At 71.5% G+C, this 55,751-nt stretch carries 50 protein-coding genes and 2 pseudogenes (2 of these 52 cut by a window edge); 25 read left to right on the top strand and 27 right to left on the bottom strand.

Annotated features, from left to right (window positions below; genetic code table 11):
• From ACFWJB_RS16155 to ACFWJB_RS16170, 4 genes are all read right to left on the bottom strand, one after another.
• On the bottom strand, positions 1 to 1,646 hold the 5' portion of the coding sequence (locus tag ACFWJB_RS16155; protein ID WP_385472983.1) for an ABC transporter substrate-binding protein. The gene continues 157 nt to the left of window position 1, outside the view; only the first 1,646 of its 1,803 coding nucleotides appear in the window; its start codon is at positions 1,644 to 1,646; its stop codon lies beyond the left edge, outside the window.
• Between the two features lie 111 nt (positions 1,647 to 1,757).
• On the bottom strand, positions 1,758 to 2,792 hold the full coding sequence (locus ACFWJB_RS16160) for an ABC transporter permease (RefSeq protein ID WP_385472986.1): 1,035 nt from the start codon (positions 2,790 to 2,792) through the stop codon (positions 1,758 to 1,760).
• Between the two features lie 942 nt (positions 2,793 to 3,734).
• A complete protein-coding gene (gene typA, locus ACFWJB_RS16165; protein WP_385470270.1) occupies positions 3,735 to 5,651 on the bottom strand; it encodes a translational GTPase TypA in 1,917 nt (638 codons plus the stop codon).
• 154 nt (positions 5,652 to 5,805) lie between these two features.
• The gene (locus ACFWJB_RS16170) at positions 5,806 to 8,064 is read right to left on the bottom strand and encodes an ABC transporter substrate-binding protein (protein ID WP_386922861.1); all 2,259 of its coding nucleotides are present in this window, start codon (positions 8,062 to 8,064) and stop codon (positions 5,806 to 5,808) included.
• 322 nt (positions 8,065 to 8,386) lie between these two features.
• Between ACFWJB_RS16170 and ACFWJB_RS16175 the strand changes: the two genes are divergently transcribed.
• The 4 genes from ACFWJB_RS16175 to ACFWJB_RS16190 are packed head-to-tail and all read left to right on the top strand — an operon-like array spanning position 8,387 to position 12,259.
• A complete protein-coding gene (locus ACFWJB_RS16175; protein WP_385470267.1) occupies positions 8,387 to 8,677 on the top strand; it encodes a hypothetical protein in 291 nt (96 codons plus the stop codon).
• 20 nt (positions 8,678 to 8,697) lie between these two features.
• Positions 8,698 to 9,531: a hypothetical protein gene (locus ACFWJB_RS16180; RefSeq protein ID WP_385470265.1), complete on the top strand. Its 834-nt coding sequence runs from the start codon at positions 8,698 to 8,700 to the stop codon at positions 9,529 to 9,531.
• A 26-nt stretch (positions 9,532 to 9,557) separates the two neighbouring features.
• Positions 9,558 to 11,495, top strand: a complete 1,938-nt coding sequence (locus tag ACFWJB_RS16185; protein ID WP_386922863.1) for a fumarate reductase/succinate dehydrogenase flavoprotein subunit — start codon at positions 9,558 to 9,560, stop codon at positions 11,493 to 11,495.
• On the top strand, positions 11,492 to 12,259 hold the full coding sequence (locus tag ACFWJB_RS16190) for a succinate dehydrogenase/fumarate reductase iron-sulfur subunit (protein ID WP_385470261.1): 768 nt from the start codon (positions 11,492 to 11,494) through the stop codon (positions 12,257 to 12,259). Before ACFWJB_RS16185 ends, ACFWJB_RS16190 begins: the two co-directional genes overlap by 4 nt.
• A gap of 15 nt (positions 12,260 to 12,274) precedes the next feature.
• Here ACFWJB_RS16190 and ACFWJB_RS16195 read toward each other — a convergent pair whose 3' ends face one another.
• The 8 genes from ACFWJB_RS16195 to ACFWJB_RS16230 form a co-directional block, all read right to left on the bottom strand.
• A complete protein-coding gene (locus ACFWJB_RS16195) occupies positions 12,275 to 13,462 on the bottom strand; it encodes a hypothetical protein (protein ID WP_385470259.1) in 1,188 nt (395 codons plus the stop codon).
• A gap of 241 nt (positions 13,463 to 13,703) precedes the next feature.
• Entirely contained in the window at positions 13,704 to 16,364 is a 2,661-nt protein-coding gene (locus tag ACFWJB_RS16200) for a SpoIIE family protein phosphatase (RefSeq protein WP_385470258.1), read from the bottom strand.
• A 269-nt stretch (positions 16,365 to 16,633) separates the two neighbouring features.
• Positions 16,634 to 17,065 (bottom strand): ATP-binding protein, encoded by a 432-nt coding sequence (locus tag ACFWJB_RS16205; RefSeq protein WP_385470256.1) that lies wholly within the window; start codon positions 17,063 to 17,065, stop codon positions 16,634 to 16,636.
• A gap of 132 nt (positions 17,066 to 17,197) precedes the next feature.
• Entirely contained in the window at positions 17,198 to 17,620 is a 423-nt protein-coding gene (locus tag ACFWJB_RS16210) for a (deoxy)nucleoside triphosphate pyrophosphohydrolase (RefSeq protein ID WP_385470254.1), read from the bottom strand.
• 63 nt (positions 17,621 to 17,683) lie between these two features.
• On the bottom strand, positions 17,684 to 17,875 hold the full coding sequence (locus tag ACFWJB_RS16215) for an SPOR domain-containing protein (protein WP_385470252.1): 192 nt from the start codon (positions 17,873 to 17,875) through the stop codon (positions 17,684 to 17,686).
• Between the two features lie 390 nt (positions 17,876 to 18,265).
• Complete coding sequence (locus ACFWJB_RS16220; protein WP_385470250.1) at positions 18,266 to 19,018, bottom strand: GntR family transcriptional regulator; 753 nt, start codon at positions 19,016 to 19,018, stop codon at positions 18,266 to 18,268.
• Between the two features lie 147 nt (positions 19,019 to 19,165).
• Entirely contained in the window at positions 19,166 to 20,329 is a 1,164-nt protein-coding gene (locus ACFWJB_RS16225) for a DUF4190 domain-containing protein (RefSeq protein ID WP_385470248.1), read from the bottom strand.
• A 171-nt stretch (positions 20,330 to 20,500) separates the two neighbouring features.
• Complete coding sequence (locus ACFWJB_RS16230; protein WP_385470246.1) at positions 20,501 to 21,331, bottom strand: oxidoreductase; 831 nt, start codon at positions 21,329 to 21,331, stop codon at positions 20,501 to 20,503.
• A 93-nt stretch (positions 21,332 to 21,424) separates the two neighbouring features.
• Here ACFWJB_RS16230 and ACFWJB_RS16235 point away from each other — a divergent pair, with 93 nt between their 5' ends.
• Positions 21,425 to 22,330, top strand: a complete 906-nt coding sequence (locus tag ACFWJB_RS16235) for a LysR family transcriptional regulator (RefSeq protein ID WP_385470244.1) — start codon at positions 21,425 to 21,427, stop codon at positions 22,328 to 22,330.
• A gap of 168 nt (positions 22,331 to 22,498) precedes the next feature.
• On the opposite strand, the gene ACFWJB_RS16240 is transcribed toward ACFWJB_RS16235, so the two are convergent.
• The 4 genes from ACFWJB_RS16240 to ACFWJB_RS16255 form a co-directional block, all read right to left on the bottom strand.
• Positions 22,499 to 24,121, bottom strand: coding sequence for an MFS transporter (locus ACFWJB_RS16240; protein WP_386922868.1), 1,623 nt, complete (start codon positions 24,119 to 24,121; stop codon positions 22,499 to 22,501).
• A gap of 227 nt (positions 24,122 to 24,348) precedes the next feature.
• Complete coding sequence (locus ACFWJB_RS16245; RefSeq protein WP_385471310.1) at positions 24,349 to 24,822, bottom strand: MarR family winged helix-turn-helix transcriptional regulator; 474 nt, start codon at positions 24,820 to 24,822, stop codon at positions 24,349 to 24,351.
• A gap of 114 nt (positions 24,823 to 24,936) precedes the next feature.
• Entirely contained in the window at positions 24,937 to 25,971 is a 1,035-nt protein-coding gene (locus ACFWJB_RS16250) for a LacI family DNA-binding transcriptional regulator (protein ID WP_385471307.1), read from the bottom strand.
• Positions 25,968 to 28,415 carry a glycoside hydrolase family 2 protein gene (locus ACFWJB_RS16255; RefSeq protein ID WP_386922871.1) on the bottom strand — a complete coding sequence of 816 codons (2,448 nt, stop codon included), beginning with the start codon at positions 28,413 to 28,415 and terminating at the stop codon, positions 25,968 to 25,970. The genes ACFWJB_RS16250 and ACFWJB_RS16255 overlap by 4 nt, the downstream gene beginning before the upstream one ends.
• Positions 28,416 to 28,687: 272 nt before the next feature.
• Here ACFWJB_RS16255 and ACFWJB_RS16260 point away from each other — a divergent pair, with 272 nt between their 5' ends.
• The 3 genes from ACFWJB_RS16260 (at position 28,688) to ACFWJB_RS16270 (ending at position 31,958) form a co-directional block, all read left to right on the top strand.
• Positions 28,688 to 30,010, top strand: coding sequence for an ABC transporter substrate-binding protein (locus tag ACFWJB_RS16260; protein WP_385471300.1), 1,323 nt, complete (start codon positions 28,688 to 28,690; stop codon positions 30,008 to 30,010).
• A gap of 107 nt (positions 30,011 to 30,117) precedes the next feature.
• Positions 30,118 to 31,092 carry a carbohydrate ABC transporter permease gene (locus tag ACFWJB_RS16265; RefSeq protein ID WP_385471297.1) on the top strand — a complete coding sequence of 325 codons (975 nt, stop codon included), beginning with the start codon at positions 30,118 to 30,120 and terminating at the stop codon, positions 31,090 to 31,092.
• The gene (locus ACFWJB_RS16270) at positions 31,089 to 31,958 is read left to right on the top strand and encodes a carbohydrate ABC transporter permease (RefSeq protein ID WP_385471294.1); all 870 of its coding nucleotides are present in this window, start codon (positions 31,089 to 31,091) and stop codon (positions 31,956 to 31,958) included. The genes ACFWJB_RS16265 and ACFWJB_RS16270 overlap by 4 nt, the downstream gene beginning before the upstream one ends.
• A 125-nt stretch (positions 31,959 to 32,083) precedes the next feature.
• Here ACFWJB_RS16270 and ACFWJB_RS16275 read toward each other — a convergent pair whose 3' ends face one another.
• From ACFWJB_RS16275 to ACFWJB_RS16285, 3 genes are all read right to left on the bottom strand, one after another.
• Positions 32,084 to 32,500, bottom strand: coding sequence for a PIN domain nuclease (locus ACFWJB_RS16275; RefSeq protein ID WP_386922874.1), 417 nt, complete (start codon positions 32,498 to 32,500; stop codon positions 32,084 to 32,086).
• Positions 32,497 to 32,748, bottom strand: coding sequence for a type II toxin-antitoxin system VapB family antitoxin (locus ACFWJB_RS16280; RefSeq protein WP_386922936.1), 252 nt, complete (start codon positions 32,746 to 32,748; stop codon positions 32,497 to 32,499). Before ACFWJB_RS16280 ends, ACFWJB_RS16275 begins: the two co-directional genes overlap by 4 nt.
• A gap of 340 nt (positions 32,749 to 33,088) precedes the next feature.
• Positions 33,089 to 33,325, bottom strand: a complete 237-nt coding sequence (locus ACFWJB_RS16285; protein WP_386922876.1) for a hypothetical protein — start codon at positions 33,323 to 33,325, stop codon at positions 33,089 to 33,091.
• Between the two features lie 201 nt (positions 33,326 to 33,526).
• Between ACFWJB_RS16285 and ACFWJB_RS16290 the strand changes: the two genes are divergently transcribed.
• Both ACFWJB_RS16290 and ACFWJB_RS16295 read left to right on the top strand, forming a co-directional pair.
• Positions 33,527 to 33,796, top strand: coding sequence for a type II toxin-antitoxin system Phd/YefM family antitoxin (locus ACFWJB_RS16290; RefSeq protein WP_030774626.1), 270 nt, complete (start codon positions 33,527 to 33,529; stop codon positions 33,794 to 33,796).
• Entirely contained in the window at positions 33,789 to 34,052 is a 264-nt protein-coding gene (locus ACFWJB_RS16295) for a type II toxin-antitoxin system RelE/ParE family toxin (protein ID WP_386922879.1), read from the top strand. The genes ACFWJB_RS16290 and ACFWJB_RS16295 overlap by 8 nt, the downstream gene beginning before the upstream one ends.
• Before the next feature lie 84 nt (positions 34,053 to 34,136).
• Here the strand turns inward: ACFWJB_RS16295 and ychF are convergent, their stop codons facing one another.
• Positions 34,137 to 35,225 (bottom strand): redox-regulated ATPase YchF, encoded by a 1,089-nt coding sequence (ychF, locus tag ACFWJB_RS16300; protein ID WP_385471284.1) that lies wholly within the window; start codon positions 35,223 to 35,225, stop codon positions 34,137 to 34,139.
• Between the two features lie 175 nt (positions 35,226 to 35,400).
• On the opposite strand from ychF, the gene ACFWJB_RS16305 reads away from it, so the two are divergent.
• A complete protein-coding gene (locus ACFWJB_RS16305; protein WP_385471281.1) occupies positions 35,401 to 36,021 on the top strand; it encodes a DUF6542 domain-containing protein in 621 nt (206 codons plus the stop codon).
• Between the two features lie 219 nt (positions 36,022 to 36,240).
• On the opposite strand, the gene ppgK is transcribed toward ACFWJB_RS16305, so the two are convergent.
• Positions 36,241 to 36,981 (bottom strand): polyphosphate--glucose phosphotransferase, encoded by a 741-nt coding sequence (ppgK, locus tag ACFWJB_RS16310; RefSeq protein ID WP_385469320.1) that lies wholly within the window; start codon positions 36,979 to 36,981, stop codon positions 36,241 to 36,243.
• 52 nt (positions 36,982 to 37,033) lie between these two features.
• Positions 37,034 to 38,047 carry a 4-hydroxy-3-methylbut-2-enyl diphosphate reductase gene (locus ACFWJB_RS16315; protein ID WP_386922882.1) on the bottom strand — a complete coding sequence of 338 codons (1,014 nt, stop codon included), beginning with the start codon at positions 38,045 to 38,047 and terminating at the stop codon, positions 37,034 to 37,036.
• Positions 38,048 to 38,151: 104 nt separating this feature from the next.
• Here ACFWJB_RS16315 and ACFWJB_RS16320 point away from each other — a divergent pair, with 104 nt between their 5' ends.
• The 7 genes and pseudogenes from ACFWJB_RS16320 to ACFWJB_RS16350 all read left to right on the top strand — a co-directional run bounded on the left by ACFWJB_RS16320 (position 38,152) and on the right by ACFWJB_RS16350 (position 43,859).
• Positions 38,152 to 39,525, top strand: coding sequence for an APC family permease (locus ACFWJB_RS16320; RefSeq protein WP_386922884.1), 1,374 nt, complete (start codon positions 38,152 to 38,154; stop codon positions 39,523 to 39,525).
• An 88-nt stretch (positions 39,526 to 39,613) separates the two neighbouring features.
• Entirely contained in the window at positions 39,614 to 40,822 is a 1,209-nt protein-coding gene (xseA, locus tag ACFWJB_RS16325) for an exodeoxyribonuclease VII large subunit (RefSeq protein WP_386922886.1), read from the top strand.
• 9 nt (positions 40,823 to 40,831) lie between these two features.
• Positions 40,832 to 41,083, top strand: a complete 252-nt coding sequence (locus ACFWJB_RS16330; protein ID WP_386922888.1) for an exodeoxyribonuclease VII small subunit — start codon at positions 40,832 to 40,834, stop codon at positions 41,081 to 41,083.
• Positions 41,084 to 41,145: 62 nt separating this feature from the next.
• Positions 41,146 to 41,517: pseudogene (locus ACFWJB_RS16335) on the top strand (TetR/AcrR family transcriptional regulator); the annotation flags it as partial.
• Between the two features lie 503 nt (positions 41,518 to 42,020).
• A complete protein-coding gene (locus ACFWJB_RS16340) occupies positions 42,021 to 42,518 on the top strand; it encodes a hypothetical protein (RefSeq protein WP_386922890.1) in 498 nt (165 codons plus the stop codon).
• Positions 42,519 to 42,549: 31 nt separating this feature from the next.
• The gene (locus tag ACFWJB_RS16345) at positions 42,550 to 43,107 is read left to right on the top strand and encodes a SigE family RNA polymerase sigma factor (RefSeq protein WP_386922892.1); all 558 of its coding nucleotides are present in this window, start codon (positions 42,550 to 42,552) and stop codon (positions 43,105 to 43,107) included.
• On the top strand, positions 43,104 to 43,859 hold the full coding sequence (locus ACFWJB_RS16350) for a hypothetical protein (RefSeq protein ID WP_386922894.1): 756 nt from the start codon (positions 43,104 to 43,106) through the stop codon (positions 43,857 to 43,859). Before ACFWJB_RS16345 ends, ACFWJB_RS16350 begins: the two co-directional genes overlap by 4 nt.
• Before the next feature lie 40 nt (positions 43,860 to 43,899).
• On the opposite strand, the pseudogene ACFWJB_RS16355 reads toward ACFWJB_RS16350, so the two are convergent.
• Positions 43,900 to 44,296: pseudogene (locus ACFWJB_RS16355) on the bottom strand (RidA family protein).
• 136 nt (positions 44,297 to 44,432) lie between these two features.
• Here ACFWJB_RS16355 and ACFWJB_RS16360 point away from each other — a divergent pair.
• Complete coding sequence (locus ACFWJB_RS16360) at positions 44,433 to 45,407, top strand: helix-turn-helix transcriptional regulator (protein WP_386922896.1); 975 nt, start codon at positions 44,433 to 44,435, stop codon at positions 45,405 to 45,407.
• Positions 45,408 to 45,470: 63 nt separating this feature from the next.
• On the opposite strand, the gene ACFWJB_RS16365 is transcribed toward ACFWJB_RS16360, so the two are convergent.
• Positions 45,471 to 45,683 carry a DUF4287 domain-containing protein gene (locus ACFWJB_RS16365; RefSeq protein WP_386922898.1) on the bottom strand — a complete coding sequence of 71 codons (213 nt, stop codon included), beginning with the start codon at positions 45,681 to 45,683 and terminating at the stop codon, positions 45,471 to 45,473.
• A 229-nt stretch (positions 45,684 to 45,912) separates the two neighbouring features.
• Between ACFWJB_RS16365 and ACFWJB_RS16370 the strand changes: the two genes are divergently transcribed.
• Positions 45,913 to 46,503 carry a malonic semialdehyde reductase gene (locus ACFWJB_RS16370; RefSeq protein WP_385469339.1) on the top strand — a complete coding sequence of 197 codons (591 nt, stop codon included), beginning with the start codon at positions 45,913 to 45,915 and terminating at the stop codon, positions 46,501 to 46,503.
• 90 nt (positions 46,504 to 46,593) lie between these two features.
• On the opposite strand, the gene ACFWJB_RS16375 is transcribed toward ACFWJB_RS16370, so the two are convergent.
• On the bottom strand, positions 46,594 to 47,127 hold the full coding sequence (locus ACFWJB_RS16375; RefSeq protein ID WP_386922900.1) for a DUF4245 domain-containing protein: 534 nt from the start codon (positions 47,125 to 47,127) through the stop codon (positions 46,594 to 46,596).
• Positions 47,128 to 47,252: 125 nt separating this feature from the next.
• On the opposite strand from ACFWJB_RS16375, the gene glpX reads away from it, so the two are divergent.
• Positions 47,253 to 48,287 (top strand): class II fructose-bisphosphatase, encoded by a 1,035-nt coding sequence (gene glpX / locus ACFWJB_RS16380; protein ID WP_385469343.1) that lies wholly within the window; start codon positions 47,253 to 47,255, stop codon positions 48,285 to 48,287.
• A 103-nt stretch (positions 48,288 to 48,390) separates the two neighbouring features.
• On the opposite strand, the gene ACFWJB_RS16385 is transcribed toward glpX, so the two are convergent.
• Complete coding sequence (locus tag ACFWJB_RS16385) at positions 48,391 to 48,771, bottom strand: WhiB family transcriptional regulator (RefSeq protein ID WP_385469345.1); 381 nt, start codon at positions 48,769 to 48,771, stop codon at positions 48,391 to 48,393.
• A gap of 104 nt (positions 48,772 to 48,875) precedes the next feature.
• A complete protein-coding gene (locus ACFWJB_RS16390) occupies positions 48,876 to 49,571 on the bottom strand; it encodes a DUF1707 domain-containing protein (protein ID WP_386922902.1) in 696 nt (231 codons plus the stop codon).
• A gap of 202 nt (positions 49,572 to 49,773) precedes the next feature.
• On the opposite strand from ACFWJB_RS16390, the gene ACFWJB_RS16395 reads away from it, so the two are divergent.
• From ACFWJB_RS16395 to ACFWJB_RS16410, 4 genes are all read left to right on the top strand, one after another.
• Entirely contained in the window at positions 49,774 to 51,441 is a 1,668-nt protein-coding gene (locus tag ACFWJB_RS16395; protein WP_385469348.1) for a fumarate hydratase, read from the top strand.
• Positions 51,442 to 51,519: 78 nt separating this feature from the next.
• On the top strand, positions 51,520 to 52,923 hold the full coding sequence (locus tag ACFWJB_RS16400) for a class II fumarate hydratase (RefSeq protein WP_385469350.1): 1,404 nt from the start codon (positions 51,520 to 51,522) through the stop codon (positions 52,921 to 52,923).
• Between the two features lie 77 nt (positions 52,924 to 53,000).
• The gene (locus ACFWJB_RS16405; RefSeq protein WP_385469352.1) at positions 53,001 to 53,705 is read left to right on the top strand and encodes a DUF402 domain-containing protein; all 705 of its coding nucleotides are present in this window, start codon (positions 53,001 to 53,003) and stop codon (positions 53,703 to 53,705) included.
• A gap of 279 nt (positions 53,706 to 53,984) precedes the next feature.
• Positions 53,985 to 55,751 carry the 5' portion of a SpoIIE family protein phosphatase gene (locus tag ACFWJB_RS16410; protein WP_386922905.1) on the top strand. It continues 306 nt past the right edge of the window, so the window shows 1,767 of its 2,073 coding nt (coding positions 1-1,767); the start codon lies at positions 53,985 to 53,987; its stop codon lies beyond the right edge, outside the window.

Genomic DNA, 55,751 nt, shown 5'->3' on the forward strand with positions numbered 1-55,751 from the left:
CACGCCTTGGTGGCCTCGGCGGTGTCGGTGATCTTCTGGATGCGGGCGATCTCCGAGTTGACGTGCGGGTCGTTGATGTGCGAGTAGTTCGACGCGCCGTCCTGGATCTGCGTGCCGTCGTACACGGGCGGGAAGACCGTGGACGCGGACGGCCAGTCCTGGCCCCAGCCGGTCATGTACAGGTCCAGACCGTTCTTGACCTTGCCGACCTGCTCGTACCAGGTCGCGGCGTCGATCTCCTTCTTCTGGATGTCGAGGCCGATCTTGCCCAGGGCGTCGGCGATCAGGACGGCCTGCTGCTGACGGGTCGGCGTGTTGCCGTAGGCGTAGACGAGCTTCTTGCCCTCGAAGCCGCCTTCCTTGATCAGCTTCTTGGCGGCCTCGATGTCGCCGTTGGGCTTCTTGGCGCGGTTGAACGGGTCGTAGGACTCGTCGTAGCCCGGGGTGGTGGGCGACATCAGCGAGTTGGCGACCTCACCGCCGTAGGCGCCGCCGTCGGCCTTGAAGACCGAGGTGGCCGGCAGGGCCAGGGCGATGGCGTCACGGAGCTTCTTGTCCTTGACGCGGTCCATGTTGAAGTTGAGCTGCCACACGTAGGGCGCGTAGCCCTGGATCGTGCGGTTGGTCATGGCGTTCTTGTCGCTGACGACCTTCTGCAGCTGCGTGGTGGCGACCTGGCCCGTGAACATCATCGCGTTCTTGGCCTCGCCCTGGTCGGCGAGCAGGGTCTTGGTCTGGTCTTCGTCATCGTGGTTCATCTCGATGTTGAAGCCGTCCACGTACTGGTGGCGCACCGAGTCGGACTTCGGGTCCCACTGGGTGTTCTTGACCAGCGTCATCGACTTGCCCGGCTTGAAGTCCGAGATCTTGTACGGACCGGAGGCGACCGGGTCGGTGTCGTACTTCTCCTTGGTGTCCGTCTCCTCCGGGACGACGCTGTAACCGGGCATGGTCAGCATCTGCGGGAGGTCGGGCTGCGCGTCCTTGAAGTGGAAGACGATCGTCTTGTCGTCCGGCGTCGCCAGGACGTTGTCGGGCAGGTGCTTGCCCTTGTCCGGACCCTCGTAGGCCTTGCGGTACGTGGTGCCGGCACCGGACAGCCACTGCTGCAGGTAGACCGGACCGTCGGTGATGTACGAGGCGTACAGGCGCTCGACCGTGTGGCGGATGTCCGCCGAGTTGATCGGGTTGCCGTTCTCGTCCTTGAGGTTGTCCTTGAGGGTGTACGTCCAGGTCTTGCCCCCGTCGGACACCTTGCCGGCGTCGGTGGCGAGGTCGCCCACGACGGTCAGGTTGCCCTTGTCGTCCTCGGAGTACTGGGTCAGGCCGCGGTAGATGAGGCGGCTGAGCAGCTTGCCGTCCGAGACGTAGATCTGGCCCGGGTCCAGGTGGGAGAAGTCGTCCTCCTGGTACACGGTCGCGACACCGCCGGGCTTGGCACCGGGAACCTCGGCCGCGGGACCGGTGGACGCCTGGGCGTCACCGATCTGCACCGGCTTGGACTGCGACGCGGCGTCCTGCTTGCTCTTGCTGTTGTCCTTGGACGAGTTGCCGCTGTCGCCGCCGCCGCAGGCGGTGAGGGTCAGGGCGCCCGCCGCCACCGCGACGAGCGCGGCCGTAGCGGTGCGGTTTCGGAAGATGCTCATGGAGTCGAATCCACCTGCCTGTGAGTAGTGAGCACTGCTGGTACGTGGCCGGAGACGGGCTGTGTGGCACCGAGCCCGACCTGGGGCAGAGCGAGGAGTCCCCGTGGGGGCTCAGCGGCCCGTCTTGGGATCGAACGCGTCCCGCACCGAGTCGCCGAGGAGGTTGAAGGCCACGACGAAGATCACCATGGCGATGCCGGGGAAGAGCATGTAGTAGGGGTCCTGCTCCACGATGTTCGCGCCGATGGCGAACATGCGGCCCCAGTCCGGCGTGGGTTCGACGTATCCCACACCCACGAAGGAGAGGAAGGCGATGCTCAGGATGGTGCTCGGCAGCGTGAGGGTCGCCTGCACGAGCGTGGGCGTGACGATGTTGGGAAGGAGTTCCTTGCGGATGATCCGCCAGGACGAGGCGCCGGAGATGCGCGCCGCCTCGACGAACTCCCGGTCACGCAGGGACAGCGTGGCGGCCCGGACGATCCGCGCCATGCTCATCCAGCCCAGGAAGGCCATCACGATGATGATGGCGCAGGTGCGCACGTAGGTGGGCGTCTCCTCGTCCGGGGCGACGAACACCGTGGTGATCACGGGCATCGCGGCGACGAAGAACAGCTGGCTGGGCAGGGCCATGAAGAAGTCGGTCACCCGGCCGAGCCAGTAGTCGGTCTTGCCGCCGAAGTAGCCTCCGGCGAGGCCGATCAGCACACCCACGATCGTCATGATGAGCGTCGCGGCCAGCGCCGTGGCGATCGAGGTCCGCATGCCGTACAGCAGCTGGGTGAAGACATCGCGGCCCAGACCCGGTTCGATGCCGAACCAGAAATCGCCGTCGATGCCGCCGGCCGGCTTCGCCGGCATGGTGAACATGTCCAGGAGGTCGGGATTGTCCTGGCCGTAGAGCGTATACGGGTTCTTGCCGTACACCTTCGCGATCAGTGGCGCCGCTGCCGCGACCACGAAGAAGAACAGGACGACGAATGCGGAGACGACACCGGCCCGGTCGCGCTTGAAGCGACTCCACATCAACTGCCCGGGGCTGCGCCCCTCGGAAGACTTCTTCGACTCCTGGGCGTCACCCTGCGGTGCGCTCTCTTTGTCCAAGACGGAAGAGGCTTCAGCACCCTCAATCTCGATTGGACTCGTCATGATTCGTCCATTTCACAGGTGTTGGAGACCGTCGGAGGTGCACGAGTGGTCCGACGGCCTTCGCACGGCGTATGTCATTCGAAGCGCGCGAGGGGAACAACGACTGGCGGGCGAACCCGCCCTTGGGGAACCCTGGCTCGCGGCCGGCGTCGACCGGCCGCGGGAACGAGCCGTCAAGGAAGTCCGCGCCACCGGATCGCCACGGCGGCGACGGCAACGGAACTGAACCCACCCACGGGACCTGCACCTGCCACCGGGGACGACGCGACCCATATGGCGCTTGTGGCACCTCGCATGGGTTCCTCCTCATGAATCCGCTGGTTCACCGCAAAGAGGAGCACACGCCAACTCCCGGCCCCGTCACCGGTGCCTGGAATCCGCCAAGTGCCCCCGCGCTCGCGAGTCTGCGCCGTCAGCGCGTGACCCGTTCATACGAGCTCTACGCGCCTAACTATCTGCCATCCGCCAGGGACCGAACCACACTCTCGAGGTCTCGGTTCGATCACAGATAGGGGCTAGATCTTCCAAAATCCGGACAAAGGGTTTGGTGAGAGATCACTGCGAAACGGACTTGTTACACATCTATCGGGAACGGGTGCCCGCATAGCGGACGCCCGTGTCAGGAAAAGAGATTGCGAGTAACGTGCCCGCCGTGCAGGGTGCCCCAGGTGTGCCCCGCGCCCGCCACGCTCCGTGCACACGGACGTCGGCCACGGTGACACCGGTCCCCGCGCCACCGGCCCCTCCGGGCGCGTGACTTCCGGGCAGGGTAGTGCGAGCCGGCCCCCCGGACGGCATCCCCGCACGAAATCGAGGGTTTTCCCTACGCTCCCGCGGTCCCCTCTCCGGAGCGGTCCCCTCTCCGGAGGATCGCACCCCGGCCACGAAAACGGCACCGGGCACCCCAGGAGAGGGGTGCCCGGTGCCGTCCGGCGGGTGGGATCAGCCGTGCTTGGCGCGGCTCGCGGCGCGGGCGCGCTCACGGGCGTCCAGGTTCACCTTGCGGATGCGGACGGCCTCGGGGGTCACCTCGACGCACTCGTCGTCGCGGCAGAACTCCAGCGACTGCTCCAGCGAGAGCTTGCGCGGCGGGACGATCGCCTCGAACGAATCGGCCGAGGACGACCGCATGTTGGTGAGCTTCTTCTCCTTGGTGATGTTGACGTCCATGTCGTCGGCGCGGGAGTTCTCGCCGACGATCATGCCCTCGTACACCTCGGTGCCGGGCTCCGTGAAGAGCACGCCGCGCTCCTGGAGGTTGGTCATCGCGAACGCGGTGACCGCACCCGAGCGGTCGGCGACCAGCGAGCCGTTGTTGCGGGTCGTCAGGGTGCCGAACCAGGGCTCGTGGCCCTCGTGGATGGAGTGGGCGATGCCGGTGCCGCGGGTCTGGGTCAGGAACTCGGTACGGAAGCCGATCAGACCGCGGGAGGGCACGACGAACTCCATGCGCACCCAGCCCGAGCCGTGGTTGGACATGTTGTCCATCCGGCCCTTGCGCACGCCCATGAGCTGCGTGACCGCGCCCATGTGCTCCTCGGGCACGTCGATCGTCATGCGCTCGACGGGCTCGTAGGTCTTGCCCTCGACCTCCTTGGTGACGACCTGCGGCTTGCCGATGGTCAGCTCGAAGCCCTCGCGGCGCATCTGCTCGACCAGGATGGCCAGCGCCAGCTCACCGCGGCCCTGCACCTCCCAGGCGTCCGGACGCTCGGTGTCCAGGACGCGCAGCGAGACGTTGCCGATCAGCTCGCGGTCCAGACGGTCCTTGACCTGGCGCGCGGTGACCTTGCGGTCCTTGACGACCGCCTTGTTGTCCGCGCCCTTGCCGGTGGCGCCGCGGCCGACCAGCGGGGAGGTGTTGGTGCCGATGGTCATGGAGATCGCCGGCTCGTCCACCGTGATCAGCGGCAGCGGGACCGGGTTCTCCGGGTCGGCCAGCGTCTCGCCGATCATGATCTCCGGGATGCCCGCGACGGCGCAGATGTCACCGGGGCCGGCCTTCTCGGCGGGCTTGCGGGTGAGCGCCTCGGTCATCATCAGCTCGGAGATCCGCACGTTCTGCACGGAACCGTCGCGCTTCATCCAGGCGACGGTCTGGCCCTTCTTCAGCTCGCCCTGGTGCACGCGCAGCAGCGCGATGCGGCCGAGGAAGTTGTCGGCGTCCAGGTTGGTGACGTGGGCCTGGAGCGGGGCGTCCTCCTCGTAGGTGGGCGCCGGGATGTGCTCCAGGATCGTCGAGAAGAACGGCTCCAGGCTCGTGGAGTCGCTCGGGACGGTGCCGTCCTCGGGCTTGGTGAGGGAGGCGACGCCGTCGCGGCCGCAGGCGTAGACGATCGGGAACTCGATCTGCTCCTCGTCGGCGTCCAGGTCGAGGAAGAGGTCGTACGTCTCGTTGACGACCTCGTCGATCCGGGAGTCCGGGCGGTCCGTCTTGTTGATGCAGAGGATGATCGGCAGACGCTGCTGGAGCGCCTTGCGGAGCACGAAGCGGGTCTGCGGCAGCGGGCCCTCGGAGGCGTCCACGAGGAGGACGACGCCGTCGACCATCGACAGACCGCGCTCGACCTCGCCGCCGAAGTCGGCGTGGCCCGGGGTGTCGATGATGTTGATGGTGATGACGTCGCCGCCATCCTTCGGGTGGTACTTCACCGCCGTGTTCTTGGCCAGGATCGTGATGCCCTTCTCACGCTCCAGGTCGTTCGAGTCCATCATGCGGTCGTCGACGGAGTCGAGCTGGTGCGCGGCGAAGGCACCGGCCTGCTTGAGCATCCCGTCGACGATGGTGGTCTTGCCGTGGTCGACGTGGGCGACGATGGCGACGTTGCGGATGTTGTGACGCGTAACAGACACAGCCATGTGTGGCGTACTCCCGGAGGGTGTGAGGACGGCCCTCGCGGACGTCCGTGTCACGCGGGCCTGCCGGGCGATACATGCCACGGCCTCACCCAATGGTACGGGGCCGCGAGGGCTGGAGCTTGCCGGGCCGTGCGCGGGGGGCCGCCCCGCCCGCTCAGGACGACGGGCCGGCCGACCGCGGCGCGCCCTCGGCGCCCTTCTTCAGGAAGCCCATGTCCTCGTACACCGGGGTCCCGAAACCGAAGGCTCCCGCGTTGACGAGGTTCCTGCGGGCGGCGGTCAGCTGGGGCCGCTGGTAGAGGGGAATGGAGCCCGCCGCCGCCCAGATCCGCGAGTCCGCCTTGCGCAGCAGGTCGCGGGCCTCCCTCTCGTCCAGCGTCGCCAGGGCCTGGTCGAAGAGCTGGTCGACCTGGTCGGTGCCGACCCGGGTGTAGTTCTGCGCGACGTTCAGGGAGCCGTCGGCGGCCGGCACGGGCTTGGCGTAGATGGGGCGGGCGTCGGTGGCGGGGAAGGCGGTGGTCGGCCAGGAGTAGAGGGCCAGGTCGTACTCGCCGGAGGCGATGTGGTCCTTGAAGTAGCTCTCGTCGGAGACCTTGGTGACGTCGGTGGTGATGCCGACCTTCTTCAGCATGCCGGAGATGCGGTCGGCCACCGTGCGCAGCGCGTCGGAGCCGGGGCCGGAGGGGAGCACGAAGCGCAGGGTGAGGGCCTTGCCGTCCTTGGCCATCGGCTTCACCGCCGGGCCCGCCGGGGCGGCGGTGCCCTTGGGGGCGTAGGCGCCGGGGGCACCGCCCTGGGCGGTGTTCTTCTCGTTCCGGTGCTTCTCGCCGCTCTCCTCGTCGCTGTCGTCGTTCTTGTTGTCCTCGCCGACGATGTAGGTGCCGTCGTCGCCGCCCTCGGACTTGTCCTCGTCCTTGTCGCCCTTGCCGTCCCTGTCGCTCTCGTCGCTCTTGTCGCTCTTCGACTTCTCGCCCTCGGCGCCGGCCGCCTTCTCCTCCTTGTCCACGGGCCCGCCGGGCACCCACCCGGCGTCGGCGAGGAGGGCGCGGGCCTCCTTGGCGTCCTGGTCGCCGAGCGCTCCGCTGTTGTCGGCGTACACGGGCTGGCCGGACAGGGCGAGGTGGCTGCCCACGGGCTCGGCGGGCAGGCCCAGCGGGCCCAGGACCGCCCTGGCCAGTGCGCGGCGGTCCAGGGCGCGGGCGACGGCACGGCGGACGCGCTCGTCGGCGAGGGGGCCGTCGGCGCCGTTGAGGGCGAGCTGGGTGTAGGCGGGCTCCAGCGACTTGCGGAGCTCGAATCCGCGCAGGGCCTGCTGCCGGCGCTCGGCCTTCTCCGCCGCCTCGCGGCGCTCCTCGCGGGCGAGGGTCTCCTCGTCGGCGGCCTCCTCGTCGGAGCCGTTGGCGACGGCCCAGGAGCGCAGGTCGTCCGCGGCGGACCGCTTGCCGTCCTGGCCGGACGCCGGCGTACCGCCCGGTCCCGCGGCGGGGCTGCCGCTCGCGCCCATGACGGGGCTCCCGGTGCCCGCGTCCCGGGGGCCGGCGGCCACCGCGACCTCACCGGCGGTGTCCGGGTCGAGCTCGGCCAGGTCCACCTCGCCTGCGGCCAGTGCGGAGACCCGCTTGTCGCGCGGGACGGCGCTCAGCACGATCTCGGAGAGCTTGGGCTGGTCGCCCCACCAGCGGGGGTTGCGGGTGAGGACGATCTCGTCGTCCTTGGTGTCGGCCTTCTTGACGGCGAAGGGCCCGGCGGTGACCTTGAGCTTGCGCCGGGCTCCGTCGTTGAAGGAGTCCGGGGTGCCCATGACGTCCTTCGGGTACAGCGGGGTGAACAGCGACTTCCAGTCCGCGTAGGGCCGGCTGAAGGTGACCTTGACCTCCAGGTCGTTGGCACCGCGCTCGATCTTCTGGATGCGGTCGTAGCCGGCGTTGCGGGCGGTCCAGTAGGCGCTGTCCCTGCCGGACAGCGCGCGCCACTGGGCGGCGAAGTCGGCCGCGCCGATCTCCCGGCCGTCGCTCCAGACGGCCTGCTGGTCGAGCTTGTACAGGACGACCTGCTTGGGCTCGGTGTCGACGACCTTCGCGGACTCCAGGTAGTCGGCGTTGCGCACCGGGCGGCCGGTCGCGTCCGTCCGGTACATCGAGGGCAGCACGGCCTGCGCGACGCGGGCCGTGGTGGCGTCGGCGTCCGACTGGAAGGTGTTCAGGGTCTCCGGCACGGAGTCCACGGCCCAGTGCAGGGTGCCGCCGTCGGCGATCCGGGCGCGGTCCGCCCGGGCGATGTCCTGCCCGGCGAGCGGCTTCCCGGAGGGGTCCTCGGAGCTGCAGCCGGCCAGCGCGGGGAGCGTGAGCACACCCGCGGTGAGGAAGACGACCGAGCGCGTGACCGCGCGAGGTCCGACGCCGACGTGGGTCATCTGTGCTACCTCCGGAAGGCCGCGGGGATGGTGATCACGTCCGTAGTGATCGCTTCTAGCGGTATATGAGGTTGATCATTTGTATCCGTGCGGTATGCGGCCACTGAAGAGGAAACGGTTCGGCTGCGCGGGGAGACACGGCGGTGGCGGTGCGCAAGCCCACCCGTGCGGCGCAACGCACCGCCTCGCGCACCCGTACGCCCCGGCCAATCGGTGCACGTCCCTTCCCAGCGGCGGGTGTGACGCGCGACACTCTCAGGCGCATGAACGTCGCCGTCCAGGGCCGGCCGGGTGCCGCGCCCAACGGAAGTGAGGTCACGTCATGTCCGTGCACGACGACCTGTCATCCCTCCAGCGCTGCCTCGACGACCTGTCCCGGTCCGTGAGCCGACTGGCACAGCAGCTCGGCGGCGACGGCCTGGAGATGCGCCGGGTCCGCACCGACGCCGACCATCTGCGGGAGAGCGTGGCGCTGCTGCGCGCGACGGCCGCCTCCCCCGTCGCGGCCGAGCGGTCCGACCTCGTCCCGATCCCGGACACGCCGTACGACGGCTCCCTGTGGACGGACTCGGACGACGAGGGCCTCGGCGCCCGCGACCGCCGCGCCCCCTGACCCCGATCCGGAGCCGACCCGTGGCCACTGGAACCGAACCACCCGGAACGGAACCCCGCCCCCGCGGCGGCGTCCACTCCCCGACGCGCGCCGCCATCCGCGCCCCGCACCTGCGCACCGACCGCTGGTGGCTGGCTCCGGCCGCGACCGCCGCGGGACTGCTCGCCTTCGTCGTCTACTCGACCTGGCGGGCCTTCGCGAACGCCGACTACTACGCGGCCCCGTACGTCTCGCCCTTCTACTCGCCCTGCCTGGCGGAGAACTGCGAGCCGATGCGGGCCGGCCCGAACTGGGGACTCCTCGGCACCTGGTGGGGCATCTCCCCCGCGGTCATCATCCTGATCTTCCCGCTCGGCTTCCGCCTGACCTGCTACTACTACCGCAAGGCCTACTACCGGGGCTTCTGGGCGTCCCCGCCGGCCTGCGCGGTGGCCGAGCCGCACAGGAGGTACACCGGCGAGACCCGCTTCCCGCTCGTCCTGCAGAACGCCCACCGGTACTTCTTCTACGCGGCGCTCCTGGTCGCGGGCATCCTCACCTACGACACCGTGCTCGCCTTCCGCGACGAGCACTACGCCTGGGGCCACATGGGCCTGGGCACCCTGGTGTTCCTGGCGAACATCGGGCTGATCTGGGCGTACACCCTGTCCTGCCACTCGTGCCGGCACATCGTCGGCGGCAAGCTCAGGCACTTCTCCCGGCACCCGGTGCGCTACCGGATGTGGCGGCTGGTGGGGCGGCTCAACGCCCACCACATGGCCCTCGCCTGGGCGTCGCTGCTGAGCGTGGCGCTCGCCGACTTCTACGTGTACCTCGTCGCGTCCGGCGTCTTCGACGATCCGCGCTTCTTCTGATGAGTTCCGATGAGTGAGGCCTTCTGATGTCCGTGGTCGACCGGCAGGAGTGGGACGTCGTCGTGGTGGGCGCGGGCGGCGCCGGACTGCGCGCCGCGATCGAGGCCCGCGAGCGGGGCGCCCGTACGGCCGTGATCTGCAAGTCGCTGTTCGGCAAGGCGCACACCGTGATGGCCGAGGGCGGCATCGCCGCGGCCATGGGCAACGTCAACTCCGGCGACAACTGGCAGGTCCACTTCCGCGACACCATGCGCGGCGGCAAGTTCCTCAACCAGTGGCGGATGGCCGAGCTGCACGCCCAGGAGGCCCCGCAGCGGGTGTGGGAGCTGGAGACCTGGGGCGCGCTGTTCGACCGGACCCGGGACGGCCGGATCTCGCAGCGCAACTTCGGCGGCCACGAGTACCCGCGCCTCGCCCACGTCGGCGACCGCACCGGCCTGGAGCTGATCCGCACGCTCCAGCAGAAGATCGTCTCCCTCCAGCAGGAGGACTTCGCGGAGACCGGGGAGCACGAGTCCCGTCTGAGGGTCTTCCAGGAGTGCACGGTCACGCGGGTGCTCAAGGACGGCAACCGGGTCTCCGGGGTCTTCGGCTACGAGCGCGAGTCGGGACGCTTCCTCGTCCTGGAGGCGCCCTCGGTGGTGATCGCCACGGGCGGCATCGGCAAGTCCTTCAAGGTGACGTCGAACTCGTGGGAGTACACCGGCGACGGGCACGCCCTGGCGCTGCTCGCCGGTGCGCCGCTGCTGAACATGGAGTTCGTGCAGTTCCACCCGACGGGCATGGTCTGGCCGCCGTCGGTCAAGGGCATCCTCGTCACCGAGTCGGTGCGCGGCGACGGCGGGGTGCTCCGGAACTCGGACGGCAGGCGCTTCATGTTCGACTACGTCCCCGACGTGTTCAAGGAGAAGTACGCCGAGTCGGAGGAGGAGGGCGACCGCTGGTACGACGACCCGGACCACAACCGGCGCCCGCCCGAACTCCTCCCCCGCGACGAGGTGGCGCGGGCGATCAACGCCGAGGTGAAGGAGGGCCGAGGCTCCCCGCACGGCGGGGTCTTCCTGGACGTGTCGACCCGGATGCCGGCCGAGGTGATCAGGCGGCGGCTGCCGTCGATGTACCACCAGTTCAAGGAGCTGGCCGACGTCGACATCACGGCCGAGCCGATGGAGGTCGGGCCCACCTGCCACTACGTGATGGGCGGTGTCGCCGTCGACTCCGACACGGCCGCCGCGCGCGGGGTGCCGGGACTGTACGCGGCCGGTGAGGTGGCCGGCGGCATGCACGGCTCCAACCGGCTCGGCGGCAACTCCCTGTCCGACCTGCTGGTGTTCGGGCGCCGGGCGGGCCGGCACGCGGCCGAGTACGCGGCGGGCCAGGAGGCCGGTGCGCGGCCCCGGGTGGACGACGGCGAGGTCGACGCCGCCGCCGCGGAGGCGCTGCGGCCGTTCTCCGCCGAGACGGAGGGGCCCGACGACGGGCCGCCGGAGAACCCGTACACCCTCCACCAGGAACTCCAGCAGACGATGAACGACCTGGTCGGCATCATCCGCCGGGAGCCGGAGATGAAGCAGGCCCTGGAGAAGCTGGCCGAGCTGCGGGTACGGGCCCGCCGGGCCGGTGTGGAGGGACACCGGCAGTTCAACCCGGGCTGGCACCTCGCCCTCGACCTGCGCAACATGCTGCTGGTCAGCGAGTGCGTGGCGCGGGCCGCGCTGGAACGCACCGAATCGCGCGGCGGGCACACCCGCGAGGACCATCCGTCGATGGACCGCCGGTGGCGTCCGGTCAACCTGCTGTGTTCCCTGGCCGACCCGACGGGCCACCTGGCGGCGACGGACCCGGAGCGCGGCCGGATCAGCCTGGAGCGGCAGCCCACCGAGCCCGTCCGCCCCGACCTGCTGGCCCTCTTCGAGAAGGAGGAGCTGGTCAAGTACCTCGCCGAGGAGGAGTTGTCCGAATGAGCGGCTACGAGGCCGGCTTCAGGGTGTGGCGGGGCGACGCGGAGGGCGGTGGCCTCGAGGACTTCCGCGTCGAGGTGAACGAGGGCGAGGTGGTCCTGGACATCATCCACCGCATCCAGGCGACCCGGGCCCCCGATCTGGCCGTGCGCTGGAACTGCAAGGCCGGCAAGTGCGGTTCGTGCTCCGCGGAGATCAACGGGCGCCCGCGGCTGATGTGCATGACCCGCATGTCGGTCTTCGGCCCCGAGGAGACGGTCACCGTCACCCCGCTGCGGGCCTTCCCGGTCGTCCGCGACCTGGTGACGGACGTCGGCTTCAACTACACCAAGGCCCGGGAGATCCCGGCGTTCGTCCCGCCCGCCGAGCTCGGGCCGGGCGAGTACCGGATGGCGCAGGAGGACGTGGACCGCTCGCAGGAGTTCCGCAAGTGCATCGAGTGCTTCCTGTGCCAGGACACCTGCCACGTCGTCCGCGACCACGAGGAGAACAAGCCGGCCTTCGCCGGTCCGCGTTTCCTGATGCGCGTCGCCGAGCTGGACATGCACCCGCTGGACGCGGCCCCGGAGGCCGGCCTGGACCGCGGGCGCACGGCCCAGGACGAGCACGGCCTCGGCTACTGCAACATCACCAAGTGCTGCACGGAGGTCTGCCCCGAGGGCATCAGGATCACGGACAACGCGCTGATCCCGCTGAAGGAGCGGGCCGCGGACCGCAAGTACGACCCGCTGGTGTGGCTGGGGTCGAGGATCAGGCGCCGCTCGTAGCGGCCCGCGGCCCGCTCAGCGGACCCAGCCCTCGCGGTACGCCGTCCAGTCCTCCTCCGTCGCCGCGAAGTCGATGTACGCGGCGACACCGAAGCGGGCTCGGTCGGCGTCCGTGCGGGACAGGCCCAGCCGGACGCCGCGGACGGCGGCGCTGACGGTCTCGGCGTGAGCCCAGTGGCCGAAGCGGTTCTCGTGGTAGAAGGGCAGGCCCATCAGCAGGTGGGTGGTGGGCGGCGTCACCTCCAGGGCGAGGGAGGTCTGCTGGGCGACGTAGCCGCCGTACAGGCTCTCCAGGGGCTGCATGGTGTCGTACGACATGACGGCGATCTGGTCGACGCGGCGGGCGACCTGGCCGAAGAACTCCTGCGACCACCACTTGGGGTGCCCGGCGACCGTGCCCCAGAAGGAGTGGAAGCCGGGGAGCGGGTCGATCTGGTGGGCGGCCACCGAGAGCTGTGCGCCCTCGGCCCGGGTCACGGCGCGCAGGTCGTCCAGGAGGGACAGGTAGTTCCGGTCTCCGGAGTGGAGCGGCTCCAGGTCGAGGTGGACGCCGTCGTACCCGACGTCCAGGACCTGCCGGGCCGAGCCGACGACCGCGGCCCGGGTGGCGGGCTTCTCCAGCCGCATGCCGTCGGGGCTCTCGGTGGCGAGGACGTCGCCGAGGAAGGCCTGGACGCGGACGCCGGGCATCTCCCGGTGCACGGCGTCGGTCAGCCAGCGTGCCCTCGGGTACAGCGACTTCGGCAGGGTGCCGTCGTGCTCCATCGGGCCGGTGTGGACGTACAGGTCGCGGATGCCGGTCGTCCTCAGCCGGCGGGCGAGGGCGGTGAGGTCCGCGTCGTCCTTGCGGCCGTCGACCCAGGCGTGGCCGAGCCAGACCGCGTCGCGGTTCCGGGTGTACGTGCCGTCGGCGGGGTCGCCCATGTAGTTCACCCGCAGGGCCGTCCCGGCGGTGAGGAGCGGGACGATCAGGACGAGCAGGACGGCGAGGACCGTCCGGCGGAGGCGGCGCAGCCGTCGTCTCCGCTTCGGGTGCGCCCCCGCGCCGCCCGCGCGGCCCTCGCCGTCGCCCCCGGGCGGCCCCTGCGTGCCGTCCTCACCGCCGGCGCCCGCGGGGGCGGTGGGTTCGGGGTCGGTGGACTTCGGGTCCGTGCTGCCCGGGGCCGTGCTTCCCGGGTCGGTGTTCGGCTCCGTGCGCTCCACGGCGTTCCCCTCCCTGTGGCCGTCCCCGGTCGCGGTGGCCGGATCCGGCGCATACGCTCCGAGCGTGTTGCCAGCGGGGACGACTCGAACCGGTGTTCCGGTTGCGGTCAGGGGTGTCACGTGATGATCACCGCGGACCTGGTGCCGCCCCTGGTCGCGGCCGGGGCGGCCCTGGCGCTGGCCGGATGCGCCCGGGCACGCCGCACCCGGCGCGCCCGGACCCGTACGACACCGGGGCGCGTCAGAAGAGGCTCAGCAGAGCCTCCGCCGGGTCGGTCAGCCGGGTGTCCTCGCCCGGCAGCGGCAGTTCGAACCACACCGTCTTCCCGTGCGGCGTACGGCGTGAGCCCCAGGCCGCGCTGAGCAGGCCGACCAGTTGCAGGCCGCGGCCGCCCTCGTCGGTGTCGCGGGCGCGGCGCCGGCGGGGCTGGACCAGGCCGGAGTCCCAGACCTCGCAGACCAGGGTGCGGTCGAGCAGCAGACGGAGCCTGATCTCGCCCTCGCCGTACCGCAGCGCGTTGGTGACCAGCTCGCTGACCAGCAGCTCCGCGGTGTCGACCAGGGGCTCCATGTCCCAGCTGAGGAGCTGCGCGCGGGCGTACTCGCGGGCCCGGCCCACACTGCGCGGTTCACGCGGCAGGGTCCAGTCGCCGACGGACTCGGCGGGCAGACCCTGGACGCGGGCCATCAGCAGCGCGATGTCGTCCTCGCCGTGGTGGCTGCCCAGGGTGTCGAGGACCTGGTCGCACACGTCCTCCAGGGGACGCGTGGGGTCGGTGAGCGCGCCGACGAAGGCCCGCAGACCCTCGTCGAGGGGGTGGTCGCGGCTCTCGACCAGTCCGTCCGTGTAGAGCGCGAGCAGGGCGCCCTCGGGCAGTTCGACCTCCACCTCCTCGAACGGCTCGCCGCCGACGCCCAGCGGCAGACCCGGCGGCACGTCCAGCATCAGCGCGGACTCGCCGGGCTCCACCAGGACGGGCGGCAGATGGCCCGCGTTGGCGAAGGTGCAGCGCCGGGTCACCGAGTCGTACACGGCGTACACGCAGGTCGCCAGGTAGACCTCGGACAGGTCGGCCTCGCGGGGCCGGCGGGCGGCCCGCGTCGCCTGCTGCACGCCTCCGGGGGCGCCGAGTCCGCGGGCGATCTCGTCCAGGTGGGAGAGCACCTCGGCCGGTTCGAGGTCGAGCTGCGCCAGCGTCCTTACGGCGGTGCGCAGTTCACCCATCGCGACGGCGGCGCGCAGTCCGCGTCCCATGACGTCGCCGACGACCAGGGCGGTGCGGTGACCGGGGAGTTCGATGACGTCGAACCAGTCGCCGCCGACCTCGCTGGGCCGGCCGGTGGCCGCGTTGCCGGGCAGGTAGCGGCAGGCGATGTCGAGGCCGGAGGCCTCCGGGTCGCCGGGCGGGAGCAGGGAGCGCTGGAGGATCAGCGCGCGTTCGTGCTCACGCCGGTACAGGCGGGCGTTGTCGATGCAGACGGCGGCCCGCGCGGCCAGTTCCACGGCGAGGTCGCGGTCGCGGTCCCCGAAGGGCTCGCTGCCCTTGGTCCGCGCGAACTGCGCGAGTCCGACGACCGTGTCGTGGGCGACCATCGGGACGGCGAGGGTGGACTGCACGAGACCGCCGTCCTCGGCGGGCACGACGCGCGGGCGGGCCGTGCGCAGGGCGTCCGCGCAGGGCGAGTTGAACGGGTAGTGGTGGACGGCGCCGAGCTTGACCCGCTCGCCGGCGCCGTGGAAGGGAGCGTCGGAGACGGCGCTGGAGAAGGCGACCCGGCGCAGTTCGGCGCTGCCGTCGGCGAGGCCGGGCGGGGTCTCGTCGCCGGCCAGGAGGCCCTGGTAGAGGTCGACGGTGGCCAGGTCGCAGAAGCCGGGGACGACGACGTCGAGGAGTTCGCGGGCGGTGGTCTCCAGGTCGAGCGAGTTGCCGATGCGGGCACCGGCGTCGTTGAGGAGGGCCAGGTTGCGCCGGGCGGCGGCGGCCTCGCGGGCGGCGGCGCGGCGGGCGGTGATGTCGGTGCCGAGCCAGGCGATGCCGATGGGCCGGCCAGAACCGCTGTGGACGCGGTACAGGTTGACGGACCAGTGGCGGCGCTCGTCGGAGCCGGGCACGTAGCCCGTGACGTGCATGTCGGTGATGGACTCGCCGGTCTCCAGCACCCGGCGCAGGGTGGCGGAGACCCGGTCGGCCTCGGCGCGCGGCAGGTAGTCGTGGACGCCCTTGCCCCGGTGGGTGTCGGGCGTGCCGCCGAAGATGGAGGCGAACCGCTGGTTGGCGCGGCGCACCCTCAGCTCGGGGTCGATCAGCAGGAACCCGAACGGCGACTGGCCGAATATGGCCTGCGAGGCGGCGAGGTCGGTCTCGATGCTGCGCAGGGTGCGGACGTCGACGACGATGCAGACGGCGGCCTTCTCGCCCTCCTCCGTGCGGGTCGGCATGACGTAGACCTCGGCGAGCCCGCGCGGCCCGCGGCGCTCCCGCCCGTCCTCCCCGGTGCCGACGGCCGGTGCCCGGAAGGGGACCACGCCGGTCCACTCCCGTCCGTCGAGGATTTCGGCCATCTTGCGCTGGCCCCGTTCCCGCAGGTCGGGGTCGATGAAGGTCTCGATGGGGTCGGTGCCGACGGCGTGCTCGGCCGGGATGCCGAGCAGCTGCTCGGCGCGCAGGCTCCACTGGTCGACGAGGCCGTCGGCACCGATGGAGAAGGACGCGACCTTGATGTAGTCGTACATGGAGCCGGGGGGGCTGCTCTGCCACACGGCGTCACCGGACGGCACGTCACCGGACGGGCCGCCGCCGAATCCGGTGCCCGTCGCAGCGCCGGCGGCGCCCGCGGCGCCGTTCCTGGCATCGTCCGACGGACCCTCGGACCCCGTGGCCCTCGCTGGTATCTCGCTCACGCGAACCGTCCCCTCCAGCTCACCGCACCCGGCACCGGTCACCGGGGGCGGCTGCCCGCAGTATCCAGCACTACGGCGCCGCACGACACGGTGTTCACGATCACAGCACGGTCCCGATGCTTTTCGGTCCGGACCGTGACAACACTTCCAGTCTTCTAACCAGCGGACACGGCATCGAATCACGTACGTCGACAACTGCCACTGGCCGGATCCGGTCGGCCGGCGGGCCGGTACCGCATGTCGGGACATGTCGGCACGGCCCCCGCGCGTCATTCGGGCACCACGAGCTCGAACCAGACCGTCTTGCCGGCCCCTCCCGGGCGGGTGCCCCAGCGGCGGGCGGAGGAGGCCACCAGTTGCAGGCCCCGGCCGCTCTCGTCCTCGGGGCGGGCGGCACGTTCACGGGGCGGATCCGGGAGCGGGTCGGAGACCTCCACGAGGAGGACGCCGTCCAGGCCGTCGGGGCAGAGCACGAGGCGGACCCCTATGGGGCCGGTGGCGTGCCGCAGCGCGTTGGTGACCAGCTCGCTGACCAGCAGGGCGGCGATGTCGCCGACGCTGTCGAGGCCCCAGCCGCGCAGCCGGTCGCGGACGAGGGAGCGCGCGGTCCGCACGGCGCCCGGCTCCCCCGGAAAGACCCACTCGACGCAGTCGTCCTCGGTCTCGGTCACGCCGCTCACTTCCCCGGCCGGCCACCCCACCCTGTCCGATTTCGTGGGGTTAAGTGGCCCATACCCGATATCTGCGGCCCGGTACCGTCCGAAAAGAGACCCGGGGCCCTACGGGCGCATGGAAGCACCGGCGGCGTACGGGGGCGGTCGCCTCCGCTTCTCCTACGCGCCCCGCGCGTCGCTGTCCGCCGGGGTCAGGTGCGCGAGCGCCCGTTCGACGGCCGGCACGTCCTGGTCGAGCCAGGGCACGTCCCAGATCTCGGCCGGGGTGAGCCAGCGCAGGACGTCGTGGTCCTGGAGGGGTTCGGGGGCGGCGGAGCCGGGCAGCAGGCGGGCGGTCCACACCTGGAGGACGTACGGGGGCCGGAGCGGCCACTGCCCGGGAACGCGCTCGCCGGTCCCGGCCGTCACTCCGAGTTCCTCGCGCAGTTCGCGCACGAGGGCGGCCTCGGGCGTCTCGCCCGCCTCGACCTTGCCGCCGGGCAGCTCCCAGCGTCCGGCCAGCTCGGCCGGCGCGCTGCGCCGCGCGGCGAGCAGACGCCCGCCGTCGACCAGCGCGGCGGCCACCACGATCCGTTCCGTCATGGAGCGGAGCCTAGTTGCCCGGCGGAGCCGGGCGGTGTGGCGGTGGTGCGGTCGTGCGCCGGTTCAGCCGGCCGGGCCGGTGGTGTCCGGGCCGAGCTTCTCGACCCGGTAGAGCTGCTTGTGACCGCGTCCGTCGAGGGTGTCCGCGATCTTCTGGGCCTCGGCCCGGGTCGCGTACCTGCCCACGCGATAGCGATTGCCGTTGTCGTCCTGGCGGAAGACCAGCCAGGGAAGAGTGACCGTGCTGTCGTTCATCGCGCCCCTCCGCTTCCCACCCGCGGTCCTCGCGACGCCCCGCCCGCCGAGGAAACCGCACTCCGCATATGCCCGAGCCTACGCCTAACCTTCACGCACCGAATACGGCTTTTCACGAAGAGGTACGCAACCAGCCATAACGCAGGGGGCGCACGATACCCAACGCGCCGTCCAGGGACACCGATGCTTCCGGTCAGGGGTATGTGCGGCGGTACGGAGGCGACCTGCGAGAACGACCGGAAGACCACGGTGCGGGGCAGGGAGGCGGGACGCTTCGGCGCGGCGCCGACGCGGGCGAGGGGGCGCGAGAGGCGCGCGGCGGCGTGCGCCATCTCACAGCGTGGCGGGCCCGGTTGGCGGCGGACGGCCGCCGTCGACGGGCCCGCGGCCCTACTTGACGGGCAGGTGGTAGGCCACCTGGTACCGGTCGGCCGGGACGACCACGTCGGCCGTCTCGACCGCGCGGCCCGAGGCGTAGAAGGTGCGCCGGACGACCAGCACCACGTGCCCCGGGACGCCGCCGAGGGCGAGCAGCTCCTCGGCGAGGCCGGGGCGGGCGCCGACCTCCTCGGTGACGTTGTCCACGACGACGTCGATGGCGGCCATCCGCTCGACGACGCCCATGCCGCCGAGCGGGCCCTCCTCGGGCAGCATCACGGGGGTGCGCCCGGTGAGGTCGAGCGGCTCCCAGGAGGTGGAGAGCATCATCGCCTCGCCGCCCTCCCGGAAGACGTACCGCGTGCGCATCACCCGGTCCCCGGGCTTGATCCCGAGCCGCTCGGCGACGGCACCGCTCGCCTCGGTCTGCTCGCTGCGGGACTCCCAGGTGCCGCGCGACCCGACGTCGGCCTGCTCCTGCCGGAAGGGCGTGGCGCCCCCGGCCGGCCGGTATCCGGAGCGGGCGATGCGCCGGGGCTCGGGCCGCTCGCGCACATAGGTGCCGGAGCCCGAGCGCCCCTCGACCAGTCCCTCCGCCATGAGCACCTTGCGTGCCTCCAGGGCGACGGTGTCCGAGACGCCGTACTCCTCGCGGATCCTGGCCTGGGAGGGGAGGCGGGTGTGCGGGGCCAGCAGGCCGTCGACGATCTTCTTGCGGAGATCACCCGCGACACGCAGGTATGCCGGCTGCTCACCGAATGTCACTGGCCGCTCCCATCAGCTTGTACAGACAGCAACAGCGTCGCAACCGTACGTTGTGCCAGGCAAGCGAAGGCCAGAGAATCACTCGAAGTGATGACGTGTGCCCCCGGGAGGCTTCACGCAGGCACTTTCTCCCCGCTGTGGACGCCCTCACACCTCCATGCCGGCACCGGCTCCCCCGCCGCCGCCGTCCTCGTCGTAGACCGGCGGCGTCGTCGCCAGACCCAGAGCCTTGCGGGCCGTGACCGTCGAGTCGGCCTCGACGAGCGCGAAGGCCTTGTCGAGGTGCTCGTAGTACGTGTCGGCGTCGGCGGCCCCGGACGCCAGGTCCCATTCCTCCCGCGCCGCCTCCAGGTCGCGGACCAGGTCGGCGACCGGCTGCTCGGCGCCCGCGGACCAGCCGTGCCCGCGCAGCATCCGGGTCTCCCGGTCCAGCGCCGTCGACATCCGTACCGCCCAGGACCGGTAGCCCGCGAGGTCGTCCTCGACGGTCTCCGCCTCCGGGACCGCGTCCATGGCCAGGTTGAGCTGGAACTCCGCCGACAAGTACGTGTGCTGGTCGGGGTCGAGCCGCGTGCCGTCGTTGCGCAGCGAGCCGGTGAGCGTCCCCTCCTCGTCCGTGTTGCCGAACAGGCAGGTGATCTCCCGGTCGCCCGCCCGCCAGCTCGGCCGGGTCGGCGTCAGGTAGTACACGTCGACGTCCGCGGGCAGGGCCCAGCGGTCCATGGCGTAGGTGTCCTGCAGCGCGTAGCACCGGTCGTCGGCGGAGCGGGCGACCTCGTCGTCACCGGGGTAGGCACCGCCGGGCAGGTCGAAGGCGGCGAACACCTCGCCGTCGTGCTCCTGGGCGCAGGGCACCACGTCGACGTCGTAGGTGACCCCCTGCAGGGACCCGCTGGGCGTGGTGAAGCACTGGCCCTCGGAGAGCGCGTACGCGGTGCCCTCGCCCCGCGCGGCGTCCCTGAAGCCGTGCCAGAAGTCGGCGGCGGCACCCGTGGAGAGCGACACCGCCCACAGGGCGAGCCCCACGGAGGACAGCACGGAACCGGCCACGGCGAACCCCTTGCCCCGCTCGCCCCGCCTCCTGATCTGGCGCAGGGCGATCAGCCCCAGCACGAGCCCGGCCGCCGGTACGAAGCAGAGCACGCCGAGCACGAACGCGGCGATGGCGACGCCGTTGACGGGCGCCTGCCGCGGGTACGGCCCGTAGGGGCCGCCCCAGACCGGCTGGGGCGGCTGCGGGGCGTACGGTCCCTGGGGGTACGGACCCGGGGAGTACGGTCCCTGGGGCCCAGGGGGCGGCGGTATGGACACGGGTGCCGTGCTCCTGATCCGTGCGGCGGCGCGAAGGCCCGCCGGGGCGGGAGCGGCCGCCCGGTACGCACGGCCGCGTGACTGAGCGCATGGTATGCGCGCGCCGGGCGGTGCGGTACGCGAGGACCGGGTACGGCGGCCCGGGGGGACGGTCCCCGGCCGGTGTGCGCCTCAGTCGTCGAAGCCCGTGGCCCGGGTGCGCTTCTCCCAGGCCGTCACGTCCGCCCGGACCTGCTCCAGGTGACCGAGGACCGCGCCGACGCCGTCGTCGCCGAGCGGCAGTCGCAGCGGGGTGTCGTCGGCCGCCAGCGCGTCGAGGACGAGGGCCGCCGCCTTGGCCGGGTCACCGGGCTGGCCGCCGTCGCCGCCGGTGACGAGCCCGCGGGTCTCGCTCACCTTGGCGTACACACCGCTGTCCGCGCTGAGCCCGGCCGCGCCGCTCGCGAACAGGCCGGTGCGGAAGGCGCCCGGCTCCACGATCAGCACCTTGATGCCGAACTCCCGCACCTCGTCGGCGAGCCCCTCGCTCATGCCCTCCAGCGCGAACTTGGTCCCGCTGTACGCCGAGAAGCCCGCGAAGGACATCTGCCCGCCCATGCTGCTCATCTGCACGATCGCGCCCGTCCGCCGTTCCCGCATGTGCGGCAGCACGGCCCGCGTCAGGGCGGCCGGCCCGAAGACGTGCACGTCGAACAGGGCGCGCAGCTCGTCCTCGCGGGTCTCCTCGAAGGCGCCGACGTGCGTGCGGCCCGCGTTGTTGACCAGGACGTCGATCCGCCCGTGCCGCTCGACCACGTCCCGCACGGCCGCCCCTGCGGCGGCCGTGTCGGCGACGTCCAGGCGCAGCGCCTCCATCTGGTCGGGGTGGGCGGCCACCAGGTCGTCGAGCCCCTCGGGCCGCCGTGCCGCGCCGACGACCACATCGCCCTGGGCGAGGGCCGCCTCGGCGATCGCCCGCCCGAAGCCGCTGCTCGCACCCGTGATCAGCCACACCCTGTTCATTCCGGCTCCTCGCCATTCGTTCTCCGCAACTGCCAACCACCCTGCCGGGAAAGCCGGTTGCCCGTCCAAGACCCACGGTGATAGCCAACGGTCATGACGACGGACGTGCATGTGCGGGAGCTGCGCTACTTCGCGGCGGTGGCCGAGGAACTGCACTTCACGCGGGCGGCGGAACGGCTGTACGTGTCCCAGCCGGCGCTGAGCAAGCAGATCCGGGCGCTGGAGCGGCAGTTGGGCACCGAGCTGTTCCGGCGCGAGCCGCGCGGGGTGACGCTCACCGAGGCGGGCACGGCCCTGCTGCCGTACGCCCGGCGGGTGCTGGCCGACTGGGCCGAGGGCGCGGCGGCGGTGCGGGCGGCGCGGCACGGCACCCTGGTGGTCGGCATGAGCACCAGCCCCGGGCGCGGTGGTCTGCTGCCGGCGATCCGCTCCCGCTTCACGGCGGCCCATCCCCAGGTGCGGCCGCGGCTGCGGCAGTCGAGCTGGCACGACCCGACCGCGGGCCTGGCCGACGGCACGGCCGACGTCGCCCACGTGTGGCTGCCGCTGCCCGACGCGGGCCGCTACGCGTGGACCACGGTCGCCGAGGAACCGCGCCTGGTCGCCCTCCCCGACACCCATCCGCTCGCGGCCGTGCCCGAGGTCGACTTCGCGGACCTGGCCGACGAGCCGTTCCTCGCCCTGCCGCCGGAGGCCGGCGTCCTGCGCGACTTCTGGCTGGCGCTGGACGAACGGCGTGACCTGGGCGTCCGCCCGCCGCGCGTCGGCGCGGAGATCGCCGGCACGGAGGAGACGTACGAGGCCCTCGTGGCCGGCCTCGGCATCTGTCTCGTGGCCGTGGGCAACGCCCCGCTGATCACCCTGGGCGGCGTCACCACCCGCCCGGTGCGCGGGCTGAGCCCGAGCCGCTACGTGCTCGCCTGGCGGCGGGAGGACGAGGAACGGACGCTGGTGCGGGGATACGTGGAGGCGTGCCGGCAGGTGGTCGCCCGCGGGTGACACGCACGCGGAGGTCCCGGACCGCCACCTCACCGTCGCCGAGGTCACCGCGGCGGAAGAGCGCACTGCGGGGCTGAGCCCGGCGGTACGGCCGCGGCCCACCGGACGGAGCGGCGCCGCCGGGGCCCACGCGGCCCGGCGGCGCCACTGCCCGTTGCGCCGGTGTGCTCAGTGAGCGGCGACGGCCACCCCGTCCTCGGTGCCGTCCGCCGTCTCCTCGGCGCGGCCCCTGATGCCGGCGACCGCGGCCACCGCACCGATCAGGCCCAGGATCCCGGTCACGGTGACGGCGGAGTGCAGACCGTTCACGAACGCCTGGCCACTGCCCTCGACGACCGCGGCCCTGATCTGCGCCGGCATGTCGGAGGAGACCGGTGCGATGCCCATCGCGACGGCGTCCTCGGCCTTCTCGAGCCCGTGGGCCAGAGGTACCGGGACGCCCGCGCCGGTGAGCTCGCCGAACAGCGAGGAACCGACCTTGCCGGCGATCACGGAGACCAGCACGGAGGTGCCGAGGGCGCCGCCGATCTGCAGCATGGTGGACTGCAGGCCGGAGGCCACACCGCCGTCCCGGACCGGCGCGCTGCCGATGATCGCCGCGGCGGTGGCGGGCAGCACGATGCCGACGCCGAGGCCCATCGCGATGAACGGCGGCCACATGGTCGCGTAGGAGGAGTCGACGGTCCAGGTGAGCATGCCGAACATGGCCGCGGCCGAGAGGACCAGACCGAGCGGGATCGTGACACGGGGCCCGAAGCGCGTGGTGAGCTGGGAGCCGACCGGGGAGGCGAACAGCGAGGCGATGGACATCGGCAGCGTGCTGACGCCGGCCTCGACCGGCGTGTAGCCGCGCACGTTCTGCAGGTACAGCATGATGAAGAAGATGCCGCCGAGCATGACGAAGAAGTTCAGCAGGGTCATCACCGCGCCGGTGGTCAGCGAACGGTTGCGGAACAGGCGCATCGGCAGCAGCGGGTGCTCCTGCCGGGTCTCGTACCAGCCGAAGAGGACCAGGAGCACCAGGCCGAGGGCGATGGTGCCGAGGGTGCCGGCGGACGCCCAGCCCCACGTCTCGGCCTTGACGATGCCGAGGACGAGCGCGAGCAGCCCCGCGGCGAGCAGGACGACACCGGCGACGTCGAAGCGTTGGCGGCCGGTGGAGTTCCTGGACTCGGCGAGGACCGACATGCTGAACAGCAGGGCGACGACGCCGATCGGCGCGTTCAGGTAGAAGACCCACGTCCAGTCGACGTGCTCGACGAGCAGGCCGCCGATGATGGGCCCCAGCGACGTCGAGACGGCCGAGACCATGCCCCAGATGCCCACCGCGAGCGGGAACTTCCTCGGCGGGAAGACGGCACGCAGGATGCCCAGGGTGTTGGGCATCAGGATGCCGCCGCACAGTCCCTGGAGGGCGCGGAAGACGATGACGCCCTCGATGCTGCCCACCAGGCCGATGGCGACCGAGGTGACGACGAAGCCGCCGACGCCCGCGAGGTAGTGGAAGCGCCGGCCGAACCGGTCGCCGAGCCTGCCGCCGAGGATCATCGAGGCCGCGAGCGCGAGCAGGTAGGAGTTGGTGACCCATTGCAGCTCCGCGGTGCTCGCCCCGAGGTCCTTGCCGATCGCGGGGTTGGCGATGGCGACGACGGAACCGTCGAGCTGCACCATGAGCAGGCCGAACGAGACTGCGATCAGAGCGAGCCAGGGGTTGCCCCGGCGGTCCGCGGACTTCCGGCGCTCGGAAGCAGCCGTGGGCGGGACGGAGTTGCCCACTGAAGGGGACGCCATGAAAGTGGCCGTTTCTCTTTCGAAGGAAATGTACGAAGTGCGCGACGAGCGGCCGCACGGCGGCACCCGGGGCCGGCCCCGCCGGCGGACGCCGGGGGGCGGGGTGGGTGCGTGGGCGCAGGCCGGGACCGAGGGCTGCCGCCAGGGGCGTCCCTCGGGACATGGGAGGACGGCGGGAGGCCTGACGCCTCACCGCTCGTGCGTGCGCGAGCCGGTGACCCTGCCGGTCAGCCGGCCGCGGGGTGGAGGTGGCGGCTCAACGCGCTCAGCGCGCCGAGGGCGGACCCGAGTGCGTCCAACTCACCCTCGGTGAGCGACAGCATCGCGTGACCGAGGTGCTCCTGTTCGAGGGCGGACACCTCGGAGATCCGCTGCCGGGAGGACGCGGTGAGGTGGAGGTGGGCGATCCGCCTGTCGGCGCCGTCCTGCCGGCGCTCCAGCTCCCCCAGCTCCGTGAGCCGGGACACCAGGGCGCTGACGTTGTTGGGCTTCATCAGCAGTGCCGCGGCCGCCTCGCGCACCGTCGCGCCTTCATGCTGGGCGACGAACCGCAGCAGCGCGAGCTGCCCCTCGGGCGGCTTGGGGTGCGGGTACTCGCTCGCGATGCGCCGCTCCAGGGCCCGGTGCAGCGCGGGCAGGCACGCCGCGAGCCCGGAGGCCACGTGGTCGATGCGCTGCTCGGAGGCACTGCTGTCGGGCATACGGAGACTATAGGTATGGCCTCATACCTATGTCAAAACCGCGGAGATTCCAGCGGCACGCGAAGGGGCGCGGCATCGCGCCGCGCCCCTTCCACCGTCCGTACCCCGCCGGCCCTAGGTCCTGGAGGGAGGCGAGGCGGTCGACGCCCTCGGCACCAGCGACGGCGTCGGGACGGGCAGGGACGTCACGTCGTGGCCCGCGAGCACCTCGAACAGCACCCGTGCGACCTGCGCCCCGAAGCCGTGCACGTCGTGGCTCATCGCCGACAGCGTGGGATGCGTCAGCCGGCACAGCTGGGAGTCGTCCCACGCCAGCAGCGACAGGTCGTCCGGCACGGAGACGCCCATCTCGGCGGCGACACCGAGTCCGGCGACCGCCATGATGTCGTTGTCGTAGAGGATCGCCGTGGGCCGCTCGGCGGACAGCAGCAGGGAACGGGTGGCGCGCGCGCCGTCCTCGCCCGAGAAGCCCGTCTCGACGTGCGGGCCGCGTTCGAGGCCGAGTTCGCCCAGGGTCCGCTCGAACGCGGTCGTCCGGATGGCGCTGTGCCCGAGCCCGCGGGGGCCGCCCACGTGGGCGATGCGCCGGTGCCCCAGCACCGCCAGGTAGCGCACCGCCTCGGCGACGGCGGCGGCGTCGTCGGTCCACACCGACGGGAATCCGCCGGTGAGGGACGGGTGGCCGACCGCCACCGCCGGGAGGCCGATCCGCCGCAGCGGGCCGATCCGCGGGTCCTCGTGATGGAAGTCGACCAGGATCGAGCCCCCCACCTGCCGCTCCCGCCACCAGCGCTCCTGAAGCCCGATCTCCTCCTCCAGCGAGCCGACCAGCCGCAGCAGCAACGAGCAGTCACGCTCGGCCAGCACGCTCTCGATGCCGGAGACGAACTCCATGTAGAACGGCTCCAGGCCCAGCAGCCGGGCCGGCCGGCAGATCGCCAGCCCGACGGTGTCGACGGACCGGCGCGACAGGCTGCGGGCCGAGGAGTTCGGGGCCCAGCCCAGTTGCCTGGCCGCCGCGAAGATCCGCTCCCGGGTGGCGTCGGAGACTCCCGGTTTGCCGTTGAACGCCAGGGACACGGCGCCCTTGGAGACGCCGGCGGCCGCGGCGACGTCCTTGATGGTGACGCGTACGGACGGTGCGCTCACGCCGGTTCCACGCAGAACAGTGCCGCCCGCACGGCGTTGGCCCCGGTCTCCGCCGCGCCCGTGACCCGCAGCCGGAGCCGCTCACCGGGAAGCAGGGTCCGCAGCCCGGTGTCGCAGACCGCGTCCGGTCCCAGCCGGTCGGCCTGCAGGAGGAGGTCGCGTACGAGGGTGTGTGCGGTTACCACGACCTCGACACTACCCGTCCGGTCACCCACCGGGGTCTCCACGACCAGGTCGTAGTCCGGGACCGGGTAGGCGAACTCCCGGTCCGTGACCGGCACGTGCACGCTGCGCAGGTCCGCACTGTCGGCGACGAGGAACTCGTCGGCGGTACGCCGGTCGGGGACCAGGTCCCGGGGCACTGACTGCCGGTGCACCGTACGGGCGGCGACGGTCACGTCGAGCACGTGCCCGGCCACTTCGGTGCCGTCCGCCCGCAGCCGGCGCAGGACCACGCGCGTCTGCCAGGGCTCGGCGGACTGGTTGACGACGGCGAGTACGGCGCCGTCGCCGCCGTCGCCCGGCTGGAGCGTGAGGAGCCGGTCCGCGTAGACCCGGCGCAGCTCGTGGTAGAGGGGCTTGAGCCGGCCGTCGCCGTCGATGGCCGCCCAGGAGCTGACCGGCCAGCAGTCGTTGATCTGCCAGACGACGGTGCCGGCGCACACGGGCCAGTGCGAGCGCCAGTGCTCGATCCCGGTGGCGACCGCGCGGGCCTGCACGACCTGGGTGAGGTAGTGCCAGCGGTCGAAGTCGTCCCCGGGCAGCACGAAGTGCCGCTCCACGCCCCGGTTCAGCTTGCCGTTGCCGTCCTCCGCCTTCTGGTGGTGCAGCATGCCGGGAGAGTCGGGCGCGAGTCGTTCGCCGGGCAGCGCGCGCCGCAGGGTCGCCATCGCGGGCGGCGCCTGCCAGCCGAACTCCGCCACGAAGCGGGGCACCGAGTCGCGGTACTCGGCGTAGTCCCGGCGGTTCCAGGCCTCCCACGAGTGGTGGGTGCCGTGGGCCGGGTCGTTGGGGTGGTGGGCCCAGGAGCCGGACCAGGGGCTGCCGGCGGTGTAGGGGCGGGTGGGGTCGAGTTCGGCGACGATCCTGGGAAGCAGGTCCAGGTAGTACCCGCCGCCCCAGGAGCCGCCGTCGAGCTGCGGCTCCCAGTCCCAGTCGCGGAAGCCCCAGAGGTTCTCGTTGTTGCCGTTCCACAGCACGAGTGAGGGGTGCGGCATCAACCGGACAACGTTGTCGCGCGCCTCGGCGTCGACCTCGCCGCGCAGTGGCTGCTCCTCGGGGTAGGCGGCGCAGGCGAAGAGGAAGTCCTGCCAGACCATGAGGCCCAGTTCGTCGCAGGCGTCGTAGAAGGCGTCGTCCTCGTAGATGCCGCCGCCCCAGATCCTGACCAGGTCCACGCCCGCGCCGGCCGCCTGACCGAGCCGGGTGCGGTAGCGCTCGGGTGTGATCCGGGACGGGAAGACGTCGTCGGGGATCCAGTTGACCCCGCGCGCGAAGATCCGTTCCCCGTTGACGACGAGGGTGAACCCGGTGCCGTGCTCGTCCGCCGAGCGGTCCAGTTCCACGGTCCGGAAGCCGATGCGCCGGCGCCAGGAGTCGAGGGGACGCTCCCCGGAACCCGGCCCGTCGCCGTCCTCGACGAGCGTCAACTCCAGCTCGTAGAGGGGCTGTTCGCCGTAGCCGCGGGGCCACCACAGGGAGACGTCGGGCACCTCCAGTGTCAGCACGGCGCGCGTCCCCTCCACGACGCCGCGGGTCTCCGCGAGGCCGTCCCCGACCCTGGCACGCACGGCGAGCGGGCGGGCCGTCCCCCGCGCGGTCCGCTCGACCTCGACACGCACCTCGACGCGGCCGGTGTCGCCGTGGACCGTCACCAGAGGGCGCACGCCGGCCAGCCGGGCCGTCGACCAGCGCTCCAGCCGGACCGGGCGCCACATACCGGCGGTCACCAGGGTCGGGCCCCAGTCCCAGCCGAAGCCGCACGCCATCTTGCGGATGTACTGGAACGGCTCCGGATAGACGTTGGGGCGCTCCCCCGTCAGCGCCCGTACCGAGGCCGCCTCGTCGTAGGCGGAGGCGAAGTCCACCTCCAGGAGACCGTGCCGACCCGTGACGTCGAAGCGGTAGCGCCGGTGCATGTTCCGGGTGCGGCCCAGTTCCCGCCCGTCCAGGGTGACGGTCGCCGCGGTGTCCAGTCCGTCGAAGACCAGGTCGGTCCGCTCGTACTCCTCCCCGGCGGTGTCGGTGGCCCGCAGGTCGCGGACGTAGGTCCAGGCCCGCCGTCCGACCCAGGCCACGCCCTTCTCGTTGATGCCGAGGAAGGGGTCCGGGATCAGTCCGGCGGTGAGCAGATCGGTGTGGACGCAGCCGGGAACGCGGGCGGGCAGCAGGCTCGCGCCGTGGCGGAGGTTCCAGTCCTCGGCGAGCGGGACGACTTCCTTCATGTACGGCTCCTTCGGCGGGACGGGCCCGGTGTCGTGGGCAACACGGCTCAACCTAACCTCCTGCTTGTGAACCGGTCTAGCCCTCCTCGCCCGACCCTGGCCGTCGCTGCGACTCAACGGGGACATGGGCATTCCGGCCCCTCGGCTCACCCCAGGTAACGATTGAGCATCGCGAGCGATCAGCGAGCTTTACCGGTTCACTGCCGACTGACATAGTCGCCGTCAGCCACCACCGGAGCCCGAGCCGTGATCCTTGGAAAGGAGCTGGGCGCATGGGGAAGAGAGCGCTGAGCGTCGCTCTGCTCGCCACCGCGACGCTGACCGTCGCGGGGTGCAGTGGAGGAGGGAGCCCGAACGCCGGCGAGACCGCCGCCGCGCCGGTGAACCCGGACGGCGTCTCGGGGGACATCACCGTGCTGACCAATCGCACCGACCTGGTCGAGGACGGGACGATGAAGAAGTACGCCGCCGAGTTCAACAGGACCTACCCCGGGGTGAAGGTCAGGTTCGAGGGCCTCACCGACTACGAGGGGGAGGTGAGGATCCGCATGAACACGGAGGACTACGGCGACGTCCTGCTGATCCCGTCGGCGGTCGCCAAGGGCGACTACCCCAAGTTCTTCGCGCCGCTCGGCGACACCTCGTCGATGAAGCCCACCTACCGCTTCACCGACAAGACGGACGTCGCCGGAAAGACCTACGGCATCGCCACCTTCGGGACCGCCAACGGACTCGTCTACAACAAGGCGCTGTGGAAGCAGGCCGGGATCACCGACTGGCCGACGACGCCCCAGCGGTTCCTCGACGATCTCAAGACCGTCAAGGACAGGACCGGAGCGACCCCGTACTACACCAACTTCAAGGACGGCTGGCCGCTCGAGAGCCCCTGGACCAACGGTGTCGGCTCCATCAGCTGCGACACCCGGGCCTCCGACAAACTCGCCGCGACGGACGAGCCCTGGGCCGAGGGCAACGACCTCAACACCCTCGACACCCTGCTCCATGACATCGTCCACGAGAAGCTGTCGGAGAAGGACCCGGCCACCACCAACTGGGAGAGCTCCAAGACCCTCCTGGCCAAGGGCAAGGTGGGCAGCATGATGCTCGGGTCCTGGGCGGTCGAGCAGATGCGGGACGCGGCCGAGGCGGCGGGGCGGAACCCCGACGACATCGGATTCATGCCGGTCCCCTCCCAGAAGGACGGCACGTTCTGCGCCACCCTGGTCTCCGACTACCAGCAGGCCGTCAACATCCACTCCGACCACAAGGAAGCCGCCCGGGCGTGGATCGACTGGTTCACCGAGAAGTCCGGCTACGCGGCCGAGGAGGGCGCCGTCTCCGCCCTGAAGTCCGAGGGGATGCCGTCGACACTCAAGGACTATGTTGACAACGATGTCAGGCTGATCGAGCGTTCCGAGGCCAGGACGGCCGACGTCAACGCCGTCGACAACGCCGCCGAGATCGGGCTCAACAAGCCCGACTACCGCAAGAAGCTCATCGACATCGCCCGCGGCGCCACGGACGGTTCGCTCGAGGGCTACTTCGACGACCTGAACAAGCGCTGGTCCGAGGCCAGGCAGACCGTCGGCTCCTGACCCGGCTCCCGCCCGAACCCAGCACCCGCCGGGTTCCCGCCCCGACCCCGGCGAGCGGGACCCGGCGCCCGGTGCCCTCGGCGGACGACGAAAGGCCCTGGCTCCCCATGACCCGAACCGCTTCCACGGCTTCACCACCCACCCCGGCGGCCGAGCCGGGCCCGATCGGCAGGCAGCGCTTCCGGCACCGCGCACGGACCGGCACCTCGTGGCGTGACCGGCCGCTGAGCAGGATCACTCCGTGGCTGTTCCTGCTGGCCCCGCTCGCCCTGCTGATCACGTTCACGTACGTGCCGGTGGGCAACATGATCTATTACAGCTTCACCGACTGGGACGGCGTCAGCCCCGACCGCACCTACGTCGGCACGGAGAACTACACCGAGATCTTCACCCGGCCCGAGCTGCTGCGGGTGTTCGCGGTGAGCTTCTACTACCTGGCGGCGTCCGCCGTGCAGATCGCCGTCGCCCTGTACTTCGCCACCGTCCTCAGCTTCGACCTGCGCTTCAGGAACCTGTTCAAGGGCATCCTGTTCTTCCCGTACCTGATCAACGGCGTCGCGATCGGCTTCGTCTTCCTGTACTTCTTCCAGGACGGCGGAACGCTCGACTCGGTCCTGTCCTGGTTCGGCGCCGGCACCGACCACGCCTGGCTGGGCTCTCCGGAGTCGGCCAACACCTCCATGGCCGGCGTGTCCGTGTGGCGCTTCACCGGCCTGAACTTCGTGCTGTTCCTCGGCGCGATCCAGTCGATCCCCGGCGAGCTCTACGAGGCCGCCCAACTGGACGGCGCGAGTCGCCGGCAGCAGTTCCGGCACATCATCGCGCCGAGCATCCGGCCGGTGCTGAGCCTGAGCGTCATCCTGGCGATCTCCGGATCTCTGTCCGTGTTCGAGATCCCGTACATCATGACCGGCGGTGCGACGGAGACCTCGACGTTCGTCATCCAGACGGTGAAGTTCGCCTTCCAGTTCAACAAGACCGGCCTGGCCTCGGCCTGTGCCGTGGTGCTGCTGGCGATCATCCTGGTGATCACCTGGCTCCAGCGCCGCCTCGTGCCCGACGAGAAGGTGGATCTCGTATGACCCTCACCGCCCCCGCCCGCCCACGGGAACGAGCGCGCCGTCGCCCGCGCGTCGGTACCGCCCTGACGTACCTGTCGCTGGTCGTCGCCTCCGTCGTGGTGCTGCTGCCGCTCGTCGTGATCTTCCTGACCTCGCTGAAGTCCTACGGGGAGATCTCCGACGGCCAGGGCGCCCTGGCGCTCCCGGACGACTGGCTCAACTTCTCCAACTACGCCACGGCCTTCACCGACGGCCATCTGCTGACGGCCTTCGGCAACACGGCCTTCATCCTGCTGTTCTCCATCACCGGAACCGTGATCATCGGCTCGATGACCGCCTACGCCATCGACCGCTTCGACTTCCGCCTCAAGAAGCTCGTCATGGCCCTGTTCCTGATCGCCACGCTGGTGCCGGCCGTGACGACGCAGGTCGCCACCTTCCAGGTCGTCAACAGCTTCGGGCTGTTCAACACCCGCTGGGCACCGATCCTGCTGTACATGGGCACCGACATCGTGGCCATCTACATCTTCCTTCAGTTCATCCGCGGCATCCCCCGGTCACTCGACGAGGCCGCGCGGCTCGACGGCGCCAACTCCTTCACCATCTACCGGAGGATCATCTTCCCGCTGCTGAAGCCGGCCATCGCGACCGTGGTCATCATCAAGGGCATCACCACGTACAACGACTTCTACATCCCCTTCCTCTACATGCCCTCCGAGGAGCTCGGGACCATGTCGACGGCCCTGTTCCGCTTCAAGGGGCCGTTCGGGGCGCACTGGGAGAACATCTCCGCCGGGGCCGTCCTCGTCATCGTGCCGACCCTCGTGATCTTCCTGTTCCTCCAGCGCTACATCTACAACGGCTTCGCCCAGGGGGCCACGAAGTAGCGATTTCCGCCGTCGTGAAACCGGCACGGTCCACATGGGGTCTGCGGACCACTGCGGACAGCACAGCGGCCTGACCTGCCTTCTTGCAGGTCAGGCCGTCACCGACCGCACCGGCCCACGTCGGCTCAGTCGGCCGTACCGGGCTCCACGACCCACTCGGCCTTCAACCCGCTCACCGAGGCGATCATGTCGAAGTCGCCGTCGTAGTGCAGGACCGTGGCCCGGTGCCGTTCAGCGGTTGCCGCGATGAGGACGTCGGCCAGCGACAGCGCGCGGTGGAAGCCGGCGTTCAGCGCCAGGCCCTGGATCTCGAGTGCCCGCTCGAACTCCTGATCGTTGCAGGGCAGGTAGTCGAAGCCGCGGAGCAGGGTACGCAGCCGCAGCGCTTCCGGCTTGCCGCGAGCCGAGTACAGGACCTCGTACTCCGTCGGGGCGCAGATCGAGAGGAGCCCGTCGCGGTCCAGCACATCCAGCCGTGCCCGCACCGCTGCGTTGCCCCGACGGGCCAGCGCCGACTTGTCGATGAGATAGCGTCCCTTCACGCCGCCGAGGCCCCGCCCCCACGCTTGAGCGTGCCGTCCGGATGACGCGGCCCGGTCTGCGACCGGATCTCCGCGAACGCCTCTTCGAACTCCCCCTCGTCGATGGCATCGAACAGCTCCCGGCGCAGCCGCAGCTTCACCCCCTCTTCCATGGCTGCCCGTACCGCAGCGGCCTTGGTCTTCACGCCGTACACCCGCATCGCCTGCTCGACGATCTCGTCGTCCAGATCAATCACAGTCCTGGCCATCATCCATCCCTCCGCAGCCCGACAACGCACTAACGATATCAATTTCGACTAAGGAATGACATCGAAAACGTCGACACGGGCGCGCCCTGTCCCCCTCGACGCCGTCCGCCACGTCCTCGCAGGGCGTCCCCTCACCCCTGCGATCATCACAGCCCTCAACCCGGTCACGCTCTCGGACAAGCGTGCTGCTCCGCAGACTCGCCGCGCATCGCGAGGTCGCCGCCTACCTGGCCTGCGAGGGTGAGTTCGACTTCGACCGTACCGACCCGATCGAGCCGATCGCCCTCCCCAACGGCCTCCCGGTGGAGCCCATCGCCGGCTGCAACGCGGGCGGCACCCACTACCTCTGCGGCCCGGCCGTTGGGGCGGCAATGAGGCGGTCGCGGACGGCGGGGTGGTCCGGGTGGTCGGCGAGGTAGTCGGCGTTGAGGGCCGGGGGTCGGATGCCGGCCAGGCCGTCGTGCCAGGACGGGAGGACGATGGCGAGGGTCAGGGCCTCGGCGAGGGACTCGGCGATGAGGGAGGCCCGGCCCTCGGAGTCGGTGTAGAGGACGGGGCGGGGGGCGCCGGGACGCACCGTCCCCGACGGTTTCCTCCCTCACGACCCGAATGAGAAGGACTCCGCCTTCGAGCCGATGCTCGAACCGTCGGTCGAGTAGGGCCGACCACCAGCACCCGTCCAGCCCGGTGGGAAGTCGTCCAGTACATCCAGCCCTACTCGGCCCGGCCCCACCTTGGACGATGGTGTACACATGGCACACTCGGTACGCTTGAGCGCATGACACAGCCGCTGCCCATAGAGTCCATCCGCGACGTGCGCGCTCACCTGGCCGAAGTCGTCGAACGGGCCGACCGCGACGACGTACCCACTGTCATCACCCGTCGCGGCAAGCAGGTCGCCGCCGTGGTCTCGATCGAGGTGCTTCGCAAGTACCAGGAGTGGGAAGAGCGCGAGATCAACCGCATCATCGACGAGCGCATGGCGAGCCCGGCCGTCGGCGTCCCGATCGAGGACGTGATGAGGGAGACGCTGGCACGCAGTGAGTGACTACCGCACGGTGTTCCGGCCCGAGGCTCAGGCCGAGCTGCGCAAGATCCCGCGTGAGATGGCGCTTCGCATCCTGGCCAAACTGACAGAGCTGGAAAGCGACCCCTTCGGTTTCAACACCACCCCACTCGTATCCCAGCCCGAGCGTCGCCGCCTACGGGTCGGCGACTACCGCGTCGTCTACACGATCGACAACGGGGAACTGGTGGTGTGGGTCGTCCACGTCGGACACCGCTCCACGGTCTACGACACGTAGCTGCTCCAGGTTCTGCGGACTGCCGCGGACAGCACAACGGCCTGACCTGCTTTCTCGCAGGTCAGGCCGTTTGCCCACGTCCAATCAGACGTTGAACCTGAACTCCACCACGTCGCCGTCCTGCATGACGTAGTCCTTGCCCTCCATGCGCGCCTTGCCCTTGGCGCGGGCCTCCGGCACCGAGCCCGTCTCGACCAGGTCGTCGAAGGAGATGACCTCCGCCTTGATGAAGCCCTTCTGGAAGTCGGTGTGGATGACACCGGCGGCCTCGGGGGCGGTGGCGCCCTTCTTGATGGTCCAGGCGCGGGACTCCTTGGGACCGGCCGTCAGGTAGGTCTGCAGGCCGAGGGTGCGGAAGCCGACGTGGGCGAGGGTGGCGAGGCCGGGCTCGTCCTGGCCGACGGACTGGAGCAGCTCCAGGGCCTCGTCCTCCTCCAGCTCGGCGAGGTCCGCCTCCAGCTTGGCGTTGAGGAAGATCGCCTCGGCGGGGGCCACCAGGGCGCGCTGCTCGTTCTTGAAGTCCTCGTCGGTGAGCTCGTCCTCGTCGACGTTGAAGACGTAGAGGAAGGGCTTGGTGGTGAGGAGGTGCAGGTCGTGCAGGAGCTCGTTGCGCTCGGTGCCCTGGACGATGCCGTGGGCGAAGAGCGTGTCGCCCTTCTCCAGGATCTCCTTGGCCTCCTCGACCGCCTTGACCTTGGGCGCCACGTCCTTCTTGATCCGCGACTCCTTCTGGAGGCGGGGCAGGACCTTCTCGATGGTCTGGAGGTCGGCGAGGATCAGCTCGGTGTTGATCGTCTCGATGTCGTCCTTCGGCGAGACCTTGCCGTCGACGTGGACGACGTTCTCGTCCTTGAAGGCGCGGATGACCTGGCAGATCGCGTCGGACTCGCGGATGTTGGCCAGGAACTTGTTGCCCAGGCCCTCGCCCTCGCTCGCGCCGCGCACGATGCCCGCGATGTCCACGAAGTCGACCGTCGCCGGGAGGACCTTCTCGGAGGAGAAGATCTCGGCCAGTTTCGCCAGGCGGGGGTCGGGGACGCCCACGACGCCGACGTTGGGCTCGATCGTGGCGAACGGGTAGTTGGCCGCGAGCACGTCGTTCTTGGTCAGGGCGTTGAACAGGGTCGACTTGCCGACATTCGGCAGACCGACGATTCCGATCGTGAGCGACACGTTGCGACTTCCCGTACGTGAGGATGCGGAGGGCGGGGCAGGCCAGACTGGGCCGATCCACCAGTCTACGGGGTGTCCGGTAACGGCCACGCCGGGCGTCGAACGCCTGGCCGGGCCTCGCCCCACGGCGTGTCTGTCGGGCTATTCGGCACATTAACCGACCTAAGTTGGTCCAGTGGAGCAACACAGGACGCGACCTGCGCAGTACGGACCGCGACGAGACCGGACGCCGTTGCCCCCGCAGGGGCGGGGTGCCGGGGGCGGGGCGGTGAGACCGCCGGCCGGGTCCGCCGGTCCGGGCGGGGGAGGTGGGCCGCGTCGTCCGCCGGCGGTGGCCGGGCCCCGGCCCGGGGCGCCGGTGCCGCCCGCGCTGCGGGTCCTGCGGCGGGTGCGCGCGACGCCCAACCCCCGGCTCACCGGGCTGGGCAGCGGCCTGTTCTGCGCGGCGGTGATGGTCGCGCTCGGGTTCCTCGACCGGCTGCTGTTCGGCGGGTCCCCCACCGTCTACGGCGTGCTGTTCCTGCCGGTGTGCGTGCTGACGGCGTTCTGGGTGCGCAGGGGCGACCTGCTGACCGCGCCCGTCGTGCTGCCGATCGCGTTCGCCTCGGGCCTGGTGACGGTCGCCGAGCGCGGGGACGGGATCGGCGGGCGGCTGATGGGGCTCGTGACCGCGCTGGCCACCGAGGCCGGCTGGCTCTACGGCGGCACGCTGCTCGCCGGGTCCATCGTGCTCGTCCGGCGGATCAGACTGGTGCGCCGCCGCGCCGCCACCGCCCGGACCCGCCCGCCGGCGTGACGCTCCGGGCCGGGGCGCCGTGACCCTCGGCCGGTGCGACAGCCGGGCCATGCGCCGGGCCGGGCCGCGGGGCGGCGTGCGGCCCGGCGCACGGACGGCCGGGGCGCGGGACCGACCGCAGGGCACGGCCCCGGCACGAGGGCGGGGAGGTGACCGGCGCGCCATGGCGGCCGGACCGGAACACCGGCGGGCGGCCGGGGCCGCGCCCGTGCCTGCCGGTCAGCCGGCCGCGCGCATCGCCGCGCCCACGATGCCCGCGTTGTTCTGCAGCTGCGCCGGCACGATCTCCGCCTGGATGCCCTCGAGGTAGTGCAGGAACTTGTGGGACTTGCGGCTGACCCCGCCGCCGAGGATGAACAGCTCGGGCGAGAACAGCATCTCGACGTGGGCGAGGTACTTCCGGACCCGGTGGGCCCACTGCTCCCACGACAGGTCGCGGTCGTCCTTGACCTTGCTGGAGGCCCGCTTCTCCGCGTCGTGCCCGTCCAGCTCGAGGTGGCCCAGCTCGCTGTTGGGCACGAGGACGCCGTCGGTGAAGACGGCGCTGCCGATGCCCGTGCCGAAGGTGAGCAGGACGACCGTCCCCTTCCGGCCGCGGCCGGCACCGAAGTGCATCTCGGCGACGCCCGCCGCGTCCGCGTCGTTGACGACCGTGACGTCCAGCCCGCCGAGCCGCTCGCTGAAGAGGGCACGCGCGTCCGTGTCGACCCAGCTCTTGTCGACGTTGGCCGCCGTACGGACCGTGGCGCCGCCGGTGACGACGCCGGGGAAGGTCAGTCCGACCGGGCCGGTCCAGCCGAAGTGGTCGACGACCTGCTTCACCCCGTCGGCCACCCCGTCGGGGGTCGCCGGGTGCGGGGTGAGCACCTTGTGGCGCTCCTGGGCCAGGTCGCCCCTGTCGAGGTCCACAGGGGCGCCCTTGATCCCGGATCCGCCGATGTCCACGCCGAAGATCTCCATGGCTCCACGTTACGACGGGCCACCGACCGTCACGCGGGCGGTGCGGGGACGGTCAGGCCCCCGTACCGGAACCGCCCCGTCCGGCCACCAGTGCGGCGGCCTCCTCGCGCAGGTCGCGGCGGAGTTCCTTGGGCAGCGAGAAGGTGATCGACTCCTCGGCGGCCTTGACGATCTCCACGTCCTCGAAGCCGCGCGGCGCCAGCCACTCCAGGACCTGCTCGACCAGGACGTCGGGGACGGACGCGCCGGAGGTGACGCCGACCGTGGTCACGCCCTCCAGCCAGGCCTCGTCGATCTCGTCGGCGAAGTCCACCAGGTGGGCGTCCCGCGCGCCGGCCTGCTTGGCGACCTCGACCAGCCGCTTGGAGTTGGAGGAGTTGCGCGAGCCGACGACGATCACCAGGTCGGCCTCGGCGCCCATCTGCTTCACCGCGAGCTGACGGTTCTGCGTGGCGTAGCAGATGTCGTCGCTCGGCGGCGAGAGGAGCTGCGGGAACTTGTCCTTGAGCGCGTCGACGGTCTCCATGGTCTCGTCGACGGAGAGGGTGGTCTGCGACAGCCACACCACCTTCGACGGGTCGCGGACCTCGACCTTCGCCACGTCCTCGGGGCCGTCGACGAGCTGGATGTGGTCGGGGGCCTCGCCCGAGGTGCCGATGACCTCTTCGTGGCCCTCGTGGCCGATCAGGAGGATGTCGTAGTCGTCGTTCGCGAAGCGGACGGCTTCCTTGTGCACCTTGGTGACGAGCGGGCAGGTGGCGTCGATGGTGGCGAGCCGGCCGCGTTCGGCCTCCTCGTGGACGACGGGGGCCACGCCGTGCGCGGAGAACATGACGATGTTCCCCGGCGGGACCTCCTCCGTCCGCTCGACGAAGATCGCGCCCTTCTTCTCGAGGGTCTGCACGACGTACTTGTTGTGGACGATCTCGTGCCGGACGTAGACGGGGGCCCCGTACTGCTCCAGGGCCTTCTCGACGGCGATCACGGCGCGGTCCACACCCGCGCAGTAACCACGGGGGGCGGCGAGCAGGACACGGCGGCCAGGCGAAGCGGTCATGGGACCCATCGTAAGGCCGCGTTCGGCGGGTCAGGGATCGCGTGGACGCGGCCCCGCCGGGGACACTGGCGGGGACGTTCCGAGCCACACCCCGATGCGCTGGCGGAGGCACGATGTCCGAGTCCGGTACCACGGCCCCCGGGGCCGGTGCGGAACACGAGCTGAGGCGCACCCTGGGCTTCAGGGACCTGGTGGTCTACGGACTGCTGTTCATCGCGCCCATGGCACCGGTCGGCGTCTTCGGCACGCTGGACGCCAAGTCGCACGGCGCGGTGGCACTCGTCTACGTCGTCGCCACGGTCGCGATGGCGTTCACCGCCTTCAGCTACGCCCAGATGGTGCGGGTCGTCCCCCAGGCGGGGTCGGTGTTCGCCTACGCGCGCGTGGGGCTCGGCGACGGGGCCGGTTTCGTCGCCGGGTGGATGGCGATGCTGGACTACGTCCTCATCCCGGCGGTGGCCTACCTGTTCTCCGGAATCGCCATGGAGGCGCTGGTCCCGGAGGTGTCCCGGTGGGTGTGGACGGCGCTCGCGGTGGTCGTGACGACGGCGCTGAACCTGTGGGGGGTGCGGGCGGCGGCCCGGGTGGGCTTCCTGGTCCTCGCCCTGGAGATCGCGGTGCTGCTGGTGTTCGTGGCGTCGGCGATCGTGGTCCTCGCGCGCGACGGCGCCGAGCGGGACTGGTTGTCGCCGCTGTCCGGGGACGGCACGCAGGGCGCGTTCGCGCTGTCGGCGGTGGTCGGCGCGGTGTCGGTGGCGGTGCTGTCGTACCTGGGCTTCGACGCGATCGCGACGTTCGCGGAGGAGGTCACGGGCGGTTCGGCGAAGGTGGCGCGGGCGCTGTTGTTCTGCCTGGCGCTGGCGGGTGTGCTGTTCGTGGCGCAGACGTATCTCGTGGCGCTGCTGGAGCCGGTGTCGTCGGCGGAGCTGGCGGCGGATCCGGCGCGGCAGGGGTCGGCGTTCTACGACGCGGTGGACTCGTCCGTGGGGACGTGGCTGCACGACCTGGTGGCGGTGAGCAAGGCGATCGGTGCGGCGTTCGCCGCGCTGGCCGGGCAGGCGGCGGCCGGGCGGCTGCTGTTCGCGATGGGCCGCGACCGGCGGCTGCCGGGGGCGCTTGCGCGCACGGACGCCGGGGTGCCGCGGGTGGCACTGCTGGTCGCTGCGGTGATCACGATGGTGGCGGCGGTGTGGGCGGCACGGCGGGACGACGGCCTCGACCAGCTGGTGTCGGTGGTCGACGTCGGCGCGCTCACCGCGTTCACGCTGCTGCACGCCAGCGTGGTCGGCTGGTTCGCGGTGCGGCGCCGCGGGGGCCGGGTGAGCTGGTGGCGCCACGTGCTGGTGCCGGTGCTCGGCGCGGCCATCACGATCGCGGTGATCGTGGAGGCCTCGGGGACCGCGCAGGTGGTCGGGGCGATCTGGCTGGCGGTCGGACTGGTGGTCCTGGTGGCGCAGTCCCGCCGGAGGGGCCCGGCGGGGGCGTGAGGCCGCCGGCGCGGGGGGCGGTCGGACGGGCACGGTCGGCGTGTCAGGGCGGGGAGCGTTGTCGTACCTGGCCGTTACGCTCGACCGCATGGCTGCGAACACGTCCCCCGAAGCTCCCCTGCCCGTCGGCGAGGTGTCACGGCTGATCGGGGGCTGGATCGACCGGCTCGGCGCGGTGTGGGTCGAGGGGCAGATCACGCAGCTGTCGCGGCGGCCGGGCGCCGGGGTCGTGTTCCTGACCCTGCGCGACCCGTCGTACGACATCTCCGTGAGCGTGACCTGCTACCGCCAGGTGTTCGACGCGGTTGCGGACGTGGTCGGCGAGGGTGCCCGCGTGGTCGTGCACGCCAAGCCGGAGTGGTACGCGCCGCGCGGGCAGCTTTCGCTGCGGGCGGCCGAGATCAAGCCGGTGGGGGTCGGGGAGCTGCTCGCGCGGCTGGAGCAGCTGAAGAAGTCCCTGGCGCGCGAGGGGCTGTTCGCGGCGGAGCGGAAGAAGGCACTGCCCTTCCTGCCGCAGCTGATCGGCCTGGTCTGCGGGCGGGCCTCCGCGGCCGAGCGGGACGTGCTGGAGAACGCCCGGCACCGCTGGCCCGCCGTCCGCTTCGAGGTGCGCAACGTCCCGGTGCAGGGCGTGCACGCGGTGCCGCAGGTGGTGCAGGCGGTGAAGGAGCTCGACGCGATGGACGCCGTGGACGTGATCGTCGTCGCGCGCGGCGGTGGCAGCGTGGAGGACCTGCTGCCGTTCTCCGACGAGCAGCTCGTCCGGGCGGTCGCCGCCTGCCGTACGCCGGTCGTCTCGGCGATCGGGCACGAGCCGGACAGTCCCCTGCTGGACCTCGTCGCCGACCTGCGCGCCTCCACGCCGACCGACGCCGCGAAGAAGGTCGTGCCGGACGTCGGCGAGGAGTACGAGCGGGTACGGCAGCTGCGGGACCGGGCACGGCGGTGCGTCGCGGCGTTCGTCGACCGCGAGGAGCGGGGGCTGGCCCACGCGCTGGCCCGGCCGTCGATACAGGACCCGCACCGGATGATCGGCGAGCGGGCCGAGCAGGTGACGGCCCTGCTGGAGCGGGGCCGCCGCTCGCTGCGGCACCAGCTCGACCGGGCCGAGTCCGAGCTGACGCACACGCACGCGCGCGTGGTGGCCCTCTCCCCCGCCGCGACCCTGGAGCGCGGGTACGCCGTACTGCAGCGGGCCGACGGCCAGGCGGTGCGCGGCCCGGGCGAGGTGGAGCCGGGCGAGACGCTGCGCGCCCGCGTCTTCGAAGGTGATTTCTCCGTACGAGTCGACGCATAGGGTGAGTGGATGACCAGCGAGGTGGAACAGCCGGAGGCCGTGTCCGAGGCGCTCGGGTACGAGCAGGCGCGGGACGAGCTGATCGAGGTCGTACGGCGGCTGGAGGCCGGCGGTACGACTCTGGAGGAGTCCCTGGCCCTGTGGGAGCGGGGCGAGGAGCTGGCGAAGGTGTGCCGGCGGTGGCTGGAGGGCGCCCGGGCCCGCCTGGACGCGGCGCTGGCCGAGGAGGCCGGGCCCGAGGACGCGGACGGGGACGCCTAGACGAGCAGGCCCGGCTCGTCGTCCGGCCGGCATGTCCGCGGGTGCTCCGACGACACCCGACGGCCGGCACCGGCACCGGCACCGTGGTGGACAACCTCCCCGACGCGCTGAAGGACCTGTTCGGGCCGGTCACGGTGGCAAGCGTCGCGCTCACCACCTTCCGTGACGGCCTTCGCGCCCGACTGCGCGAGGCCGGTCCGACCGGCATTCCACCGGCTGTGCAAGGCACCGCCGCGAGCGCCGAACACCTCACCGCCGAGCGGGTGTCGGGGCGCCTGGCCGGCGACGCCGACATCGACACGCTCGCCCCCACCCTCGTCGGGGCCGGGCACCTGCTGTTCGCCGACCGGGCCAGCACCCCGCCGCAGATCGCCACGGTCCGCAGAATGGTGACCACTGTCGTCGCCGGCGCCTTGCGACCACTTCAGTCGTGACCGCAGCGCTCAGGTCGCACGTCGCGCCGGTCCTGCCCCTCGGGTTCGGGCAGTCCAACACCATCGAGGCCGAGTGACCCGGGCCACTCGGCACGGCTCGTGACCACGCTCCGGCAGACCAGCGGTAGGGATGCTGCGAACCGATGCCGGCGGGCGTGCAACCTGCCGTGAGCGTTCGGGAGTACCTACGGGCGAACGTCCAAGCCGCGACCACCGCTCCTGGTGGTCGCAGCGGGTCGGCACGCGGGTCCAGCGCGTCGGCCGTCGAGGACCGCCCGACGTCGCGTCGGGCGGCAGCTTTGAAGGAGATGTGCTCCGTGGCTCTCAGTTCTGCCAGGAAGACAGCTATAGCGGTCGTCGCGGTCGCCGCGGTCGGAGGGATCTCGTTCGGTGCCTCCGCGATAGCGGCGACGTCGGGTCCGGCCGTCCACCCGGCGTCCGAACCCGCACCTGGCTCCGTCGTTGCCAAGCCGTCCGCTTCCGCTCACCGACAGGTGCCCCAGGTGGTCACGCAGGCGATCGGCACGGGCCGGGTGGACGGCCAGCGTTGGTCGGTGGCGCTGGAGTTCCACGAGACGCTGCCCACGGGCTACACCCTGCCGACGCTGCCCGACGGGTCCGTGGCGCCGGGCACGTCTCTGCTGTGCCAGCGCATGTTCATCGGCGGCGTCCGCATCGACCACCAAGGCGGACCCTGGACCGACTGCCAGCCCGTCACCGGTACGGACGACCCCAGCGCCTCCGGAGGAATGGGACTGTGGGGCCTGCACGACAAGGGCCTCACCGGCAGCCGACTGATGGTGTCCAACCCGGAGGCCGACGTCGCCTACGGCGTGGTCTCCCTCTCGGACGGCACCCGCATGAAGGCCACCACGGTCACCGTCCCCGGCACCGCCTACCGGGCCTGGGCGGCAGCCATCCCGAACGGAAGGACCATCACCACGGTCGACCAGTACGACGCCCACCACCACCGCCTCAGCCACGACACCAACTGGCGCTGACCACCCAGACGAAGGACGGGCACCTCCTGCCGTGCAGCCAAGTGATCGCAGGGCCGCGCACAGCGGACCGGAATCGGACTTCACCCGGTTCGTCGCCGCCCGTTGGCGGGCCCTGACCCACACCGCGTACCTGCTCACCGGCGACTTCCACGAAGCGGAAGACCTGGTGCAGGTGACGCTGGCAAAGGTGTACCCGCACTGGCAGCGACTGGAGCCGGAACGCGCCGAACACTACGTTCGGCGCGCACTGGTCAACACCAACCGCAGCCGGCATCGCCGCCGCAGGATCTCCCACCTCCTTCTCCCGTCGCTGCCCGACACCCGCCCCATCCATGACGACGGGACGGGGATCGGGAGCGTGGACGTGTACGACGCTCTGGCCCGTGAGCTCGCCGACCTGCCCGAGCGGCAGCGGGCGGTCGTGGTGCTGCGCTACTGCGAGGACTTGTCCGCCGAGGAAGTGGCCGACCTCCTCGGCTGTTCAGTCGGCACCGTGAAGAGCCAGGCGTCCCGGGCCTTGGCCAAACTGCGCAGCCGTTCGACTCTCGCCTGCCACTACTTGCCCAGCCGCCCTGCAGAGGCACGATGACTCCCGATCACGACCAGGAAGACTGGCTGCGCGTCGTCTTCGCCCAGTCACGCGACGCCTACCCCTCGTCCCAGGCCCCCATCGACCAGATCCTGACCACAGTGCGCGCCCGCCGGAAGATCCGCCGGGCCGCGGCTGCCGTGGCCAGTGCCGCCTGCGTCCTCGTCCTCGGCCTGGCGGTCCCGTTCCCGAAGCCGCCGCACAGTGCCGTCGGCCCTGCGCGTCATCCCTCGCCCGCAGCGAGTCCCACCTTCACCCCGACTACCAGCACGGTCAGTGTCCGGGTGGCCGAGGGGACCACGGACAGCCGTCGTTGGTCGGTGATTCTGGAGTTCCACCGGACGCTGCCCCGTGGTTACCCGCTGCCCGACGGGGCGCCGGGCACGTCTCTGCTGTGCCAGCGCATGTTCATCGGCGGCGTCCGCATCGACCACCAAGGCGGACCCTGGACCGACTGCCAGCCCGTCACCGGTACGGACGACCCCAGCGCCTCCGGAGGAATGGGACTGTGGGGCCTGCACGACAAGGGCCTCACCGGCAGCCGACTGATGGTGTCCAACCCGGAGGCCGACGTCGCCTACGGCGTGGTCTCCCTCTCGGACGGCACCCGCATGAAGGCCACCACGGTCACCGTCCCCGGCACCGCCTACCGGGCCTGGGCGGCAGCCATCCCGAACGGAAAGACCATCACCACGGTCGACCAGTACGACGCCCACCACCACCGCCTCAGCCACGACACCAACTGGCGCTGACCACCCGGACGAAGGACGGGATCCCGGACGGGGCGTCACGTCACGCGACGGCGGTGCCCTCGAGCTCGATCATCTGACCGGGGATCGCCAGCCGTGTCACACCGAGCATGGTGGTGGTCGGCGCGACGCCGGCGGCTCCCAGGCGGCCGGCCAGCACACCGTAGTGCTGGAAGAGCAGATCGACGTCGGTCGTGTAGACGTTCAGCCGGACGAGATCCGAGAGGGTCATTCCCGCCTCGGCGAGCCACCGCCTCGGTGTTGTCGACGGCCAGCGCGAGCTGCGCCGCCATGTCACCGTCGTGCTGGGGCTCGCCTTCCTCGCTCATCGCCGTCTGACCCGAGATGTACAGGGTGCGCGAGTGCCCGGAGACGACCTCACCCTGGTTGAAGCCCATCCCGACCGACCACGACACCGGGTTGACCGCGTTACGTTCCATCACCGCATCCGCTCCATTCGGTTCATGACAGTGCGCACGCCTGTCGCTTCGGCAACCGCCGCGCTCTGACGTCGTGTGATGAACCCTGTCAGGAATACGTGACACCCTCGGTCATGTATTTAGCTAGGGTTTTCCCATGCGTGCCGACCGGTTGGTCTCCCTGGTCCTGCTGCTTCGTCAGCGGGGCCGGATGACCGCGGAGGCACTCGCCCGTGAGCTGGAGGTGTCGACCCGGACGGTGCTGCGCGACATCGAGGCACTTTCCACGGCGGGGGTCCCGGTCTACGCGGAGCGGGGGCGGCACGGCGGGTTCGTGCTGCTGCCGGACTTCCAGACGGCGCTCACCGGCCTGAACCACGATGAGGCGCTCGCCCTCGTGGTAGCCGGGTCACGACGGGGCGCGCAGCTGTTCGGTCTGGGATCGGCGCTCGCCTCAGCCGTGCTGAAAGTGGTCGACGCGCTGCCCGAGGCGCTGCGGGACACAGCCGCCGGAGCGGCTCAGCGGCTGCTCATCGACCCGGAGACCGACCTCCTCTCGCGTCGGGTGGCGCCCGAGGAGGTTCCCGACTCCATCGCCGCGGAGGTCCGCCGCGCGGTGTTCACCGGGCACAGACTGCGCATCTACTACGAGGCCGTGGGCCGGCTCCCGAAGTGGCGCACGGTGGACCCGATCGGTCTGGTCACCGTCAGGGACCAGGGCTACCTGCTGGCCAAGCGGGGCACCGAGGACCGCACCTACCGGTTGAGCCGGGTCCTGGCGGCCGAGGAACTCGACCAACCCGCGCAGCGTCCGGACACGGTCGACCTGGACCGGGCCTGGCACGAACGCAACGTGCGGTTCCGGACCGGCGGCGACACCACCGCCGTGGTGGTCCGCCTGGACCCCGCGCGCCGCGAGCACCTGGTCGCCACCGCCCTGGCGGTCCGCTCCGAGGAGACCGGCGAGGACGGTCGGCTGCGGCTGCACGTCGTCTTTCAGGACGCACGGCACGCGGAATGGGCACTGTGGCAGCACGCCCTGGACGCGGAGGTGGAGGCCCCGCAGTGGCTGCGCACCGCTCTGCACCACCACGCGACGGTGATCGCCGCCCGCTACGCGCCACCGACCTGAGAAAATACGTCGAGGCCGCTTGGCGGCTGTCGGGCGGACGGACACCGTCCCACTCCGCTCTCCCTACTTGCCCTCGTCCTCGGCGCGCGTGTGGGCGACGAGCGCGTTGGCGTGTCCGTGACCGAGGCCGTGCTCGGTCTTGAGCCAGGCGACGAGTTCCATGTGCCGGGTGAGCGGCGAGGCGCGGATCAGGTCCTTCCACTCCGCGATCGGCCGCCCGTACTTCTTCTCGATCGAGGGGAAGTAGGAGGCGGGTCCCTTGACGGTGCTGGTCATGTCGGCGCGGTCCCATCCGTGCGAGCGGCGGTCTGTACCGGGTAGGACCGCGGCCGGCGCGCGAAGTGATCGGCGGCCGAACGTGATCCGTGTCACTCCCTGTTCGCGTGAAGCGGATCACTACGCTCCCCCTTTGGTTGAACATTGAACTTCCTTGCCGTAGCGTCGTCCCCGTCAACGGCTCCCGTGCGAACCGCGGGGCCGACGCACATCGCCAGAAAGTTCACGCATGTCTCTCGTTCTTGACCCCGCCGCCCAGGACCTGCTGTTCCGTGAGGCCCGCACCGCCAACACCTTCACCGACGAGCCGGTGACCGACGAGCAGGTCCAGGCGATCTACGACCTGGTCAAGTACGGCCCCACCGCCTTCAACCAGTCGCCGCTGCGCATCACGCTGGTCCGCTCCCCCGAGGCCCGCGAGCGTCTGGTCCAGCACATGGCCGAGGGCAACCGGCCCAAGACCGCCTCCGCCCCGCTGGTCGCGATCCTGTCCGCCGACAACGAGTTCCACGAGGAGCTGCCGCAGCTCTTCCCGCACTTCCCCGCGGCGAAGGACGCCTTCTTCAGCGAGCGCCCCGTGCGTGAGGGTGCCGCCACGCTGAACGCCGCGCTCCAGGCCGCCTACTTCATCGTCGGCGTCCGCGCCGCCGGTCTGGCCGCCGGCCCGATGACCGGCCTCGACTTCGAGGGCGTCCGCAAGGAGTTCCTGGACGACGACCACACCCCGCTGATGGTCGTCAACATCGGCCGCCCGGGCCCGGACGCCTGGTTCCCGCGCTCCCCGCGCCTGTCGTACGAGCAGGTCGTCACCACCGTCTGAGGCGACGTCCGCGACGCGGTGCGCCCACCCACCGCACGAAGGCCCCCGGCATGACGCCGGGGGCCTTCGCCGTACGGTCGGGACCGGCGCTCAGCCCGTCCTCAGTGCCGCCGCCATGTCGGCCAGCTGCTCGAACGACCCGGTGCCCGCCACGACGGTCGTCGCACCCCCGGCGCCGTCCGTGTTCTCGAGCACCAGGGCGTCGTACCGGCCGCCCTCGTACCGGATCCACGTGCGGCCGGCGATCTGCTCGGTGGCGTCGGTCCGCCGCCCGCCCTGGCTGGCCTCCTCGATGAAGGTGACCGGCTTCTCCGCGGACTGCTCGACCGCCACGTACTCGCCGTCGGGGGCGCGGAAGCCCAGGTGCCAGGCGTCGAAGTCGTCACCGCGGAACCGGACGGAGGTCGGCTTCCAGTCCCGGGAGAGCCCCTCGGGCGCCGCGACCGGGTACGACGCGGCGCGGCGCGCGGTGAGCAGCTCGACCCGGTAGTCGACCCGCCTGATGTCCGGCTCACCCTCGTTGTGCGGGATGAAGAGCCACATCCCCAGCCCCACGAGCACGATGACCCCCAGGGAGAGGATCATGTCCCGGGCCGTCTTCTGCTTGCGATTCGTCCCTGCCACGCCCCTATCGTCGCAGGTCCCCGATCCGCTCATCCGTGGGGTCCCCTGCTCATTTTGTCGGACTGGCGATAGAGTGCGAGTCATACCCTCATCCGGCCGTCGTCGTATCAGAAAGGTGCGCTCCGATGACCGAGAATCATCATCTGCCGTCCGAGCTGGACGTCCCCTCAGAGGCTCCCGACCGCAACCTCGCCCTGGAGCTCGTCCGGGTCACCGAGGCCGCGGCGATGGCCGCCGGCCGCTGGGTCGGGCGCGGTGACAAGAACGGCGCCGACGGTGCCGCGGTGCGCGCCATGCGCACCCTCGTCTCCACCGTCTCGATGAACGGCGTCGTCGTCATCGGCGAGGGCGAGAAGGACGAGGCCCCGATGCTCTTCAACGGAGAGCGGGTCGGGGACGGGACCGGGGCCGAGGTCGACATCGCCGTCGACCCGATCGACGGGACCACGCTGACCGCCAAGGGCATGACCAACGCGATCGCCGTGCTGGCCGCCGCCGAGCGCGGCTCCATGTTCGACCCGTCGGCCGTGTTCTACATGGACAAGCTGGTCACCGGTCCGGAGGCCGCCGACTTCGTCGACATCAACGCCCCCGTGTCCGTGAACATCCGGCGGGTCGCCAAGGCCAAGCGGCGCACCCCCGAGGACGTCACGGTCGTCATCCTCGACCGGCCCCGCCACGACGGTCTGATCAAGGAGGTCCGGGAGACCGGCGCCCGGATCAAGCTGATCTCCGACGGCGACGTGGCCGGCTCCATCCTCGCGCTGCGCGAGGGCACCGGCATCGACCTGCTGCTGGGCATCGGCGGCACGCCGGAGGGCATCATCTCGGCCTGTGCCGTGAAGTGCCTGGGCGGCACCATCCAGGGCAAGCTGTGGCCCAAGGACGACGAGGAGCGGCAGCGCGCGATCGACGCCGGGCACGACCTGGACCGGGTGCTGACCACCGACGACCTGGTCTCCGGCGACAACGTCTTCTTCGTCGCGACCGGCATCACCGACGGCGAGCTGCTGCGCGGGGTGCGGTACCGGTCCGAGACGGCCACGACCGACTCGATCGTGATGCGGTCGAAGTCGGGCACGGTGCGGCGGATCGACTCCGAGCACCGGCTGAGCAAGCTGCGGGCCTACAGCGCGATCGACTTCGACCGGGCGAAGTGACTCCGTCGGAGCCGCGGGGCGCCCGCTGACCCGACGGCACCGCCCGCGACGGCGCGAGAAGGGCACCCTCTGTGCGGAGAGGGTGCCCTTTCGCGCGCGTGCACTAGCCCGCCGCGGCTATGCGGCCCGTCGCGGTGCGGGCCGCCTTCTTCAGTTCGACGTCGCGGCGGCGGCGCCGGGCCAGGACCACGCGGCGCTCGGCGGCGGTGAGGCCGCCCCAGACGCCGTACGGCTCGGGCTGGAGGAGCGCGTGCTCGCGGCACTCGACCATGACCGGACAGCGGGCGCACACGCGCTTGGCCGCCTCCTCCCGGGAGAGCCGGGCGGCCGTGGGCTCCTTGGAGGGGGCGAAGAACAGTCCGGCCTCGTCGCGCCGGCACACCGCCTCGGTGTGCCACGGAGCGTCTTGGTCCCTGTCCCGCACGGGTGCCCGCTGTGCCGGAACGGCGGCTACCTGCAGGGACGAATGCGGCGGTTGCAGCACGGGTCTACTCCTGACGACGGCTTCGCGAGCGAGAGACGATGCGTCAGGCTTACCCGCTGTGCGCGCGCCTATGCACTGGGTTTCCCACCGCGGCGGGCGCCGCGCTACGCGTGCTTGCGCAAACCCCTGTCGACCTTGCGCTGGACCCGGTCGAGGATGTCGGCGACCAGCCGGCCCCGCTTGGGGCGCGCCTCGACGCTGCCCAGCACGGCCCAGCCGTCCACGTAGATGACGGGGGCCTCGGCCTCGGCCGAGTCGAGGGAGTCCACGTCGAAGGTGCCGAGCACGCCGCCGCCCGCGCCGCGCAGCGACACGTTCTCCGGGACGCGGACCTCGACGCTGCCCAGGACCGCGAACGCCTTGATCACGACCTGCTGGTGCTCGAAGAGCGCCTCGCTGAGGTCGATCTCGACGCTCCCGAGGATCGCGTACGCGTGGATACGGCGGCTCGCGCGCCGGCGGCCCCGGCGGACGGCGCTGCTGAGCACCGCCACCACGTTCTCCTCGGGGTCCGCCGGGATCGCGCCGAGGGTGGGACGGTCGGGGGCCGGGGCCGCGGCCGTCCGTCCGGCGTGCCCGGCGGGCAGGTCGCGCACGAACACGTCCAGCTCGGCGACCGTCCTGGCGGCCAGCACGCCCTCCACGCGCTCGGCGTGCTCCTCGGCGGTCAGACGCCCCTCGGCCAGGGCGTCGCGCAGCATGTCGGCGATGCGGTCGCGGTCGGCGTCCGAGGCGCGCAGCTCCGCGACGTGCGGCGCCGGGCCCGCGTGCGGCTGTCGGTCGTGCTTGTGAAGGTCCACGGCAGCAGCGTACCGAAACGCGATAGATCGCGACCAGGGGTGTGGACGGCCTTGTCGCACCTTTGTCCCGCGGTCCACTGAGCCTTACCTCACAAGCTCGTCGCCGACGGCAGGTTTTACGCTGGTGGACGCTGCCAATGGAGGCCAGCCGTCGTTGCTGAGGAATCCAGCCGCGCGTGATGTCGAGTGAGGAATGGGCGAGATGCCTGAGTTCGCGTACACCGATCTGCTCCCCCAGGGCGAGGACACCACTCCGTACCGGCTGGTGACCGCCGAGGGCGTCTCCACCTTCGAGGCCGACGGGCGGACCTTCCTCAAGGTGGAGCCGGAGGCGCTGCGCAAGCTGGCCGAGGAGGCCGTCCACGACATCCAGCACTACCTGCGCCCGGCCCACCTGGCGCAGCTGCGCCGCATCATCGACGACCCCGAGGCGTCGGGCAACGACAAGTTCGTGGCGCTGGACCTGCTGAAGAACGCGAACATCGCCGCGGCGGGCGTCCTGCCCATGTGCCAGGACACCGGTACGGCGATCGTCATGGGCAAGCGCGGCCAGAACGTCCTGACGGCGGGCGGCGACGAGGAGGCCCTGAGCCGGGGCATCTACGACGCCTACAGGAACCTGAACCTGCGCTACTCGCAGATGGCCCCGCTCACCATGTGGGAGGAGAAGAACACCGGCTCCAACCTCCCGGCCCAGATCGAGCTGTACGCGACCGACGGCGGCGCCTACAAGTTCCTGTTCATGGCCAAGGGCGGCGGCTCGGCGAACAAGTCGTTCCTGTACCAGGAGACGAAGGCCGTGCTGAACGAGGCCTCCATGATGAAGTTCCTGGAGGAGAAGATCCGCTCGCTGGGCACGGCCGCCTGCCCGCCGTACCACCTGGCGATCGTGGTCGGCGGCACGTCGGCCGAGTACGCGCTGAAGACCGCCAAGTACGCCTCCGCGCACTACCTGGACGAGATCCCCTCCGAGGGTTCGGAGCTCGGGCACGGCTTCCGGGACAAGGAGCTGGAGGAGAAGGTCTTCGAGCTGACGCAGAAGATCGGCATCGGCGCGCAGTTCGGCGGCAAGTACTTCTGCCACGACGTGCGCGTGGTGCGGCTCCCCCGGCACGGGGCGTCCTGCCCGGTCGCCATCGCCGTGTCCTGCTCGGCGGACCGGCAGGCCGTCGCGAAGATCACCGCCGAGGGCGTCTTCCTGGAGCAGCTGGAGACCGACCCGGCGCGGTTCCTGCCGGAGACGACGGACGAGCAGCTCGACGAGAGCGGTGACGTCGTCCGGATCGACCTGAACCAGCCGATGGAGACGATCCTCGCCGAGCTGACCAAGTACCCGGTCAAGACCCGGCTGTCGCTGACCGGCCCGCTGGTCGTGGCGCGCGACATCGCGCACGCCAAGATCAAGGAGCGGCTGGACGCGGGCGAGGAGATGCCGCAGTACCTGAAGGACCACCCGGTGTACTACGCGGGTCCGGCGAAGACGCCCGAGGGCTACGCGTCCGGGTCCTTCGGGCCGACCACGGCCGGGCGGATGGACTCCTACGTGGAGCAGTTCCAGGCGGCGGGCGGCTCCAGGGTGATGCTGGCCAAGGGCAACCGGAGCAAGCAGGTCACCGACGCGTGCGCGGCGCACGGCGGCTTCTACCTCGGGTCCATCGGCGGACCGGCGGCGCGGCTCGCGCAGGACTGCATCAAGAAGGTCGAGGTCGTCGAGTACGAGGAGCTCGGCATGGAGGCGGTCTGGAAGATCGAGGTCGAGGACTTCCCGGCGTTCGTCGTGGTGGACGACAAGGGCAACGACTTCTTCCAGGACCCGGCGCCGGCGCCGACGTTCACGACGATCCCCGTGCGGGGTCCCGGGCTCGCCTGAGCCCGGCCGGTGACGGCTCGCCTCCACGGGGAACAGTGGTCGCGTCGGGGACGCTGTGACACGTGGAGGTGATCGTCGATGGCCGACGAGCAGGACAGGACCGAGTACCGCACCGAGCACGACTCCATGGGCGAGGTGCGGGTGCCCGCCCACGCCAAGTGGCGGGCACAGACCCAGCGGGCGGTGGAGAACTTCCCCGTCTCCGGACAGCGCATCGAACGCGCGCACATCGAGGCGCTGGCCCGGATCAAGAGCGCGGCGGCCGAGGTCAACGCCCGGCTGGGCGTCCTGGACCGGGAGACCGCCGACGCGATCCGGGAGGCGGCCGACGAGGTCGCCGAGGGGAAGTGGGACGAGCACTTCCCCGTGGACGTGTTCCAGACGGGGTCGGGGACCTCGTCCAACATGAACACCAACGAGGTCGTCGCCACCCTGGCCAGTGAGCGGCTCGGCCGGGACGTGCACCCCAACGACCACGTCAACGCCTCCCAGTCGTCCAACGACGTCTTCCCCTCGTCGATCCACATCGCCGCCACCGCCGCCGTGAGCCGGGACCTCGTCCCCGCGCTGGACCACCTCGCCGCCGCCCTGGAGCGCAAGGCCGAGGAGTTCGCCGACGTCGTGAAGTCCGGGCGCACGCACCTCATGGACGCCACGCCCGTCACCCTGGGCCAGGAGTTCGGCGGGTACGCGGCCCAGGTGCGGTACGGCATCGAGCGGCTGAACGCGTCGCTCCCCCGGCTCGCCGAGCTGCCGCTGGGCGGCACCGCGGTCGGCACCGGCATCAACACCCCGCCCGGCTTCGCCGCCGCCGTCATCGAGGAGGTCGCCCGCACGACCGGGCTGCCGCTGACCGAGGCGCGCGACCACTTCGAGGCGCAGGGCGCGCGGGACGGCATCGTCGAGACGAGCGGGCAGCTGCGGACGATCGCCGTCGGGCTGACCAAGATCGCCAACGACCTGCGGTGGATGTCCTCCGGCCCGCGGACCGGCCTCGCGGAGATCTCGCTGCCCGACCTCCAGCCCGGTTCGTCCATCATGCCGGGCAAGGTGAACCCGGTCGTCCCGGAGGCCGTGCTCATGGTCGCCGCCCAGGTCACCGGCAACGACGCCACCGTCGCCGCGGCCGGGGCGGCCGGCAACTTCGAGCTCAACGTCATGCTGCCGGTCATCGCCAAGAACGTGCTGGAGTCGGTGCGGCTGCTCGCCAACGTCTCGCGGCTGCTGGCCGACCGGACCGTCGACGGCATCGTCGCCCACCGCGACCGGGCCCGCGAGTACGCCGAGTCCTCGCCCTCCGTGGTCACGCCGCTGAACAAGTACATCGGGTACGAGGAGGCCGCCAGGGTCGCCAAGAAGGCGCTGGCCGAACGGAAGACGATCCGTCAGGTGGTGCTGGAGGGCGGGTACGTCGAGCGCGGCGACCTCACGAACGAGCAGCTCGACGAGGCGCTGGACGTGCTGCGGATGACCCACCCGTGACCGGACGTCCGTCGCGGGCAAGGGCGCTCCTCGCGATCACCGCCGCATCGGATGGCCGGGGCACCTAATATCTGTCCATGGCAGACGGTGAAGCGGTGAGCGCGGCGGCACAGGCGGGCGGTCCGGCCGCCCCGGCGGGGTTCTGGGCACCCGGCAGTCACATCCTGTGGCGGTACCGGGAGAACGGCGGCCGGCACTTCCACATCGCCCGCCCCGTGACCGTCGTACGCGACGACGCCGACCTGCTCGCCGTGTGGATGGCGCCCGGCACCGAGTGCGTGAAGCCGGTGCTCGCCGACGGCACCCCCGTGCACCTGGAGCCGCTGGCGACGCGCTACACCAAGCCGCGCACCGTGCAGCGCGACCACTGGTTCGGCACCGGGGTGCTGAAGCTGGCCCGGCCCGGCGACCCCTGGTCGGTGTGGCTGTTCTGGGATCCGGGCTGGCGGTTCAAGAACTGGTACGTGAACCTGGAGGAGCCGCTCACCCGTTGGGAGGGCGGCGTCGACTCCGAGGACCACTTCCTGGACATCACCGTGCAGCCGGACCGAAGCTGGCACTGGCGGGACGAGGACGAGTTCGCCCAGGCCCAGCGGGACCGGCTGGTGAGCGCCGCACTGGCCGAGCGGGTGCGCGGGGCGGGACGCGCGGCGGTGGAGGTGATCCGGGACTGGGGGCCGCCGTTCTCGGACGGCTGGGAGCAGTGGCGGCCTGATCCGTCCTGGACGGTACCGTCGCTGCCCGGCGACTGGGATCGTACCTCCGCGCACGTGTCCCCATGAGACCCTTGATGCGCCCCCGGGCAAGAAACGTAGGATCGTCCTCCGCAAGGGTCGCAGCGGCAACCGGCGGAGCGTGCACGGTGCTTGACCGATCGTCACCGAGGGGCGGCAGGACGTGAGCGAGGGGTACGAGGGCAAGGCCGGCACGGGCCGCGGACGGCCCGCCGGTGGCACAGGAACAGCCTCTGACCACGCGGGAATTCCGTTCCTGGGGCACGTCTTCCGGGTATCGGGATTTCTGCGGGACGAACTGCACGCGCCGCGCGCAGTCCCGGACGGATGGATTCGACACGCGTGACGGAGCACCCGACCTCCTTCGAACGCCCCCCGACGGGCGACGACCCCACGGACTCCCGCGGGGCGTTCCTGCGTTCCTCCGTGCCGCCGCGGGCACCCGAGGCCGCCTTACCGGCGCAGGGGCGCGACGGGGAGACGCCGCCCGTGCCCGGCGCGGCCGCCTTCGAGCACTCCCAGCCGGGCGCCGAGCACGCCGCCGAGCCCGGCACCCACCGTCCGCGGCCCGCGGCCGAGGGCGTCCCGGTCCAGCCGGACGGGACGGGCGCGCCGGCGGGGCAGGACGGCCGTGACCCGGCCCCGGCGCCGGACCGGCGTACCGGGCAGCCCACCGCGCCCGGACGGCCCACGCCCATGCGGCGGGACGGGGACCGGCTGCGGTTCGTCGGCGCCGCGACCCGGCGGATCGCCCGGGGCATGGACCTGGACGAGATCGTGATGGGGCTGTGCCGGGCCACCGTGCCGACCTTCGCGGACGCCATCCTCGTCTATCTGCGCGAGCCGCTGCCGGTCGGCGACGAGCGGCCCACCGGCCCGCTGGTGCTGCGGCTGCGCCGGACCGACCGGATACCGGCCGAGCGGGACACCGAGGGCGGCTTCCCGCTCGCGCAGTCCGAGCCCTCCGATTTGGAGGCCGTCGGCTCCGAGCTGTGCGAGGTGCGGCCCGGCAGCGCGCTCGCCGAGGTGCTGCGCGGGGTGCGCCCGGTCTTCACGGACACCGCCGCGGCCCGCGCCGCCCTGCCCGACCTGCTCGGCGACGGTGGCGAGTTCGCCGTGCCCGGCGGCCGGCGCGCGATCCTGGCGCCGCTGCGCGGCCGGCGCCGGGTGATCGGGGCGGCCCTGTTCCTGCGCGGCCCGGAGCGCATCGCCTTCGAGGGCGACGACCTGCTGGTCGCCGCCCAGCTCGCGACGCACAGCGCGCTCGGCATCGACAAGGCGGTGCTGTACGGGCGCGAGGCGTACATCGCCGACGAGCTCCAGCGCACGATGCTCCCGGAGAACCTGCCGCGCTGCACCGGCGTGCGGCTGGCCTCCCGCTATCTGCCGGCCGCCGAGACGGCACGGGTCGGCGGCGACTGGTACGACGCGATCCCGCTGCCCGGCAGCCGGGTCGCGCTGGTCGTCGGGGACGTCATGGGCCACTCGATGACGTCGGCGGCCATCATGGGCCAGCTGCGGACCACCGCGCAGACCCTGGCCGGCCTCGACCTGCCCCCGCAGGAGGTGCTGCACCACCTGGACGAGCAGGCGCAGCGCCTCGGCACCGACCGCATGGCGACCTGCCTGTACGCCGTGTACGACCCGGTCGCGCACCGCATCACCGTCGCCAACGCCGGCCACCCGCCGCCCGTCCTGCTGCACCTGGGCGGACGGGCCGAGGTGCTGCGGGTGCCCGCGGGCGCCCCGATCGGCGTCGGCGGCGTGGACTTCGAGGCCGTGGAGCTGGAGGCCCCGGCCGGCGCCACCCTGCTGCTCTACACGGACGGCCTCGTCGAGTCCCGCCTGCGGGACGTGTGGACCGGCATAGAGCAGCTGCGGGAGCGCCTCGCGGCGACCGCGCAGCTCACCGGCCCCGACCACCCGCCGCCCCTGGAGGCCCTGTGCGACGAGGTGCTGGACATGCTCGGGCCGGGCGACCGGGACGACGACATCGCGCTGCTCGCCGCCCGCTTCGACGGCATCGCGCCCAGTGACGTGGCGTACTGGACCCTGGAGCCGGAGGACGCGGCACCCGGCCGGGCCCGCCGGCTG

Origin of the sequence: Streptomyces sp. NPDC127100 (assembly GCF_042724095.1) — a bacterium.
In the GTDB taxonomy this organism is placed as follows: Bacteria; Actinomycetota; Actinomycetes; order Streptomycetales; family Streptomycetaceae; genus Streptomyces.

What these genes read in the sequence shown, in the direction of transcription:
- ACFWJB_RS16370 (WP_385469339.1), top strand. Translation starts at nt 45,913, where the DNA reads ATGTCTCTCGTTCTTGACCCCGCCGCCCAGGACCTGCTGTTCCGTGAG.
- ACFWJB_RS16290 (WP_030774626.1), top strand. Translation starts at nt 33,527, where the DNA reads ATGACACAGCCGCTGCCCATAGAGTCCATCCGCGACGTGCGCGCTCAC.
- ACFWJB_RS16185 (WP_386922863.1), top strand. Translation starts at nt 9,558, where the DNA reads ATGTCCGTGGTCGACCGGCAGGAGTGGGACGTCGTCGTGGTGGGCGCG.
- xseA (WP_386922886.1), top strand. Translation starts at nt 39,614, where the DNA reads ATGGCTGCGAACACGTCCCCCGAAGCTCCCCTGCCCGTCGGCGAGGTG.
- ACFWJB_RS16240 (WP_386922868.1), bottom strand. Translation starts at nt 24,121, where the DNA reads ATGGCGTCCCCTTCAGTGGGCAACTCCGTCCCGCCCACGGCTGCTTCC.
- ACFWJB_RS16160 (WP_385472986.1), bottom strand. Translation starts at nt 2,792, where the DNA reads ATGACGAGTCCAATCGAGATTGAGGGTGCTGAAGCCTCTTCCGTCTTG.
- ACFWJB_RS16235 (WP_385470244.1), top strand. Translation starts at nt 21,425, where the DNA reads ATGACGACGGACGTGCATGTGCGGGAGCTGCGCTACTTCGCGGCGGTG.
- ACFWJB_RS16245 (WP_385471310.1), bottom strand. Translation starts at nt 24,822, where the DNA reads ATGCCCGACAGCAGTGCCTCCGAGCAGCGCATCGACCACGTGGCCTCC.
- ACFWJB_RS16270 (WP_385471294.1), top strand. Translation starts at nt 31,089, where the DNA reads ATGACCCTCACCGCCCCCGCCCGCCCACGGGAACGAGCGCGCCGTCGC.
- ACFWJB_RS16265 (WP_385471297.1), top strand. Translation starts at nt 30,118, where the DNA reads ATGACCCGAACCGCTTCCACGGCTTCACCACCCACCCCGGCGGCCGAG.
- ACFWJB_RS16400 (WP_385469350.1), top strand. Translation starts at nt 51,520, where the DNA reads ATGGCCGACGAGCAGGACAGGACCGAGTACCGCACCGAGCACGACTCC.
- ACFWJB_RS16260 (WP_385471300.1), top strand. Translation starts at nt 28,688, where the DNA reads ATGGGGAAGAGAGCGCTGAGCGTCGCTCTGCTCGCCACCGCGACGCTG.
- ACFWJB_RS16395 (WP_385469348.1), top strand. Translation starts at nt 49,774, where the DNA reads ATGCCTGAGTTCGCGTACACCGATCTGCTCCCCCAGGGCGAGGACACC.
- ACFWJB_RS16215 (WP_385470252.1), bottom strand. Translation starts at nt 17,875, where the DNA reads ATGAACGACAGCACGGTCACTCTTCCCTGGCTGGTCTTCCGCCAGGAC.
- ACFWJB_RS16405 (WP_385469352.1), top strand. Translation starts at nt 53,001, where the DNA reads ATGGCAGACGGTGAAGCGGTGAGCGCGGCGGCACAGGCGGGCGGTCCG.
- ppgK (WP_385469320.1), bottom strand. Translation starts at nt 36,981, where the DNA reads ATGGAGATCTTCGGCGTGGACATCGGCGGATCCGGGATCAAGGGCGCC.
- typA (WP_385470270.1), bottom strand. Translation starts at nt 5,651, where the DNA reads ATGGCTGTGTCTGTTACGCGTCACAACATCCGCAACGTCGCCATCGTC.
- ACFWJB_RS16365 (WP_386922898.1), bottom strand. Translation starts at nt 45,683, where the DNA reads ATGACCAGCACCGTCAAGGGACCCGCCTCCTACTTCCCCTCGATCGAG.
- ACFWJB_RS16210 (WP_385470254.1), bottom strand. Translation starts at nt 17,620, where the DNA reads ATGACGGAACGGATCGTGGTGGCCGCCGCGCTGGTCGACGGCGGGCGT.
- ACFWJB_RS16190 (WP_385470261.1), top strand. Translation starts at nt 11,492, where the DNA reads ATGAGCGGCTACGAGGCCGGCTTCAGGGTGTGGCGGGGCGACGCGGAG.
- ACFWJB_RS16315 (WP_386922882.1), bottom strand. Translation starts at nt 38,047, where the DNA reads ATGGGTCCCATGACCGCTTCGCCTGGCCGCCGTGTCCTGCTCGCCGCC.
- glpX (WP_385469343.1), top strand. Translation starts at nt 47,253, where the DNA reads ATGACCGAGAATCATCATCTGCCGTCCGAGCTGGACGTCCCCTCAGAG.
- ACFWJB_RS16320 (WP_386922884.1), top strand. Translation starts at nt 38,152, where the DNA reads ATGTCCGAGTCCGGTACCACGGCCCCCGGGGCCGGTGCGGAACACGAG.
- ACFWJB_RS16175 (WP_385470267.1), top strand. Translation starts at nt 8,387, where the DNA reads ATGTCCGTGCACGACGACCTGTCATCCCTCCAGCGCTGCCTCGACGAC.
- ACFWJB_RS16350 (WP_386922894.1), top strand. Translation starts at nt 43,104, where the DNA reads ATGACTCCCGATCACGACCAGGAAGACTGGCTGCGCGTCGTCTTCGCC.
- ACFWJB_RS16360 (WP_386922896.1), top strand. Translation starts at nt 44,433, where the DNA reads ATGCGTGCCGACCGGTTGGTCTCCCTGGTCCTGCTGCTTCGTCAGCGG.
- ACFWJB_RS16230 (WP_385470246.1), bottom strand. Translation starts at nt 21,331, where the DNA reads ATGAACAGGGTGTGGCTGATCACGGGTGCGAGCAGCGGCTTCGGGCGG.
- ACFWJB_RS16255 (WP_386922871.1), bottom strand. Translation starts at nt 28,415, where the DNA reads ATGAAGGAAGTCGTCCCGCTCGCCGAGGACTGGAACCTCCGCCACGGC.
- ACFWJB_RS16170 (WP_386922861.1), bottom strand. Translation starts at nt 8,064, where the DNA reads ATGACCCACGTCGGCGTCGGACCTCGCGCGGTCACGCGCTCGGTCGTC.
- ACFWJB_RS16330 (WP_386922888.1), top strand. Translation starts at nt 40,832, where the DNA reads ATGACCAGCGAGGTGGAACAGCCGGAGGCCGTGTCCGAGGCGCTCGGG.
- ACFWJB_RS16280 (WP_386922936.1), bottom strand. Translation starts at nt 32,748, where the DNA reads ATGGCCAGGACTGTGATTGATCTGGACGACGAGATCGTCGAGCAGGCG.